54 protein-coding genes, 1 tRNA gene and 1 other RNA gene (1 of these 56 only partly in view) are annotated in these 57,389 nt (G+C 43.6%); 25 read left to right on the top strand and 31 right to left on the bottom strand.

What is annotated here, in order from left to right; genetic code table 11:
* The 7 genes from ACYRYY_RS12360 to ACYRYY_RS12390 form a co-directional block, all read right to left on the bottom strand.
* A protein-coding gene (locus ACYRYY_RS12360; protein ID WP_460215912.1) for a SurA N-terminal domain-containing protein crosses the window boundary here: on the bottom strand, positions 1-1,191 show its 5' portion. The gene continues 705 nt to the left of window position 1, outside the view; only the first 1,191 of its 1,896 coding nucleotides appear in the window; it begins with the start codon at positions 1,189-1,191; its stop codon lies off the left edge, out of view.
* Positions 1,192-1,228: 37 nt separating this feature from the next.
* Positions 1,229-1,327: signal recognition particle sRNA small type (gene ffs / locus ACYRYY_RS12365), an RNA gene on the bottom strand.
* 26 nt (positions 1,328-1,353) lie between these two features.
* Positions 1,354-1,442: transfer RNA gene (locus tag ACYRYY_RS12370), tRNA-Ser, on the bottom strand.
* Between the two features lie 161 nt (positions 1,443-1,603).
* Complete coding sequence (locus ACYRYY_RS12375; protein ID WP_460215913.1) at positions 1,604-2,953, bottom strand: sigma-54-dependent transcriptional regulator; 1,350 nt, start codon at positions 2,951-2,953, stop codon at positions 1,604-1,606.
* Positions 2,954-4,807 (bottom strand): ATP-binding protein, encoded by a 1,854-nt coding sequence (locus tag ACYRYY_RS12380; RefSeq protein ID WP_460215914.1) that lies wholly within the window; start codon positions 4,805-4,807, stop codon positions 2,954-2,956. It abuts the gene before it with no gap.
* Positions 4,808-4,961: 154 nt separating this feature from the next.
* Positions 4,962-5,324: a cytochrome c3 family protein gene (locus tag ACYRYY_RS12385; protein WP_460215915.1), complete on the bottom strand. Its 363-nt coding sequence runs from the start codon at positions 5,322-5,324 to the stop codon at positions 4,962-4,964.
* Positions 5,325-5,407: 83 nt separating this feature from the next.
* Positions 5,408-7,123, bottom strand: coding sequence for an FAD-dependent oxidoreductase (locus ACYRYY_RS12390; RefSeq protein WP_460215916.1), 1,716 nt, complete (start codon positions 7,121-7,123; stop codon positions 5,408-5,410).
* Between the two features lie 345 nt (positions 7,124-7,468).
* Here ACYRYY_RS12390 and tnpA (ACYRYY_RS12395) point away from each other — a divergent pair, with 345 nt between their 5' ends.
* A complete protein-coding gene (tnpA, locus tag ACYRYY_RS12395) occupies positions 7,469-7,897 on the top strand; it encodes an IS200/IS605 family transposase (RefSeq protein ID WP_460213496.1) in 429 nt (142 codons plus the stop codon).
* Positions 7,898-7,951: 54 nt separating this feature from the next.
* On the opposite strand, the gene ACYRYY_RS12400 is transcribed toward tnpA (ACYRYY_RS12395), so the two are convergent.
* Positions 7,952-8,947 carry a hypothetical protein gene (locus ACYRYY_RS12400; RefSeq protein ID WP_460215917.1) on the bottom strand — a complete coding sequence of 332 codons (996 nt, stop codon included), beginning with the start codon at positions 8,945-8,947 and terminating at the stop codon, positions 7,952-7,954.
* A 213-nt stretch (positions 8,948-9,160) separates the two neighbouring features.
* Here ACYRYY_RS12400 and ACYRYY_RS12405 point away from each other — a divergent pair, with 213 nt between their 5' ends.
* The 7 genes from ACYRYY_RS12405 to rarD all read left to right on the top strand — a co-directional run bounded on the left by ACYRYY_RS12405 (position 9,161) and on the right by rarD (position 14,381).
* Positions 9,161-9,736 (top strand): sigma-70 family RNA polymerase sigma factor, encoded by a 576-nt coding sequence (locus ACYRYY_RS12405; RefSeq protein WP_460215918.1) that lies wholly within the window; start codon positions 9,161-9,163, stop codon positions 9,734-9,736.
* The gene (locus tag ACYRYY_RS12410) at positions 9,714-10,163 is read left to right on the top strand and encodes a zf-HC2 domain-containing protein (RefSeq protein WP_460215919.1); all 450 of its coding nucleotides are present in this window, start codon (positions 9,714-9,716) and stop codon (positions 10,161-10,163) included. Before ACYRYY_RS12405 ends, ACYRYY_RS12410 begins: the two co-directional genes overlap by 23 nt.
* Before the next feature lie 53 nt (positions 10,164-10,216).
* Positions 10,217-10,876 carry a MucB/RseB C-terminal domain-containing protein gene (locus ACYRYY_RS12415; RefSeq protein ID WP_460215920.1) on the top strand — a complete coding sequence of 220 codons (660 nt, stop codon included), beginning with the start codon at positions 10,217-10,219 and terminating at the stop codon, positions 10,874-10,876.
* Position 10,877: 1 nt separating this feature from the next.
* Positions 10,878-12,245, top strand: coding sequence for a DegQ family serine endoprotease (locus ACYRYY_RS12420; RefSeq protein WP_460215921.1), 1,368 nt, complete (start codon positions 10,878-10,880; stop codon positions 12,243-12,245).
* A 135-nt stretch (positions 12,246-12,380) separates the two neighbouring features.
* A complete protein-coding gene (locus tag ACYRYY_RS12425) occupies positions 12,381-12,872 on the top strand; it encodes a YajQ family cyclic di-GMP-binding protein (RefSeq protein ID WP_460215922.1) in 492 nt (163 codons plus the stop codon).
* 5 nt (positions 12,873-12,877) lie between these two features.
* Positions 12,878-13,507 (top strand): carbonic anhydrase, encoded by a 630-nt coding sequence (locus ACYRYY_RS12430; protein WP_460215923.1) that lies wholly within the window; start codon positions 12,878-12,880, stop codon positions 13,505-13,507.
* Positions 13,497-14,381 carry an EamA family transporter RarD gene (gene rarD, locus ACYRYY_RS12435; RefSeq protein WP_460215924.1) on the top strand — a complete coding sequence of 295 codons (885 nt, stop codon included), beginning with the start codon at positions 13,497-13,499 and terminating at the stop codon, positions 14,379-14,381. Before ACYRYY_RS12430 ends, rarD begins: the two co-directional genes overlap by 11 nt.
* A 75-nt stretch (positions 14,382-14,456) precedes the next feature.
* Here rarD and tpx read toward each other — a convergent pair whose 3' ends face one another.
* A complete protein-coding gene (gene tpx, locus ACYRYY_RS12440) occupies positions 14,457-14,963 on the bottom strand; it encodes a thiol peroxidase (protein WP_460215925.1) in 507 nt (168 codons plus the stop codon).
* Entirely contained in the window at positions 14,963-15,871 is a 909-nt protein-coding gene (locus ACYRYY_RS12445; RefSeq protein ID WP_460215926.1) for a DMT family transporter, read from the bottom strand. Before ACYRYY_RS12445 ends, tpx begins: the two co-directional genes overlap by 1 nt.
* A 184-nt stretch (positions 15,872-16,055) precedes the next feature.
* On the opposite strand from ACYRYY_RS12445, the gene ACYRYY_RS12450 reads away from it, so the two are divergent.
* The 4 genes from ACYRYY_RS12450 to ACYRYY_RS12465 all read left to right on the top strand — a co-directional run bounded on the left by ACYRYY_RS12450 (position 16,056) and on the right by ACYRYY_RS12465 (position 21,049).
* Entirely contained in the window at positions 16,056-16,349 is a 294-nt protein-coding gene (locus ACYRYY_RS12450) for a hypothetical protein (RefSeq protein ID WP_460215927.1), read from the top strand.
* 120 nt (positions 16,350-16,469) lie between these two features.
* Positions 16,470-16,829, top strand: coding sequence for a response regulator (locus ACYRYY_RS12455; protein ID WP_460215928.1), 360 nt, complete (start codon positions 16,470-16,472; stop codon positions 16,827-16,829).
* A gap of 1 nt (position 16,830) precedes the next feature.
* The gene (locus tag ACYRYY_RS12460) at positions 16,831-17,931 is read left to right on the top strand and encodes a substrate-binding domain-containing protein (RefSeq protein WP_460215929.1); all 1,101 of its coding nucleotides are present in this window, start codon (positions 16,831-16,833) and stop codon (positions 17,929-17,931) included.
* Positions 17,924-21,049: an EAL domain-containing protein gene (locus ACYRYY_RS12465; protein ID WP_460215930.1), complete on the top strand. Its 3,126-nt coding sequence runs from the start codon at positions 17,924-17,926 to the stop codon at positions 21,047-21,049. Before ACYRYY_RS12460 ends, ACYRYY_RS12465 begins: the two co-directional genes overlap by 8 nt.
* A 6-nt stretch (positions 21,050-21,055) precedes the next feature.
* On the opposite strand, the gene cas6 is transcribed toward ACYRYY_RS12465, so the two are convergent.
* Entirely contained in the window at positions 21,056-21,886 is an 831-nt protein-coding gene (gene cas6, locus ACYRYY_RS12470; protein ID WP_460215931.1) for a CRISPR-associated endoribonuclease Cas6, read from the bottom strand.
* Between the two features lie 500 nt (positions 21,887-22,386).
* Between cas6 and ACYRYY_RS12475 the strand changes: the two genes are divergently transcribed.
* Together ACYRYY_RS12475 and ACYRYY_RS12480 are read left to right on the top strand one after the other, a co-directional pair.
* The gene (locus ACYRYY_RS12475; protein WP_460215932.1) at positions 22,387-23,031 is read left to right on the top strand and encodes a 3'-5' exonuclease; all 645 of its coding nucleotides are present in this window, start codon (positions 22,387-22,389) and stop codon (positions 23,029-23,031) included.
* Complete coding sequence (locus ACYRYY_RS12480; RefSeq protein ID WP_460215933.1) at positions 23,024-23,443, top strand: acyl-CoA thioesterase; 420 nt, start codon at positions 23,024-23,026, stop codon at positions 23,441-23,443. The genes ACYRYY_RS12475 and ACYRYY_RS12480 overlap by 8 nt, the downstream gene beginning before the upstream one ends.
* Here the strand turns inward: ACYRYY_RS12480 and ACYRYY_RS12485 are convergent.
* Positions 23,428-24,015 carry a hypothetical protein gene (locus tag ACYRYY_RS12485; RefSeq protein WP_460215934.1) on the bottom strand — a complete coding sequence of 196 codons (588 nt, stop codon included), beginning with the start codon at positions 24,013-24,015 and terminating at the stop codon, positions 23,428-23,430. The genes ACYRYY_RS12480 and ACYRYY_RS12485 overlap by 16 nt on opposite strands.
* A 103-nt stretch (positions 24,016-24,118) precedes the next feature.
* Positions 24,119-26,002 carry a molecular chaperone HtpG gene (gene htpG / locus ACYRYY_RS12490; RefSeq protein WP_460215935.1) on the bottom strand — a complete coding sequence of 628 codons (1,884 nt, stop codon included), beginning with the start codon at positions 26,000-26,002 and terminating at the stop codon, positions 24,119-24,121.
* A gap of 58 nt (positions 26,003-26,060) precedes the next feature.
* On the opposite strand from htpG, the gene ACYRYY_RS12495 reads away from it, so the two are divergent.
* Positions 26,061-27,191 (top strand): serine hydrolase domain-containing protein, encoded by a 1,131-nt coding sequence (locus ACYRYY_RS12495; RefSeq protein ID WP_460215936.1) that lies wholly within the window; start codon positions 26,061-26,063, stop codon positions 27,189-27,191.
* Between the two features lie 20 nt (positions 27,192-27,211).
* A complete protein-coding gene (locus ACYRYY_RS12500; RefSeq protein WP_460215937.1) occupies positions 27,212-28,165 on the top strand; it encodes a S1 family peptidase in 954 nt (317 codons plus the stop codon).
* Between the two features lie 47 nt (positions 28,166-28,212).
* On the opposite strand, the gene ACYRYY_RS12505 is transcribed toward ACYRYY_RS12500, so the two are convergent.
* From ACYRYY_RS12505 to ACYRYY_RS12530, 6 genes are all read right to left on the bottom strand, one after another.
* Positions 28,213-30,417: a S8 family serine peptidase gene (locus tag ACYRYY_RS12505; RefSeq protein ID WP_460215938.1), complete on the bottom strand. Its 2,205-nt coding sequence runs from the start codon at positions 30,415-30,417 to the stop codon at positions 28,213-28,215.
* A gap of 86 nt (positions 30,418-30,503) precedes the next feature.
* Complete coding sequence (locus ACYRYY_RS12510; RefSeq protein WP_460215939.1) at positions 30,504-31,469, bottom strand: diguanylate cyclase domain-containing protein; 966 nt, start codon at positions 31,467-31,469, stop codon at positions 30,504-30,506.
* Positions 31,466-33,190, bottom strand: a complete 1,725-nt coding sequence (locus ACYRYY_RS12515) for a GspE/PulE family protein (protein ID WP_460215940.1) — start codon at positions 33,188-33,190, stop codon at positions 31,466-31,468. The genes ACYRYY_RS12510 and ACYRYY_RS12515 overlap by 4 nt, the downstream gene beginning before the upstream one ends.
* Before the next feature lie 2 nt (positions 33,191-33,192).
* Positions 33,193-33,342 (bottom strand): hypothetical protein, encoded by a 150-nt coding sequence (locus ACYRYY_RS12520; protein ID WP_265823427.1) that lies wholly within the window; start codon positions 33,340-33,342, stop codon positions 33,193-33,195.
* A complete protein-coding gene (locus ACYRYY_RS12525) occupies positions 33,293-33,736 on the bottom strand; it encodes a response regulator transcription factor (protein ID WP_460215941.1) in 444 nt (147 codons plus the stop codon). The genes ACYRYY_RS12520 and ACYRYY_RS12525 overlap by 50 nt, the downstream gene beginning before the upstream one ends.
* The gene (locus ACYRYY_RS12530) at positions 33,733-34,890 is read right to left on the bottom strand and encodes a hybrid sensor histidine kinase/response regulator (protein WP_460215942.1); all 1,158 of its coding nucleotides are present in this window, start codon (positions 34,888-34,890) and stop codon (positions 33,733-33,735) included. The genes ACYRYY_RS12525 and ACYRYY_RS12530 overlap by 4 nt, the downstream gene beginning before the upstream one ends.
* Positions 34,891-35,150: 260 nt before the next feature.
* Between ACYRYY_RS12530 and ACYRYY_RS12535 the strand changes: the two genes are divergently transcribed.
* Positions 35,151-35,576: an EamA family transporter gene (locus tag ACYRYY_RS12535; protein ID WP_460215943.1), complete on the top strand. Its 426-nt coding sequence runs from the start codon at positions 35,151-35,153 to the stop codon at positions 35,574-35,576.
* 3 nt (positions 35,577-35,579) lie between these two features.
* On the opposite strand, the gene ACYRYY_RS12540 is transcribed toward ACYRYY_RS12535, so the two are convergent.
* Entirely contained in the window at positions 35,580-37,580 is a 2,001-nt protein-coding gene (locus ACYRYY_RS12540; protein WP_460215944.1) for an ATP-binding protein, read from the bottom strand.
* A complete protein-coding gene (locus ACYRYY_RS12545; protein WP_460215945.1) occupies positions 37,577-38,527 on the bottom strand; it encodes a sensor histidine kinase in 951 nt (316 codons plus the stop codon). Before ACYRYY_RS12545 ends, ACYRYY_RS12540 begins: the two co-directional genes overlap by 4 nt.
* Between ACYRYY_RS12545 and tnpA (ACYRYY_RS12550) the strand changes: the two genes are divergently transcribed.
* Positions 38,517-38,945, top strand: coding sequence for an IS200/IS605 family transposase (tnpA, locus tag ACYRYY_RS12550; RefSeq protein ID WP_460215563.1), 429 nt, complete (start codon positions 38,517-38,519; stop codon positions 38,943-38,945). The genes ACYRYY_RS12545 and tnpA (ACYRYY_RS12550) overlap by 11 nt on opposite strands.
* Positions 38,946-38,985: 40 nt before the next feature.
* Here tnpA (ACYRYY_RS12550) and ACYRYY_RS12555 read toward each other — a convergent pair whose 3' ends face one another.
* Both ACYRYY_RS12555 and ACYRYY_RS12560 read right to left on the bottom strand, forming a co-directional pair.
* Positions 38,986-40,134: a cache domain-containing protein gene (locus ACYRYY_RS12555; RefSeq protein WP_460215946.1), complete on the bottom strand. Its 1,149-nt coding sequence runs from the start codon at positions 40,132-40,134 to the stop codon at positions 38,986-38,988.
* Between the two features lie 32 nt (positions 40,135-40,166).
* Positions 40,167-41,231 carry a hybrid sensor histidine kinase/response regulator gene (locus tag ACYRYY_RS12560; RefSeq protein ID WP_460215947.1) on the bottom strand — a complete coding sequence of 355 codons (1,065 nt, stop codon included), beginning with the start codon at positions 41,229-41,231 and terminating at the stop codon, positions 40,167-40,169.
* Between the two features lie 131 nt (positions 41,232-41,362).
* On the opposite strand from ACYRYY_RS12560, the gene ACYRYY_RS12565 reads away from it, so the two are divergent.
* Entirely contained in the window at positions 41,363-42,541 is a 1,179-nt protein-coding gene (locus tag ACYRYY_RS12565) for a THUMP domain-containing class I SAM-dependent RNA methyltransferase (protein WP_460215948.1), read from the top strand.
* A gap of 19 nt (positions 42,542-42,560) precedes the next feature.
* Entirely contained in the window at positions 42,561-43,022 is a 462-nt protein-coding gene (locus ACYRYY_RS12570) for a hypothetical protein (RefSeq protein WP_460215949.1), read from the top strand.
* A 52-nt stretch (positions 43,023-43,074) separates the two neighbouring features.
* On the opposite strand, the gene ACYRYY_RS12575 is transcribed toward ACYRYY_RS12570, so the two are convergent.
* The 3 genes from ACYRYY_RS12575 to ACYRYY_RS12585 are packed head-to-tail and all read right to left on the bottom strand — an operon-like array spanning position 43,075 to position 46,181.
* Positions 43,075-43,956, bottom strand: a complete 882-nt coding sequence (locus tag ACYRYY_RS12575) for a SphA family protein (RefSeq protein ID WP_460215950.1) — start codon at positions 43,954-43,956, stop codon at positions 43,075-43,077.
* Between the two features lie 11 nt (positions 43,957-43,967).
* Positions 43,968-44,471, bottom strand: a complete 504-nt coding sequence (locus tag ACYRYY_RS12580; RefSeq protein WP_460215951.1) for a cytochrome c3 family protein — start codon at positions 44,469-44,471, stop codon at positions 43,968-43,970.
* A gap of 9 nt (positions 44,472-44,480) precedes the next feature.
* Complete coding sequence (locus ACYRYY_RS12585; RefSeq protein ID WP_460215952.1) at positions 44,481-46,181, bottom strand: FAD-dependent oxidoreductase; 1,701 nt, start codon at positions 46,179-46,181, stop codon at positions 44,481-44,483.
* Positions 46,182-46,501: 320 nt separating this feature from the next.
* Between ACYRYY_RS12585 and ACYRYY_RS12590 the strand changes: the two genes are divergently transcribed.
* Positions 46,502-48,145 carry a sigma 54-interacting transcriptional regulator gene (locus tag ACYRYY_RS12590; RefSeq protein WP_460215953.1) on the top strand — a complete coding sequence of 548 codons (1,644 nt, stop codon included), beginning with the start codon at positions 46,502-46,504 and terminating at the stop codon, positions 48,143-48,145.
* Positions 48,146-48,197: 52 nt separating this feature from the next.
* On the opposite strand, the gene ACYRYY_RS12595 is transcribed toward ACYRYY_RS12590, so the two are convergent.
* Positions 48,198-49,262, bottom strand: a complete 1,065-nt coding sequence (locus tag ACYRYY_RS12595) for a PorV/PorQ family protein (protein ID WP_460215954.1) — start codon at positions 49,260-49,262, stop codon at positions 48,198-48,200.
* Positions 49,262-50,104, bottom strand: coding sequence for a hypothetical protein (locus ACYRYY_RS12600; RefSeq protein ID WP_460215955.1), 843 nt, complete (start codon positions 50,102-50,104; stop codon positions 49,262-49,264). The genes ACYRYY_RS12595 and ACYRYY_RS12600 overlap by 1 nt, the downstream gene beginning before the upstream one ends.
* Positions 50,105-50,326: 222 nt before the next feature.
* Between ACYRYY_RS12600 and ACYRYY_RS12605 the strand changes: the two genes are divergently transcribed.
* On the top strand, positions 50,327-51,322 hold the full coding sequence (locus tag ACYRYY_RS12605; RefSeq protein WP_460215956.1) for a glycoside hydrolase family 3 N-terminal domain-containing protein: 996 nt from the start codon (positions 50,327-50,329) through the stop codon (positions 51,320-51,322).
* Here ACYRYY_RS12605 and ACYRYY_RS12610 read toward each other — a convergent pair.
* From ACYRYY_RS12610 to ACYRYY_RS12620, 3 genes are all read right to left on the bottom strand, one after another.
* Positions 51,303-52,436 carry an O-antigen ligase family protein gene (locus ACYRYY_RS12610; RefSeq protein ID WP_460215957.1) on the bottom strand — a complete coding sequence of 378 codons (1,134 nt, stop codon included), beginning with the start codon at positions 52,434-52,436 and terminating at the stop codon, positions 51,303-51,305. The two genes, ACYRYY_RS12605 and ACYRYY_RS12610, sit on opposite strands and share 20 nt — an antisense overlap.
* A 20-nt stretch (positions 52,437-52,456) precedes the next feature.
* Positions 52,457-54,097 carry a putative manganese-dependent inorganic diphosphatase gene (locus tag ACYRYY_RS12615; RefSeq protein ID WP_460215958.1) on the bottom strand — a complete coding sequence of 547 codons (1,641 nt, stop codon included), beginning with the start codon at positions 54,095-54,097 and terminating at the stop codon, positions 52,457-52,459.
* Between the two features lie 63 nt (positions 54,098-54,160).
* Positions 54,161-54,616, bottom strand: coding sequence for an SRPBCC family protein (locus ACYRYY_RS12620; RefSeq protein ID WP_460215959.1), 456 nt, complete (start codon positions 54,614-54,616; stop codon positions 54,161-54,163).
* 204 nt (positions 54,617-54,820) lie between these two features.
* Here ACYRYY_RS12620 and ACYRYY_RS12625 point away from each other — a divergent pair, with 204 nt between their 5' ends.
* Genes ACYRYY_RS12625 through ACYRYY_RS12635 form a run of 3 tightly spaced genes read left to right on the top strand, consistent with a single transcriptional unit; the run spans position 54,821 to position 57,380 of the window.
* A complete protein-coding gene (locus tag ACYRYY_RS12625; RefSeq protein ID WP_460215960.1) occupies positions 54,821-55,279 on the top strand; it encodes a SixA phosphatase family protein in 459 nt (152 codons plus the stop codon).
* Between the two features lie 10 nt (positions 55,280-55,289).
* Entirely contained in the window at positions 55,290-56,621 is a 1,332-nt protein-coding gene (locus ACYRYY_RS12630; RefSeq protein WP_460215961.1) for a CHAD domain-containing protein, read from the top strand.
* An 18-nt stretch (positions 56,622-56,639) separates the two neighbouring features.
* Positions 56,640-57,380: a ParA family protein gene (locus tag ACYRYY_RS12635; protein WP_460215962.1), complete on the top strand. Its 741-nt coding sequence runs from the start codon at positions 56,640-56,642 to the stop codon at positions 57,378-57,380.
* The last annotated feature ends 9 nt before the right edge of the window (positions 57,381-57,389 follow it).

The raw sequence follows: 57,389 nt of genomic DNA on the forward strand, positions 1-57,389 counted from the left end.
TTCCCTGAACTCTGCCTCACCTGCCTGAGCAGTGAGCAGTTTTCTTATGTCTTCCTTAACGTCTTCAAGAGATGCTTTGTTGGCTTCTTTTTTCTCTTCGGATTTGATTATATGGAAACCGTACATTGTTTTAACAACGCCGCTTATCTCGCCTGTGTTAAGAGCAAAGGCTGCTTCCTCAAATTCGGGAACCATCTGTCCTCTTGTGAATGTACCGAGGTCGCCCCCGTTAACAGCTGAAGAATCTGCGGAATATTTTTTGGCAGCTTCAGCGAAGTCAAGACCGCCTTTTATTTCATTCAGAACACTCTCAGCTTTGGCAAGGGCAGATTTAACCGCCTCATCGTTGTGCCAGTCTTCAACACGGATAAGAATGTGTCTTGCGTGTACCTGTTCGGGTGTATTGAACTGATCCTGATTGCGCACATAGTAAGATTCCACATCCTGATCGGAGATAACCGCTGTGGGGACAAATGTTGCGGGATCAAAGTAAGTGTATGTGACCTTTATACGTTTCGGAATGCGGTAGTTTTCAGAGTTTGCGGTAAAGTATTCCTTAAGAACGGCTTCTTCCGTTTTAACTTCATGGGCGAAGTTTTCGGCATGGAATGCCATGTAGGAAACTGATGCTTTTTTATTTCTGTATGTGTATTCTTTTGCAACTTCTTCATCGCTGACTGAAACTGATGCGGAGATGAGTTCGCGCATTTTTTCGGCTATTCTGTCAGTTCTCACTGATTCCTCAAACTGCTGGGGAGTCATGCGGCTTCTGGCGAGTATAGTCTGGTAAGCCTCTTTATTGAACTGTCCGTCCACCTGAAAGGAGGGGATTGACATGATCATTGCGAGAACCTCGTCATCAGAAACGGTTATACCGTTTTCTTCAGCTTTCTGGATGAGAAGATATTTGTTTGTGATGTCTTCGATGACCTTTTTCTCAAGTTCGCCGTCCTGCGCGAGAGAGTCGAAGTTGTCTCCGAATATGCTTCTCATGTAGTTACGGGTGTTTTCAAGGGTTGTGGTGTATTCATCGTAGGAGACAGTCTGACCGTTGATTTTCATGAGATAATTGGCGTTCGCAACTTTGTCACCCACACCCCATACAAGGAAGATTGTGACTACGAATGCAATGATGACAAACCAAAGAGCAAACTTGAGGACGGCTTTTTGTTTTCTGAAGCTGGTAAGCATTTGGTGACTCCGAAGTTTTTTAATTAAACTTAAAAAGGCTCGACAGGGAAACTCCGGCACATAATCGCAAATGTTACCGTTGCTCCCTTCCGGGCCTGGCGGGGTTCACACAGCAACCATTGCAGAGGCCCCATCGAGCCACTCTCTTGATCTTTAAAAAAACGGAGAAGGAGGGATTCGAACCCTCGGTACGCTTTCACGCACATACGAGTTCCAGTCGTACGCCTTCAACCTGACTCGGCCACCTCTCCATTAAGAGAGAACAGATATATCAGGCATATCCGCATATGTCAACAATAATCAATTAGTGTCTGAACCGTTTGAAAGCTATCCTCCTGCGAATGAAAATAGCAGTATATATTAAGGCTTTATCAGGTCTTTGCCTTCTCTGATCCATGCAGGAAAAAGAGGCTCACATTCTGAGCTTGCGTGACAGGGTTGACTGTGAAAGCCCGATAAGTGATGCAGCCTTTCTTTGGTTATTTCCTGAACGCCTCATTGCTTCATAAATAAGCTGATTGACAATTTCATTGACAGTGGGGAGGATGTTTTCTTCCGTGAAAGTGTTTGCAGGCATATTCAAACCGTTGTCCAAATGATGAAAGTCTTCTACTGTCAGTGTGCTGCCGCCCTTAAGCACTGCATTGTAAACAGCGGATCTAAGCTCACGCACATTCCCGGGGAAGTCGCATTTCATAAGGAAATATATTAATGTGTCGTCATAGTGCGGGATAGGCATTGCAGTTTCAGAGGATATTTCTTTTAAAAAATGCTCAAAAAGGAGCGGAATATCGTTTCTGCGCTCCCTGAGAGGCGGTATTGTCACACTGTGAGTGCTGATTCTGTAGAAAAGATCCTTGCGAAACAGCCCTGCTTCCTGTTTTTTTCTGAGATCATCATTTGTAGCCAGTATGAAGCGGGCTTCCGAATGCCTGACATTATCTGAACCAAGCTGCTGGTAAACTCTTTCCTGAAGCAGATAAAGCAGCTTAACCTGAAGAGACATGGGGAGATCTCCTATTTCATCCAGAAAAATCACCCCGTTTTCCGCCTGCTGTATCAGACCTGTTCTGGTGTGTTCTGCTCCTGTGAAGGCACCTTTGATATGCCCGAAGAGGGTATCTGAGAATATCTGCTCATCAAGCCCTGCGATATTCACTGAAACAAAGGGTCTGCCCTGCCTTGCCACGCTTGCGAACGCCTTTGCCAGAACACCTTTGCCGACGCCGCTTTCTCCGCATATAAGGACGGGCTCTTTGCTTGTTACTATTGCTGAGAGATATTTAAAAATGGTGAACATTTTCGGGCTGCATGTGACAAATCTGTCAAATTCGCCTGCGTGGTCGGAAAAGATGCTTTTTTTCAGAGCCTTATTCTCGGCAATGAGATCACACATGGCACCGACTCTTTTCACGCTGGCGATATGCTCTTCCACCGTGGCTGTTTTTACAAGGTAATCGGCAGCACCTTCCCGCATACAGGTCACTGCGGTGAAGATATCGTTCATCCCTGTCATTATAACAACGGTCACTTCGGGAAACTCACTGCGTATCAGTTTAAGAACATCCTCTCCGTGTTCATTTTCAAGAATAAGATCAAGGAATACTATATTTATGTTCCGATCAGACAGGATTTCCATTGCGGACGAACCGTTCCGGGCAGTGAAGATATTGTCTTCTGATGTTATTTTATAATTGGAAAGCACTTTCTTAAAAGATTCCATCCACTTTATTTCATCATCAATTAAAAGCACAGACAGCATTTAAACCTCGTTTTTACTCACTGAAGGCAGGTACAGCGATACTACTGTTCCCTTACCCTGAATGCTTGAAAGCTCATGATAGCCTTTATGTTCTTTTACAATTCTCGATATGATAGCCAGTCCGAGCCCTGTTCCGCCCTGATTACGTCTTGTAGTGAAAAAGGGGTTCCATATATCATTAATAATATCGTTACTTATTCCCCGCCCCTCGTCTGTGACGCTTAGTTTTACATATTTGTTATCTTCAGTGTTTTCAAGTGAGCAGATAATTTTCTGTTTTTTTTCAGTCAGAGCGTAGCAGGCATTCTGTATAAGGTTGATTACGACCTGTTCCATCTGAAAAGGGTTGGCGAACACTTTATTCAGATTATCACTGGCATTGAACACAAAGCTGTTTGTGTATTTTTTGGTAAAGAAGCCGATGAATTTAAGGGCATCGTTAACAATCTTTTTCATATCTATTATTTCAAATGTGTTCGGCTTTTTGACACTGTACGCCTTAAGCTCCTGAATCACTGTTGATATACGCCGCAGGCTTTCGCTGATATTTGTTTCCGCCTCTTCTACAGTTTGTTTTGACGACATCCACCCGTCAACATATTTGTCAAGATCGTTGAAGCTCTCTGGGTGGTCATCAACATAACTGTTTATCCCCTGATGGATGCGTTTCATCAGATCCATATTCAGACCGATCAGTGCGGTGGGGTTGTTTATTTCGTGTGCCATAGTAGCGGCCATTTCCCCGATTGCGGCAAGACGCACAGCCATGAGGGCTTCATCTCTGAGTTTAACGGTTTCTGTCACCTCTGACATAATTACCAGTAGCTTATCCTGCTCATTATCCAGAGTAACTGCCGCTATCCGCCACGAACGGGCATCGTTGGAAAGTCGGGTTAAGTCAAAGCATTTATTTTCATGTATTGCAGATTCTATTTCCTTCTGAATATTTTCCATTGGGTATGTTCTTTTCTGAGTATTATTAACGTTAGTCCATGAAACCTTCCCATCTTTGCTGATCAGGTATATACATTCAGGCATGGCATCAAGAACCATCTGAAAAAGCGAGGACAGGCTTCTCAGGCTTGCTGTTTTTCTCTGAACCTGTTTTTTGAGCATCTTATTCCAGATCAGTATTATAAATGCTGCGACAATAACGGCGGCAAGAGCTATTAGTGTGTAGTAATACCAAGAGGGAGTGGAAATATCTCTTATATGCCATTTTTTTATGATTTCAAAATACACTCCGCTGCGCTTAATTTCTTCCATCGCCACGAGCATTTTTTCATAAAGTTCATTGTTGTTTTTATTAACACAGAAGCCGTATATAGCTGGTATATTCGGTATGAAACTGCTGCGTATATTTTTAACGCCGATCTGGTAAGCGGAGTTTAGCGCCAGCTCCATTGTTGAGAGAAGTGCATCACCCTCGCCGTCTGATAAAGCCTGCATAGCTTCAGGGGAGGTGTCATAGGTGACAGTACGGATATTATATTCATCGCCGTGTTCAACAAGATATGAGTGGCTGTATGTGTTTTTTACAACCAGAACTGTTTTACCCCTCAGTTCGTCCATATTTGTCAGGTAAGGCATATCTGTTCTGGTGAAAATAGACCTGTAAAGCACTATTGATGTTGGTATGTGCGCTGCAAATTTGTTTGCGGCACGCACGGGAGAGATGGACATCATATCTATTTCCCCGCTTTCAAGCTTATGCAGGTTATCCTTATAATTGCCGGGAATAATTTCATATGTGCATCCGGCGGCGTCTGTCAGAGCTTTCAGCAGATCAACATTCATTCCCTTAGGCTGTTTGTGGTCATTAACCCATTCATAAGGTTTATATATTGACCACATGCCGTATATGATATGGCACTGATCCGACGGATATGCGCTAAAAGCTGTAACTGACAAAAAAAATGAAATTAATAAAATGAGTTTCTTCATGGCATAATTATAGCATAAATAGCTTATAATGGAAAGGATCCCTCCCAAGGGGGAGGGATTAACATTATGGAACTTTTACTGCAAAATTGTGGCACTGGTCACAGAGTAAAACTGATTGCCCGTGTGACTTATGGCAATTGTTGCAGGGAAGCGGTCCATAGTGGCTTGCATGAGGGTTTATTTCCTCCTCCGGATTTGCAGTCAGTGCTGCAAGATCTTCATAACTGCCGTGGCAGTCGAGACATTTTTCTGTTTCAGGAGCACTTGAAGGAGCATCGGTTGAGTGACAGTCCGCACATGAGTTTCCATATTCGGAAACATGGCGGTCTGCCAGTCTGTTGTCTCCTTCTGACGGTGATTTCTGCGCTGCTGCGAAAACGGAAAAAGCCAATATCAATATAAATATCAATAAGGTTGAGATTTTCATTATCCACCTTTAATAAATTTTAATTTGATTCCTCCCCGACTATGCAGGGAGGAACCTGATGCTTATTAGTTTTGGTACTGGTGCTACAGAGCTTTTTCTTCAGCGGCATTCCTGCCTGCTGCACGTCCCATTACCACACATTCTGTAATGTTACCGCCGCCCTGATAGACGAACTTAAGGGCTGATGATATTTCCCCTGCGGTATAGAGGCGTGGTATAACTTTACCTGTCCACTCAAGAACCTGACGTTTTGCATTGCATTTTATTCCGCCTTTGGTGTTGGGACCGCCGGCATAAAGCGGCATTGCATAGTAGGGTGCTTTTTCAACGGGCTTCAGAGTCGCTTTACGGCGTCCGAACTCTTTATCTTCTCCGGCAGCGCATGCTTCATTAAACTTACTCACTGCCATTTTAAGGTTTTCAGGTACCATCTGTTCTTTATTTTCCGGATGATTTTTAATCATTTCGGCAAGCTCTTCAAGAGTGTCTGCCTTCATGATCCATCCGCGTTTGATTGCATCCTGATTATCTTTTGTCCATGGCAGGAAGTCATAAGCTGATGTTGATATAGCCATATTTGTCAGAGGACCGGCGTCTATTATCTGCTGGTCCATGATCAGCCATGACGGGCTGTTGGGGTAACGGAGAGTGTCTATATCAAAGTGAACTGCTTCTTTATATGAAAAGTAACGGCTGGGGTCGTCTGTGATTTTTGTTTCAGCCAGATACCTGTTTCCGAAGGCGTTGACCATTATTGAGTGAGGACGTCCAACTGCGGGGGTGATAATGCCTATTTTAAGTCCGTTATGGCGTACAGGAGGAGCAGCGATCAGACGGGAAGCTGCTTTACCGACTTTGGCAAGACCGGCGCCGACTTTCATAGCCATAGATATACCATCGCCTGTGTTTGCTGTTGTGCCGTAGAATGCCCAGCCTTCTGTTCCCTGACCTTCAAGGAATGCTCTGCGCATTTCAAAGTTATATTCATAACCGCCGCAGGTAAGGATTACAGCTTTTTTAGCTTTGATGGATATCGCTTTACCTTTCTGATCCGCAATAACACCGACAATTTCTCCTTTGTCGTTTTGAACAAGTTCAGCAGCGGGTGATTCATAAAAGACTTTAATTTTGTCTTTACGATCAACAACACCTTTTTTGAGAAGGGCGAAGAAAGCTTCACCGTTTTCTTTCTGAAGATAGGGAAGATCTTTTGTAGCAGTCATTGAGCGTGTAAAACCGGAAAAAGAACTGGTATGAACTGAATAACCGCACTCCTTAGCACCGGGAAAGTCGGGGAATGATGCGCCTTTGCTCACAAAGGAGCCCATTGTGGGGCTGAATGCAGGGTCAATTGACTGGAACCAGGGAATGATGCTGGGGATATAGTCTGCCCAGAGATCAGCCAGACCGTCCGCAACTATAGGGTCTTCTTCGCTTTCAAGCTTCCACGGAAGGTTCTGACCGGAGAACAGGGCGAGAGCGTATTGTTTTAATGCTTCACGGTTATATTCTTTTTTGGTTGAGTGGAATATACCGCCTGACATACGGCTGTTTGAATAGTGTGTTTTCTCTACCTGTTTTTCGAGAATTATTACTGAGGTTCCGGCGTTCGCCGCTTCGATTGCAGCGCATGCGCCTGCGCCTCCGAATCCAACCACAACTATTTCTGTTTCATAATCCCACTTTTTGGGAACCTGAACGGGTGCTGCGTTTACTGCATCAGGCAGCATCGCACCGATAGTTGCCGCACCTGCAACTACTGTGGCTTTTTTAATGAAGTTTCTTCTTGAGATAGACATATATGTCCTCCTATAAATAAACTGAATTAATAGTAAGCAATCAGTGTGCCTAAATATAAGGGCTGTATTATCAATTATTTATCTGTAAGAAGAGAATGGCGTATTCAAAATGCAATTCATAATGAATCCGGCTGATTCAGAATGAATTGAATGGTTAGTTAAAAATTTTAATCTAATAAAACGAAAGATTTTGTTATTTGGTTTAAAAAGAGATAGGGTTCAAAAGAGGAAAAAGAAAGAAAAGGGCAGCCATTTCTGACCGCCCGTACTGTGTTTATGCGGTCGAAGACAGAACACCACGCTTTTAAGCGTGGATGAATGAGCCTTTCGACGGTATACTTTTCTATGGAAATCATTAAGACCTCTCACAGTGCTTATTACTTGAAATATCATGTAGTTTGGGTTTGTAAATACCGTCGAAAGATCCTGAAGCCTGGTGTCTGTTCTTATATTCGTAAAACGTTGCCCAGTTTATTGAGAAGTATGCCTGGCGTTGAAATAGAAGCCATTGGCTTTGACTTAGATCATTTGCATATGGTTATAATTATTCCTCCCAAATATAGTATTTCAGATGTTATGGGTAGATTAAAAAGCCAATTGGCTTCCCGTATGCGAAAATTTTTTGATTGGTTAGAAAAAGTATACTGGAATGAAAATATAGTGTGGTCGCCAGGCTACTTCGTTAGCAGTATTGGTTTGAATGAAGACGTAATTAAAAATTACGTCGAAATGCAAGGGCAACAGGATTCAGGACAGCTCAAGATTGAGCTGTAAAAAACATGCGATAGCATGGCGAAAGCATAGAACCCCGGGTTTACCCGGGGGTATCTATTTCATTTCGTATTTAAGACCTGTCATGCCGACTATTTCATCAACACTGCCGTTCATCATGCTGCTGAGCATTATCTGCTGAAGGCTTACAGGCTCTGCGGGGTTCATGGTGACTATTATCTCTTTTTTGCCTTCGAGTATAAAGTTCTTCATATCCTCTGAAAACTGTTTCTCAAAAGGAGATTCAATCTCGGCTATTTTTTCGTCAGCCCCTTCCATAAGCTTCTGTCTGCGTTCCTCAACAGTGGAGTTATCTCCTTCTTCGGGCTGAAGGAAAAGCTTTTCTATAAAACCCTTGTCAGTGAGTTCGACCTTAAGGCTGTTTATCTTAAGCTTAGATATATCTTCCTGAACTTTTTTGCTGAACTCTTCATTATTCTGAAGAGAATCAGGGTTTGCGGAACTGTATTTTGAGTAGCTTTTTATATCCACGCCGCTGAAAGTAAGGTTCATCTTCATGTCGCCCAGACCTTCTGCCAGAAAGTTAAGCTTGCTGTATTCATAAACCATATTTTTGAAATCTGCATTTGTGGAAATCTGGATATCCACTGTGACTTCATCTTTGCCAAGCTTGCTTTTTATCTCTTCATCACTGATGGGCAGGTGGAGAGCAGTAACATTTATATCAACGGATTTGGGCACTCCGTCCTCTTTTTCAAACTTAAGAATGTCGATTTCATCAATATTTATAGTTTCCTCACCGTTAGCCACAGAAAGGTTTGATATTCTGCCTTTGTTGCTGAGTACATTGAAGCTGAACTCATCTGCATTAAATTTGAGTTCGGCGTCATTAAAGGAAACCTGCTTAAGCTTACCGCTCATAGAGACGGGGTTTACGCTGAGAGATTCATATTTTATCTCTTCACTGAAGCCTGCTGATGCAGTGAAATCATTGATTTCAGAGACTATTCTCTGTTTGATATAAGCAGATGCCCCGACATAAAGGACAGCAAGAAGAATGATTATTGCAACCGGTATAAATTTTTTGTTCATAATATTATCAGCTCCGTAATTGATTAGCCTTTTCACAGCTTTTGTATAGTCTATTGATCCCTGTGCCAATATCAAGTAGAATAAATGTTTAGACAGTCTTTTTTTTGTAAAGACAGTAGAACGCCTTGCGATATTCAGACCGAAGGAATAAATTTTTTTTACGGCAATGAACTTTTAAAGCCGATGCTTATCAAAGTAAGCAGGAGGACATAAATGGGAGATGCTCTCGTAGTAGAAAAGGTAATAGGCGGGGACGCAGCGTCGTACGAGCTGCTCATCCGTAAATACCAGTCCAAGCTTTTCAGCACTGTTCTTCATATGGTGAAAAACAGAGAACTGGCAGAAGATATTGTACAGGAAAGCTTTTTAAGAGCTTTCAGAAAGCTGGATACCCTGAATAACCGCTCCCAGTTTTATCCATGGATAAAACGTATCGCCCTTAACATGGCGCTGAACCACTTTGAAAAAGAAAAGCGTGTTCTTGATGTGGAGTCGGATGATGATGAATCCAGCTTCTTTGAAAACATATCCTCCGGCGAAAGTCCGGAAGAGCTTACACTGAAAGAGGAGATGAAACGTTATGTCCGCATGTTCGTTGACTCTCTGCCGGACAGACTCAGGGTGGTGATTATCCTCCGTGAAGTGGAGGACATGAGCTATGAAGAAATAGCGGAAATGCTCAATATTCCGCTGGGAACAGTCAGAAGCAGGCTGTTCAACGCACGTAATATTATAAAAGAAAGACTCATAAAACAGGGGCTTGCAGATGGACTGTACAAAACATCGTAAATTGTTGTCAGCTTATGTAGACGGTGAATGTTCGCAGTTTGAGTCCGCCGCTGTGGAAGCGCACCTTAAGAAATGCGCTCCATGCAGAAACGAACTTTCAGAGTTTTACACTCTGGGTTCAATGATTACGGAAAGCTTTACAGTAACAGAAGAAGTGGACTTCACTTCCTCAATTATGGCTTCCGTGATGTCGGACTCCGGCGAGGCTGTTGTACCTATCGCCAAAGGCAGGAAAAAAGTCATAGGATTCAGTTCTGTGGCGGTTGCACTTCTTGCGGGGCTTATGGCTTTTGCAGTGATGAATCCGCTTGAGGCAGAAACTGTGGCATCGGGCAACGAAAAACTGGAACGTTACGTATTTGAGCATGTCGCCAGCACATATGACGGCTCAAACGAAGAATTCGGAGTAGTCAACTTCGGACAATGACAAAAATTATTTTTTTGATCCTTCTTATACCTTTTGTCTCTTATGGCGGCGATATGAAGGTTTTCTTCAAGATCGCCGTGGACGAAAGGGCTTATTCGACCTTTCTTCTTGAAAATCTGGGTGCGGGGCACTCCGCTCTTCATGATCTTGCGTCCAGACTCAAGGAAAAACATCTGGAACTGGATAAGGTGCAGAAGGACTATTACAACATTAAAATCGATTACGGCATGAAGTATAACGGGCATGATGTCGCTCAGTATGACATTACCCCTTTGCTGCCGGACAGGTTCAGGCACGTTCTCCTTGTTGATGAGAAGTGGGACCAGATTCTCCGCAGGGAGGTTTACGACCCTGACGGTAAATTGATCTACGCTTACAGCTTTGAGGACAGGGATGGTGAGCTTAAACCTGTAATCGAAAGACCGCAGCCCGCTTTATCCGCCGGAAGAGATGAATTCCCCGGTTTCCGGGCGGTGTTCAAAAAAGAACTGGATGACGGAACAATTCAGACGCTCTACTCTGACGGGTTAAACAAGTTTTCCGTTTTTATAAGTAAAACGGAAGCACAGATAAAAGATTCCGCCCGTATTTTATACGGGAATTATGTTTACAGAAAAAAAGTTGGTGACATCCTTTATACAGTGGTGGGAACAATACCTTTTCCGCAGATGGAAAAAGTTGTCGCCAGACTTGCCTTCAAGGAGGAACCATAATATGGTAAAAAAAATTACCGCTCTTTTGACAATGCTGATTGTTTTTTCAACTGCCGCAGCGGTTTATGCTGCGCCCGAAAGCTTTTCCGAGGTTGTTAAGAAAACCCGTGACGGCGTAGTGAATATATCGACTACAAAAACTGTGACCAGAAAAATGCCTGACATGTTTCATGATGACTTTTTCAGGAAATTCTTTGGAGACCAGTTTAATGTGCCGGACAGCGGCGGGAAGCCGAGAGAATATAAAACAAGCGCTCTGGGTTCAGGTTTCGTTATTGATGCTGCGGGGCTTATAGTCACAAATAATCACGTTATTGACGGCGCTGACGAGATAGTCATAAAGCTTAATGATAAACATGAATTCAAGGCTGAAGTTGTGGGAAAAGACCCGATGACAGACCTTGCCCTTATTAAAATTGACCCTAAAGGCGTTAAGCTGACCGCTCTTAAGCTTGCAGATTCAGATTCTGCGGAGATAGGTGACTGGGTTGTTGCGATAGGGAACCCCCTCGGGCTGGAATGGACAGTTACAGCAGGAATAATCAGCGGCAAGGCGAGGGCCCTCGGCAGCGGTCCGTATGATAACTTCATGCAGACTGACGCCTCCATTAACCCCGGAAACTCCGGCGGTCCTCTTCTTAACCTCAACAGTGAGGTAGTGGCTATCAACACCGCAATAATCCCCTCCGGTCAGGGGCTGGGATTTGCTGTTCCTGTGAATATGCTTAAAGACATTCTGCCTAAACTGAAAAAAGGCAAGGTTGACAGAGGCTGGCTTGGAGTTACTGTTCAGTCACTTGATGAAAAGATAGCTCAGGGGCTCGGACTTGAAAATGACGAAGGTGCGCTCATTGCTGATGTGGTTAAAGGCGACCCGGCCGACAAAGCAGGGGTGAAAGCCGGAGACGTGGTTGTGGCTATCAACGGCAAACCAATTAAAGATAACAGAGAACTGATAAATATAATCGGGGGCTATGAACCTAACACCACCGTTAAGCTCACTGTTATCAGAGACGGTAAAAAACGTGAGATTCCCGTTAAGCTCGGTGTGAGAAAAGACGGTGCAAGCGGAAGTGTATCACCTGCTGAACCTGATGTTTCCAGACCCATAGCCGTTAAAGAGGTCGATGAAGCCACTGCCAAAAAATTCGGTGTGGAAGGCGGTGTGGTTGTTACATCCATAGATGAAACAACAAACGCTTTTAATGCCGGTCTTCGTAATGGCGATATCGTTCTCTGGATTAACAGGCAGTCTGTGAAATCAGCGGAAGACTTCTATGCCAAATATGACAAAGTGAAAGAGGGCGACGTTGTTTTCCTCAAAGTTGTCAGCAGAGGCAGCGGAAGATTCATCGCTTTCGATAAATAAACAGAGTAAATCCCTTAGATATATAAGGCGGAGCTTCGGCTTCGCCTTTTTACGTTATCCGGTTATGCAATTATGTATTTGAAAATCATGGCATACACGGATATAATAAAGGGTTAATATATTTCGGAGGACATTATGCCATCTTTTGACGTGGTCAGCGAAGTTGACGGTCAGGAACTGGACAACGCTGTAAACATCCTTAAGAAGGAGATCGACAACAGGTACGATTTCAAAGGTTCTAATACAACAATTGAGCTTAATAAAAAGGATAAAAAGATTCACATGGTCACAAGCGATGACATGAAGATAAAGGCTCTCCGTGAGATGCTTATCGGCGCCGTGATTAAACGCTCCATAGACCCGGACTGTCTGGATTTTAAGGAACCTGAGCCAACCGGCAACAGGCAGTTTAAAAGGGATGTTGTTGTTAAGGAAGGGCTTGATAAAGAAGTAAGCAAAAAGATCGTTAAAATGATCAAAGACTCTAAGCTTAAGGTTCAGGCTTCCATCATGGATGATAAAGTCAGGGTGCAGGGCAAGAAGATTGATGACCTTCAGGAGGTTATTCAGTTTCTTAAATCTGCTGATATAGGTATGCCCCTTCAATATGTAAACATGAAGAGCTGATACCTGTGAAAGAGCTGTTTGACGGCGTTGTCCGCTTCCGTGACGAAGATTATGCTGATCACCGTGAGCTGTTTGAAAATCTCGGCAGCAGGCAGAGTCCCCATACTCTTTTTGTGGGGTGTTCTGACTCCCGTGTGGTTCCTAGTCTTATTACCCGCACTATGCCCGGTGAGCTTTTCGTTGTCCGCAACATAGCAAACATGGTTCCCCCATACAGGGAAACTTCTGACTATGTTGCCACAACAAGTGCTGTGGAATACGCCGTCAACATATTGAATGTTCAGAATATAATAGTTTGCGGGCACTCCAACTGCGGAGGATGTTCTGCTCTTTATCAGTCAGAAGAGTCTTTGGTGAATGTGCCAAAGGTTAAGAAATGGCTGGAGTTGGCTGCCCCCGTCAAGAAAAAAGTCGCTGAAATATGCGGTGATGATGCGGGCAGGCGTGAATGGGTCACTGAGCAGGTAAATGTAATCCATCAGGTGCGCAACCTTCTCACATATCCATATATCAAAGAAAGGGTGAACAAGGGTGAGCTTACTCTCTACGGCTGGTATTACATAATATCCACCGGGGAGGTATATAACTATAATTTTGAAACAGGTTATTTTGATTTGATAAGCAATGAGCAATAAAACCGCCGGGCTATATGCCGGTCTGGCATCATATATATTCTGGGGTCTGAGCCCTGTTTTCTGGAAGCTGTTTGACCAGTCTTCCGGCGTTGAGGTGCTTGCACACCGCCTTGTATGGTCGTTCTTTTTTCTTTTTCTCATAATTCTTGTTCAGCATAGGTTCGGTGAACTGATAGCTGTATTTACCGACAGGAAAACCTTCTTTCTTCTTTTCCTTTCATCCATTGCCATAAGCATAAACTGGGGTGTTTTCATAATTTCTGTGAATACTGGACACATACTCCAGGCGAGTCTCGGTTACTACATGAATCCGTTTGTCAGCATGCTGTTCGGCATTCTTATTTTTAAGGAAAAACTGAATAAACTTCAGGTTACAGCAGTAGTGCTTGCCGCAGCAGGGGTTATTATTTATGCTTCCGGTCTGAAGAGCTTTCCATGGGCATCAATAAGCCTTGCGTTCAGCTTTGCAGCTTACGGGGCGCTGAGAAAACATGTTAAGGTTCTGCCCGTTCCCGGTCTTCTGGCGGAGACTCTTATGATGTTTCCTGTCGCATTGGGTTATCTGCTTTACCTTGAAACAGTATCAGCAGGGAGTTTTGCTCATTTTTCAGGCATGTATGATTCCTTATTCATTCTTTCCGGAATAGTTACTTCTGCACCGCTTTTGGGGTTTGCATTTGCTGTGAAAAGGCTAAAACTTATAACAATAGGAATTTTTCAGTTTACAATACCGACTCTCCATTTGCTTATCGGAGTGTTTGTCTATTCCGAGCCGTTCACACCGGTTCATGGAGCAACCTTCGGGCTGATATGGGTTTGCGTGGGTCTTTTTGTGGCGGATGCCGTTATTAACATGAAAAAAAGCAGGGGATAACGGCGGGAAAAAGATTTTTTATATCCGCACGGCGCAGCCCCGCCGGGGGGCTGCTATTCCATGCGCTATCATTTACTATTTCTTCAGGAAAGCTATAAGCTTGTCGAAATCAGGGCTGGAAGTAACTTCCGGCACATATTCAACATAGGTTATGTTATCGTTCTCATCTGCAACGAAAACTGCTCTGGCAAGCAGGCGGAGTTCTTTAATAAGCACACCGTATGCAGTTCCGAATGCAGCTTCTTTGTGGTCGCTTGCAGCAACAGCGTTTTCTATGCCTGCGGTGGTGCAGAACCGCTTGATAGCGAAGGGAAGATCCATGCTGACATTTATTACTGCATATTTGTCGCCCATTGCCGCTATTTCACTGTTGAATCTGCGGAGCTGAAGATCGCAGACCGGCGTATCCAGTGATGGGGTAACACTTATTACTTTTATTTTTCCTTTATAAGTGTCAAGGGTGACAGGCTGCATGCCGCCGTCAAGCACGGTGAACATGGGAGCTTTGTCTCCGATTTTGATTTCATTTCCGACGAGTGTTACTGGGTTGCCTTTCATGGTTACGGTTCTTGCTTTGTCCATCAATTCCTCCGTTTCTGACTGAAGTGTACTGTCATACCGCTTAATGCTATAAATAGTATACCACATATTCCTATAAAATCAGGTATTTTATCGCCCGCCATTATGCCTGCCAAGGTGGCAAAAAAGAGACCGGAGTAACTCACTGAAGCGGCGATTGAGGCTCTGGCGAGGGAGTAGGCTTTTGTAAGAAAATACTGTGAAACAGTGGCAAGCAGCCCTACCATTATAATGCAGTACCATTCATAAGCACCTGACGGAAGTCTGTGAAAAAGCCCCCTAAGGGCTTCATTTCCCAGAGGAGTGTAATAAATTGCCGCATAAACAATTGGCGGACCTATTACTCCTGCTGCAGCGAATGAGGCTACAACTGCTCTGGGTGAGTAATACTCACGAAGGTTTCTGACTGTTGTGTAAGCGGCTGCGGCAAAAAGTCCGCTTAAAAGAGCGCTGAGGCTTCCCGCATTGATTCCGCCCGTTTCCGGTCGCATAAGCATGACAACGCCGAGGAATCCTGTTATAAGTCCTCCCCAGATCAAAATCCCCTGTTTTTCCTTAAGCAGGAAGAAAGCAAGAATAGCAGTGAAAATAGGATCAATCTTGGTGAGTGTCGCTGCCGTACCCAGAGGCAAAACACTTATGGAGTAAAAATAAAAAAACAGGGCGAGAAATCCGAAAACACCTCTCATGGCAAGCATGAACGGCTTTCCGCCCTTTGTTCCGGATGGACGTGCTATCAGGCTTGGAACTATTATCAGAAGCCCTATCAGGTTTCTGAAAAAAACAATTTCACCCGTACCGAGTGTTTGTCCGAGAATTTTAACATAGTATCCCATAGTGGAGAAAAACGCCGAGGCAAGAAGCATATAAATGATGCCGGCTTTCTCCGTGGATTGAAAATTTTCATTCATTGATGTTCAGTACAACTTCCCGATTAAACGGTCAATAGGAAGATTTTAAACGTGCAATTTTTAAAGCTAATGTTTAAAATCAATATTTTTGATGGTAATTTTTCTTTGATGTTAAAATTAACCATGTTATATTGTTAAAAATGATTCAATACAGCGTATTTATATAAAAGTGAGGAGGGTGTCCATGGCTCAAGTATCTGTTGAAGAGAACAGTGTTAAAATAAAAGGGAATATTAAAAGTATAGATGATTACCTCACCGTAAAAAATTCTCTTCAGGAACTTGTTGATTCAGGATGCCGCAGTATTGATATACGCTTCTTGGATTCAGTTTCCATTACTTCATCAATTATCGGGTACATGCTTAAGCTCATTAATATTGATAAGATTGAGCTTACGGTTGCCGCCGGTGACAAAAAACTGATAACACTTATGGAGGAGCTTGAGCTTCATAATGTTTTCAGCGTCAGAGAACTCTGAAATTCCATTTCCATTTCCTTAATTTATTGCCGTAAGAATTTTGCAGTAGTATAATATTATCAGATAAAGTGTTTTGATATAAGCTCAAAACATGATGGTTTTATCGGGCGGAAGGATTAAATGAAAGATATATCTGTACTTATCGTTGAAGATGATCCGGCAGTTGCCAATGCATTGGAGCTTAGATTGAAGCGTACATTCAGAAGAGTGCTGAGTGCACCTGACGGTCTTAAGGGACTTGAAACTGCGGTTACTGAAAAGCCTGACGTTATTCTGACGGATCTCCGTATGCCCCACATGGAAGGGTTGGCCATGATAGAAGAGATCCGTAAAACCCTGCCGGATGTACATGTTATAGTTCTTACCGCATCCAGTGACCGATTTGACCGTAACAAGGCTGAAGAACTTGGTGTTGAAGGTTATTTTACAAAACCTCTGATGGTGAATGAGCTTATAGCGAAAATTCAGGAGATGGTTTAATATGAAAGGGGCTAAGGCTCTCTTTCTGTTTGTTTTTCTCACCTCTTTTGCCGCATTTGCTGATGAACGGTCGTTTTATACTGTCTCCGAATACATGCTGAAAAGTCCTGAGCAGGCGTGGAAATTTGATAATTTTGCCAATATTGTACGCAGTGAACCGGTTCCTTTGAATTCCGTTAATACCACTCCTGTGAAAATAGCCGTTGTTTATCCTGCGCTTCAGTCCTCCGACTACTGGAGACGAAGCGAACGGGCTCTTAAAAAGCGTTTGTCAGAGCTTAATATAAACTATACCCTGCTTACTTATCACAGCAAACCTTCAGGGGATACCAGATTACAGGTTTCGCAGCTTGCTCAGGCAGCTTCCGCAGGGGCGGACTTCATTATTGTTTCCGCAGATTCCCCTCAGATGCGCAGTGCGGTGGGCAGGCTGTTGTTTGAAGGCAGACATAAAATAATAATACAGAACCTGACTACACCTCTTAAGGAGTGGGAACGCCGCCGTCCCCTTCTTTATACAGGGTTTGACCATATTTCCGGTTCGGCGGTTCTGGCTGATTCCGCCGCTTCGATGGCTGGGCAGAATGCATCTTATGCTGTTCTTAACTGCTCAGAAGGAGAAGTGGGCTATCTCAGGACAAAAGGCTTTGAGGAAAGACTTGCAGAGCGGGGGGAATATGCTAAAAAGGCAGAGTATATTACCGATTTCAATCTGGAAAAAGCACGGGCTGCCACAAGGGAAATTATAAAGAAATATCCGGATATAAACTTTATTTTTGCATGCTCAACAGACATTGCCCTTGGTGCGGCGGAAGCCCTGAAAGATTCCGGAGCGGAAAATGTTATTCTTAACGGATGGGGCGGCGGTGAAGCGGAACTGCGGCTGATAGAGAGAGGGGAGCTTGATTTTACAGTCATGCGGATGAATGATGACAGCAGTATAGCGGCGGCAGAAGCGGTGAAGCTTGTTATTTCCGGTATGGAAAAAGAGGTTCCTGTCATTTTTTCAGGAGACTTCAGCCTTATCACCGCATCAGACAGTGCAGAAAAAATAGAAGAACTAAAAAAGAAAGCCTTCAGGTACTCCGGTGAAAATGAATAGAATTAAATCAGTTAAGATATCGTCATTTCTTGCTCTGCTGCTGACGGGTTTCTCGGTAATCCTGTCCGTGGTTATTCTTGTTTGGAACAGCCTTGATGCAGGCATTATCATTAAAAGAGAGCAGTCCCGGCTGCTTAAACGTAATCATGACACTGCTTCAATGGTTTTTGAAAAAGAAATAGAGCATCTCAGCTGGGTTACAAGGGATCTCCGAATAAATTTAAAGCAGCTTCTGGAAAGGAATGCAGACATTAATTCGGATGATTTCAGGAGCGGTTTTGCATCCATATATGATTTAAGCGCAGGGGAAAATCTGGACATTATGATTTTCGTGTCATTTGACGGTACGAATGTTATTGATGTCGGTTCTATGTTTTTTGACACGAGCGAGATAGTCCGTTTTTTACAGACAAAAGGGAACAGCGTTTCTGCGGGCGGTTCGGTATATACAATCAGAAAGCCTGACAACTCGGCTCCTCTGAGCTTTATTCTGGGGTATTCATCCGTTAATCACCCCTCCAGCGGGCAGGTTCTCGGCAGGGTTTACATAGGCAAGATAATAAACGGAGCGCCGGATATTATACGCGAGGCGGAATTTGAAGATGGTTCGTTGGTTGCCTTTGTTTCAGAAGGCAGAATAATATCCTCTTCTGACGGATTTACTGCATCAAATTTTTTTCCGGAAGCCTGCGAGAAACCTGATACTGTTTTAAGGGCAACAGGCTCACTCACTGCGTACTGCAGACCTCTTCTTCTGAAAGGCAGCGAAACTCCGCTGATGATTTATCAGCTTACCGGAAGCCAGTCTCTTGCTATGATGAAAAAACAGACAGCAGGCAAGGCAGCCGGCATCATTCTGCTTGTTATAATAATGACCGGAGTTTCTGTTTACGGCTTTCACAGGGTGACCGCGCGTTCCCTGCATTATCTTATAGACTATACTCACAAGATAAGCGCTTCCGGCAGCACAGATGACTTTGAGCCGACTCCGGTGGAGGAGTTTAACATGCTCGGAGAGGCTGTTTCTGCAATGAACAGGGAACTGCGTGAAACACAGGCATATCTGGGCAATTTTCTGAGCTTCGCCAAAGTGCCTCTCATTGCGTGGGACACCGAAAATAAAATTGTAATATTCAACAAAGCCATGGGTGAGCTTTCCGGCATAAGTGAACAAGATGCTATCGGAGAAAGCCTTGAAATAATTTTTTCCTGCCTTTCCGGTGAAAAGCTTAAAGAACTGCTTCTGAAAGCGGCGGATGATGCAGATACGCTTTCTAATTTTGAATCCATAGTAAAGAACATAAGCACAGGCGAAATGAAATATATTCTTTGGAACCTCTCAATGGCGGGAACTGAAGGAAATAGTTTCGGCGTTGTGCTTCAGGGGATAGATATTACCGACAGGAAATCGTCGGAGGAAAAACTTCTGCTTGCTTCAAAAGTTTTTGAAAACACAATTGAGGCAATTTACATAACCAACACAAGAGGCGTTATTCTCAGTGTTAATAAAGCATTCCTGCGGATTACAGGCTTCAGTGAGGAAGAAGCAATCGGAAATAAAACCAGTATCCTCCGCTCCGGCAGGCATGCCAACCACTTTTATAAAGGACTATGGGGAGCGCTGAAAGAGACAGGAACATGGCAGGGTGAAATATGGAACAGGCGCAAAAACGGTGAACTCTATCCTGCACTGGTTAATATATCTAGCATTAAGGACTCAAACGGGAATATCTCACATTATATTGGCGTTATGCACGACATAACTGAAAGAAAAAAATATGAAGAGCAGATAAAGTACCAGTCTCACTATGATCCGCTGACCAACCTGCCTAATCGCTACCTGTTCCATGACAGACTGAGTATGGCTATATCCAGAGCTAAGAAAAACCACAACTATGTGGGACTCATATCCATTGATATCGACAGGTTTAAAAATGTTAACGACACTCTTGGACATAATGTTGGGGACATACTCCTTCAGAAGATAGCAGACCGCATAGTCGGCACTGTGGGTGACAGTATCACAGTAAGCCGCCTTGGAGGAGATGAGTACACTGTTATTGTGGAGGATCTTTCCGATAAAAACAGAGCCGTAACAATCGCCTATAACGTTATTAAGCAGCTTGAAAAGCCGTTTCAGGTGGATGATTACGAGTTGTTTCTCAAATGCAGCGCAGGCTTAAGCTTTTACCCTGATGATGGCGAAGATGTTTTCACTGTCGCCAAAAACGCCGATGCGGCAATGTACCGTGCAAAGTCAAAAGGGCGGGGCATGCTTCAGATATATACCACAGACTTTAATGACACAGCCAAAGACAGGCTCATTGTGGAAACAAAACTGAACAGAGCTTTGGATAACGGTGAGTTTGAGGTGTATTATCAGCCGAAGATAAACCTCCGCACACTTGAGCTTGTGGGCATGGAAGCTCTTATAAGATGGAATAATGCTGAACTCGGGAGAGTATTTCCTGATATGTTTATACCCATAGCAGAAGAAACCGGACTTATTGTTCCCATCGGTCAGTGGGTGCTGAAAAAATCCTGCGAGGACCTCATGAGATGGCGTTCGATGGGGTATAAACTTAAAGTGGCAGTGAATCTTTCACTGAAGCAGTTTATACAGAAGGATCTTTTTATGTCTGTGCGGAATGTGCTTCAGGAGACCGGCATGGAGCCGAAGCATCTTGAGCTTGAAATTACAGAAAGCACGATAATGGTTGATACCGACAATACAATGGATATTCTTGATAAACTCAGCTCACTGGGGATAAGCTTCGCCATTGATGACTTCGGAACAGGGTTCAGCTCCATAGGCTACCTTACCAGAATACCTATAGATACTATTAAAATAGATAAATCCTTCACCCAGGGGATCGATACCAGTGAGGATTCTCTCTCCATTGTCCGTTCTGTCATTCAGCTTTCTAGCAACTTAGGAATTGAGGTCGTGGCGGAGGGTGTGGAGAATGAGGACCATCTCCGCCTTTTACGTGAGCTTGAGTGTGATCTGGCGCAGAGATACTACTTCAGCAGACCTGTCCCCGCAGAGGAGTTTGAAAAACTCCTTGAAGGCTGGGAGGAGAGCTTTGCTCTGGAGATAAATTCAACAAAGCAGTGATAAGCCCTACAGTTTGGCAGGACCAGCCATTCCGAATCCCTGCGTGGTTCTTATGCCTATTCCTGACTCCACAAGCAGAGAGAGGTCATCAGGGTGTCCTAAAAGCTGAAAAGTTCCTGTTATGCCGGTAAGCATCATGAGCGACTTGCCGGTCTTTTCCCTGAACTTGTCTAGGGTGTGTTTAATAACTGTTTTACGCAGTTTGATTGATTTGAAAACAATGGGCTCCTGCGGGTATTTCCCTGTCATTCCGAAAATACGCATAGAAGATATCTCCGCCAGCCTGTCGGAATATTCCTTTTCAGTTACTTCCAGTTCGCTGTAGCCATCCTCAACCGGTGGGATTATAGGCTTTTTCGAGTTCAGCGCTTCCAGCAGCACAGGAGAATGCGTGTGCAGGGTTACTCCGGAAGATTCAATTGTAAAGGGCTTATTGAGAAGCTTTGTGTTCTCAAGCATGTAGGTAAGCTTTCTGCCGCCGACAAGGATTTGACCATTTCTGGAAAAGTCTATGTTTCTCTTTTTTTCAAAGCCGTTCTGTACAGCCTGAAGAAACTGCTCGTACGGACTGCTTACGTACAGAGTGATAAATTTGTTTTCCGGTATGTAGAACACTGTGTCATGCACTTCAAAGTTATTGTCGAACACGATAGATTCTTTTTTGAACCTGTCTCTGGAAAAAGCAAGATTGAACGTGAAAAACTTAAAACTTTTGTCCGTGAGTCCCATCCCCAGCGACTCATAGCCGATTTCTGCTGCGGATTTAATAACTTCGGCTATTCTGTTCCTGAAAATGACCGGTACTTCAGTTGCGGTAAGAGTAAGTTTCAAAAGCATCGGGAAGTCTCCTGTCAAAAAAGAAAATTCACAATTAAGTATGTTTGCATTTTTATATTAACATAAAGATAATGAAAGGACAATCTTAACAGAATCTTATATTTAAAATAATATTAACGGAATTTATGAAATGGCAATAAAAAAAATTGATAAAGGTAAAAAAAAAATCAGATCAAATGAGTATTAGGTTCATAAATATGCTTTTATATAAGTATGATAATCCTTATTGGTTTTATTAACTGTTTTTATTAATATGTTTAAGTAAGCCTTAACGGCAATCTTTTAAAGATTATTTTAATACACACCTTGTTTTTCCTTAGAAAGTTCTGCTTCATCTGTATTTGCATTTTATGTGAACAGGGAGGAATAGCTATCAGCAGAATTTATTCATAATACTGTATCCCGCTTTTTACAAGGTGTCAGGTAAAGATAAAAAATAGTTGTTAAACAAATTTAAGCGGCAGGTTTACGAGCCGCTTATTTGGTGATATAAAATAAGAATGGACGAAGCACTTATAATATCTACACAAAACAGACTAAGCAAAGAGTACGTAGCTTCACTGGAAGCAATCAGATTTGACGGGGAAATTGTAACGGTTACGGAATCCGGACACGCTGACGAAGTATGCAGGGAGCTTGGCTGTCAAAAAGAGCTGGGATTCGATACGGAAAGCAGACCCTCATTCAGAAGAGGGGTCAGTTATCCGGTTTCTCTTGTTCAGCTTTCCACGCATGAAAAGGCATATCTGTTCCAGCTGAACGGAGGGGGGCTGCCTGAGGGGCTTATAAATATTTTTTCTGATCCTTCTATCAAAAAAATCGGTGTCGGGCTCAGGGACGATATTAAGAAGCTTAAGGAACTTGCCTCTTTTGAGGAGAAAGGCTTTGTAGACCTCGGAGATATTGCTGCGGAAAAAGGGATAATACAGTTTGGGGCAAGGGCTCTGGCTGCCCGTTATCTCGGACGGAAAATAGTTAAGTCCGCTCAGAAAACCAACTGGGCGCGCAGAGATCTCACCGAGAAGCAGAAAAACTACGCCGCAACTGATGCATGGGTGTGCCTTATGATTTATCCCATTTTGCTGAAAGATACTAATGACTACAGAGAGTATCCCGCAGAAACTCCGGAAGATGCAAATGGATAATCCCTTTTTTCTTCAGAAAGAAATTGAAATTCAGGGGTATGACATTGATTACGGCGGTGTGGTAAGTAATATTGTTTACATCCGCTGGATGGATGATCTGCGTACAGCTCTTCTGAAAGATCATTATTCATTGGAGCTGATGGCTAAGAACGGTTTGGCACCGGTAGTGAACAAGACCCATGCACACTACAAACGTCCTGCCCTGTTCGGCGACAGTCTGATAGCTGAGATCCGCATCACGATGCTGGAAAAGATAAGGTGGGAAGTTCAGGTGGAGATAACCAAAAACGGCGGTGAAACAGTGTTTACCGCCGTTCAGTCAGGTGCTTTTGTGAACCTGAAAAATGGACGCCCTGTGCCTGTGCCCGCTATTCTGGCGGACAAATGGAAGGAGTATCAGACTGTACTCTGAACCGCACTCCAGACAATATTTCCATCACTGTCTATGCTCATGCTGGCGTTATATTTATTTGAATCATTGAAAAGATAAGCCCATTTCATGACTGCGGCTAACTGGTTTATTGCATAATCTTCACTGAATTTGACATGTGTGTCCAGTGCTGCGATCAGTTCATGATTGCCTGATATACCTCTGAAAAGGTTTTCAAATTCGGGATTATCAGAAAAAATTTCCTCTATTTCAGCTTTTGCCGGATGGTCGCCTTTAACATAAACATGACCGTCCGATGCTGTTGCAAGCTCAAAAGGAGGATCAGATTCTATCCCTCTTTCTTTCATTATGTCCTTCAGAGTCTCTTCAAATATCTTCTCCAGAGTAGCTGTGCGTTCCTGAATACTTTCGCCTGAAGAAGAGGGCAGGGTGTAGGGCATACGGAGATCCCCATTCTGCATTTTTGGTTGAGATGACTGAAGCTCATTGATAATACTTAGAAACTCCTGCTCTGCCGGGCTCTTGGCGGAGTTTGCGGCTGGCTGCAAATAGGGTTCTGTTTGTTTTTGGTTTGAGAGGTTATTGATGAACATTTTTTCCTTTCCTTGCGCCGAAAAAAAAATTTTATTATCTATTAGCAAAAACTATGCTCGAAGGAATAGGAAAAAGGGGAGCATGAAGCCCCCCTGTGTTGTTTTATTTCATTCCTTTGATCATCAGTTCCGCTGTTTTTCCTGCAAAGAGAGAAGGATCTTCCGGAGCAGAGCCTTCCACAATCAGGGCAAGGTTGAAGAGTATATCTGAATAGTCCTTAAGCACTGACGACTTGGCGTCTGTTTCATGAAGTTTTTTCATTTCGGTAAAGAGTGAATGTTCGGGGTTTATTTCCAGAATCTTCTTGGATTTAGGAATAAACTGACCCATAGCCTCCATCATGCGTGCCATGTGCGGGTCTATATCATTATCATCACCCACAAGGCAACAGACAGTGTTTTTAAGCCTTCCGGAGAGGCGTACGTCTTTCACTTTATCCTTCAGTGCTTCTTTAATTGTATCAAGGAGCCCGCCCAGCTCTTTCTTCTGCTCTTCGGTTTTCTCTTTGCTGTCAAGATTTATATCTCCTTTAACAGCAGAGTGAAGCTTTTTGCCTTTGTATTCTCCGAGTGATGGTATGACTATTTCATCAACTTCGTCCGTCATGAAAAGGACTTCGATGCCTTTTTCTGCAAATGATTCAAGGTAAGGAGACTTCTTCAGTTCAGCAATGTTGCCGCCTGTAATGTAGTAAATCTCTTCCTGATCAGGTTTCATGTTTTCGACATATTTTTCAAGGTCGGTGAATTCATCCCCTTCTGTTTTGTTTGAGCGGAACATCAGGAGTGATGCTATTTCCTCTTTTTTGGTGAACTCGTAGTGGAGACCTTCCTTGAGGATTTTGCCGAACTCTTTATAAAAAATGGCGTACTTGTCTGCCTCGTTCGCTTTCATCTCTTTAAGGGCATCCAGAACCTTTTTGGTGATGTTCTTTTTGATGACTTCGATCATGCGGTTGTTCTGGAGAATTTCCCTTGAAACATTCAGGGGCAGATCACTTGAGTCCGCCATGCCTTTAACAAAACGGAGATACAACGGAAGAAGCTGCTCGCAGTTTTCCATAATCTGCACTTTTTTTACATAAAGAGCCGGACCGAACTTAAAATCTTTATAGAGAATGTCAAAAGGAGCCTTGGACGGTATATACATCAGAACAGTAAATTCCGCTGTTCCTTCCGCACGGTAATGTATTGTTTTCAGAGGATCTGTGAAGTCGTGGGAGATATGTTTGTAAAATTCGTTGTACTCCTCTTCCGTAACCTCTGATTTGTCTTTCAGCCAGATCGCCTTCATGGAGTTGAGAGTTTCTTCTTTGACGGATGTTTCTGTTTTTCCGTCTTTTTCTTCCTCTTCTGCCACATCCATTACAACAGGATATTCGATATAGTCGGAGTATTTCTTGATTATGCTTCTGATGCGGTATTCATCAAGGTATTCTTTGCCGTCATCCTTGAGGTGGAGTGTAATTTCCGTACCTCTGGATTCCTTTTCGGCGGGTTCAACGGTGAAAGTTCCGTCAGCGGCGGATTCCCACTTCACAGCTTCTTTTTCGCCTGCTTTGCGGGTGATTACCGTAACCTTATCTGCAACCATGAATGCTGCGTAAAAACCTACTCCGAACTGACCTATGAGTTCGGGATTGTTTTTCACCTCTTCAGATTTAAGTTTGTTGAGAAACTCCTTTGTGCCTGAATGGGCAATGGTTCCGAGAGCCTGTACTGCTTCCTCTTTTGTCATACCTATGCCGTTGTCGGATACTGTGAGGGTATTATTTTCAGCATCTGGTATCAGCTTGATTCTGAAATTTCCGTCTCCTTCGAGTATTCCGCTGTCGGTGAGGGAAATGTAGCGAAGCTTGTCAATAGCATCGGATGCGTTGGAGACAAGCTCTCTTAAAAAGATTTCCTTGTGGGAATATAATGAGTTGACCACAAGGTCGAGCAGACGGCTTACCTCCGCCTTAAACTGAACAGTTTCCTGCGCCATGTAATCTACCTCCGTAAGTTCATTGATTATTGCAACTTACAAATATACAATATGCGTCATGAAGATCAACAGTTTTGGCGGCAGAAAATACACTCTGGCTGCGGCATTTTTTTTCTTAATTTTTATGTTGGCTGTCAGTGTTTTTGCAGATCAACGTATTGACAGTGTCTGTGAATCCGCAGTGAGAGACGGTCTTAGTGAAGGTGTCGTTATTCTTATCCGGCAGAATGGGAACAACCTGTATCTTAATGCCTGCGGCACAGCGGAGAAAGAAAGCGTTTTTGACCTTGCGTCACTCACCAAGGTTTATGCCGCCACACTCGCTGTGATGAGGCTCACTGATATGGGGTTGCTAGACCCGTCAGATAAAATAAGCAGTTTTTTCCCCCAGTACAGTGAAGGGGATAAGGCAGGGGTCACAATTGAGGATCTATTGCGCCACCGCTCCGGTCTGCCCGCTTGGGAACCTTTGTACTGCTTTGATGAGCCATCTACGCATCTGCTTAATATTCCTTTGGAGTATAAAACGGGAGCAAAGCGTGTTTACAGTGATCTAGGTTTTATGATTATCGGTCTGATTGTGGAAAGAGTCAGCGGCACAAAACTTGAAAAGTTTGTTAAAGATGAGTTTTATAAGCCGCTGGGGCTTAAATCCACAGGTTTTTTTCCGGATTCTGTTAATGTCATGCCTACATTCTTTGGCGGTTTTGAAGCGGACATGATTGAAAATGACGCATGCCGCATTAAGCAGAAAGAAGAGGTACTCAAAGGTCGAGTCAATGACGGCAACGCCCAGATGGCTTTCGGCGGTGCGGCGGGACACGCCGGACTTTTCAGCACGGCAGAGGAGCTTGCATCCCTCACCGAGATAATCACGGACGGCAGGCATATTAAGCCTGAAACACTGAAAAGATTTCTTACGAAAGATGCATCCGAGCAGGGGATGGGCTTTGCAATGACATCCGGCTCTCTACATGCGGGTAACATCTCTGAGCAAACTTTCGGGCATCTGGGGTTTACGGGAACGTCCGCAGTTTATGTACCGGAGAAAAAATTAACGGTTATTATTCTGACAAACAGGCAGATGAAAGGCATGAACGATAAAGGGCGTTACCCTGATTTAAAAGAATTCAGAAGAACTGTTTTCAGGAATGCTCTTCGTCTGGCTGATGAAAATATGTTAAAATAGATTTTTATGGTGAGGTCGGAATGAAAAAAATTCTTATAATTCTTTTTACGGCGGTTCTTGTTCCGCTGAGTATTCAGGCTCTGGATGCGCCTTTTATCGTTGGTGGAAACACTGCGTCACGCGGGGAATACCCCTTCATCGCTGCTTTGGCAAACAAAGGCGGGACACCGCTTTTTAACAGACAGTTCTGCGGCGGAGTTCTTATTGCTCCAGAGTGGGTGCTTACTGCGGCACACTGTGTTACAACGGAAAATCCTCCGGGTGCAGTAACCGATGATCCGGCAACTTTAGAGGTATATGTCGGAGAATATGATCTGGCTAACTCCACAGGAACACGCCGGAACATTTCAAACATATATGTCCACCCGTCCTATCTGGTTAACAGCACAACCGGCGGAGGCTCCAGAGATGTCGCCCTCCTTGAACTCAGTGAGGCTGTGGGTTCGGAGTACGTATCGGTTCTGAACACTCGTGATGCTCGATATTATGCTATTTCCGGCGATATAGCCACTGTCATAGGGTGGGGTAGTACAGACGGAGTTGTTGATGTTTATCCGGATCTGCTTCATGAGGTTGAAATCCCCATAGTTTCAAATGATACATGTTCAGCGGCTATGAGCCCTTACACGATTTATGACTATGAAGTCTGTGCAGGATACGCTTCCGGAGGCAAAGACTCCTGTTCAGGGGACAGCGGCGGACCACTTCTTGTTAATAAAAACGGAGGCTGGGTAGTTGCCGGAATTGTAAGCTGGGGCGGTGATGAATGTGCCAAAGCTGGAGAATATGGTATTTATGCCAGAGTTGCAGATAACCTTGCATGGATTGAAGGTTACACCGGTGAGCTTGATTACGGCAACAGCGCTTCATCAGGCGGCGGTGGCGGCGGATGTTCTGCTTCTGCAAACGGAAATATATCCCTTGTTCTGATGTTTGCAGCGCTGGCAGTTTTTATAAAGAGACGTAAAGTTTAATCATTAAAATAAGAATCCCCGCTTTATTCAGGCGGGGATTTTGTTTTCTATATCTTCCTTCTTTTCAGTATAATTCCTGCGAAAAGCATTATCATAAGCAGAAGGTAATCCGAAGTGCCCCCTGCGGCACATCCGCCTCCGCCTCCGCCACCGCCTGATGAACCGCTGTCAGTATTGTTGTCCTCATCACCAATGGGAGCGGCAGAAGACGTAACAAAATATGACTGCCCTGCGGAACTTAAAGCATTGCTCGCAAGATCAGTTACCCCTGTGGAGATGTTAACTGTGTATGCAGTTCCGGCACTTAAGTCTGAAGCAGGGTTAAAGGTCACTGTATTGCCCGATATTGTGAGATTACCGGAGGTCACAGGTTCAAGAGTTGAGCGGTTTATTAAAGACATATTGGATGCTGTGAGACTTGATGAGAGGACAGGCTCACTGAAAGTAATGGAAATATTTGTACTTCGTGAGATATTTGTTGAGTTGTTTTCTGGCGTAATACTCACGATGTAAGGAGCAACAGTATCCAGAATGATTGTGTCCGAGGCTGTATTGCTTATGTTGCCTGCGGTGTTCTTCAACCACGCATAGACTGTTTTTGTGCCGTCCCCTCCGCTTAAAACAAAGCTCACATTGGTCAGAAGACTTGTTGTTTCTGTTATTGCACTGAATTCTGACTCGTCCGGTATTGAAGTGCTTTCTGAAATATAATATCCATTGATTCCTAGGCTGTCTGTACCGCTTAATGTTACAATAATATTTGTTGATTTAGCATGGCTGCTGTCTGAATTTAAAGAAACTGACACGCCGGGTGCATTTGAGATAGCCGTGACAACATCATCCGCATTAATACGACCTTCATTTCCATATACAGCGCATACGTGAGTTACCTGTGAAGCTGTATTTTTCATTGCGGTAAGAAGCTGGCTAACAGAAGCCGTGCTGTTTTTTTGTTTGAAAAGGGCGAATGCCCCGGTGATATGCGGGGTAGCCATGGAGGTTCCGCTCCATGCCTCATAGTCTGAATCACCGCTTCCTACGGATGAATTAATCCCTACACCGGGAGCGTATATGTCCAGAACATCTTTCAGGTAGTTGCTGAAATCAGCCTCCTGATCAGTATAAGTGACAGCACCCACAGTTATTGCGTTCTGGATGCATGCAGGAGTTCCGACTGCACCGCAGTACTCTTCATTTCCTGCCGCAACGGCAACGGCTATGTTTGCATCAGTGAGGCTGTTAACAATTGTTGTGTATGAAGAATCATTTGCATCGCAGTAGCTGCTGTATTGACCTCCGCCGAGACTGAGGTTGGCTGCTGCTATATTATAGGTGTTTCTTATACTGTAGATATATTGGAGAGCCGCCTTCTGATCTGAATCATAAGAAAGAACGCAGTCTCTGTATAACGGCGCATTCCCTCCGCAGTTTTGTTCATGCTCAAATCTGGAAAACACCTGAATTGCAATTATGTCCGCATCATATGCCACACCTTTCTGAACCGGACCGTTACCGGCAGCAATTCCCGCTACATGGCTTCCGTGGTCGTAGGCATCATATGTGCTTTCATAATGAGCTGCGGCGCCGGAACCGTACATCTCATCACTACCGTCAGGGCAGTCATCACGCAGTGAGAAGCACGCTTCGATTATATTTTTTCCGGCAAACATTTCATGGGTGCGTCTTATTCCCGTGTCAAGTACGGCTACATACCAGCCTTCTCCGGTGTAACCAGATGTCCATAAAGTGTCGGCCCCTATCTGCCCTGTTGAATTAATGCCGGCATAAGGAGCGGACACCGTTTCCGGAAGTTTTCTCGGAACATCTTCAACTATGTATTCCACGAGGGGATTGCTTGAAAGTTCAGCAAGACCTTCGACTGTGATTTCCATTGCCGCTTCGGGGGTGTAGTCATAAGCTCTGTTTATAACAAAGTGCCTTGAATCCACAGCCTCAAGCGCCTTTTCTCTGCTTTTGCGGGTTTCAGCCTTCACTGCTGCATCGGCTTTTTCAGCCGCTCTGGCTCTGGCTGTTCCTTTTGTGTTGAGCCCTGCTCTGCGTGATGCTCCTATCAATTCCGGGTAGCTGTCAGACTTAAAGCCTACAATAACCCGAACGTAGCCGTCTTTAGCTGCTCTCATTGCCAGGGAAGCCTTGTTAAGCACTCTGGGTGAGCTGTCTGCATCTGAAGTTTGAGCAAATGCGGTAACTATTGTTAAAATAAGGAATAAAGTCAGGATCTTTAATTTCATTTTCCCCTCAGGTATGGATACGCAAACTTATTGGCTGTAATATATAACGGATAATTTAGGGTGTGGGTTTCAATTCGCAAGCTGATTTATTCGGCTCTTATGCAGAAAAAGTTTTTTTCTTCACCGATTCCCGCTGTACACTCCGCAGTTATATCTGAGATCATGTTGAGCAGACCGGAGGCATCGTCAGTTACTTCCGGCGTTACACTCATTCCACCCACATGAACACCAAGAAAACTTCCATATTCTGTTTCATGTTCAATAGCGAGATTATTTATGTGCTTTACAACAGTCTTTGCTATGAATTCTGCTCCTTTCAGGTCTGTTGACGGCAGAAAAAGGGCGAAGCTGTTTCCGCCTATTCTCGCAAGGAGATCTCCCGGGCGTTTTGCGGATTTTTTCAATGCGGAGGATATGCGGCGCAGTACCTTATCTCCTTCCAGAAATCCGTATTTTGCGTTGTAGTTCCTGAAATCAGTTATGTCGATACGCAGTAGAGAAATTGCGGATTTGGTCCTTATTGCACGGCTGATTTCCTCTTCAAGCTTGAAGCTGAAATAGCGCTTTGAGAGAATGCCCGTCAGTCCGTCAATGTTTGAAATGTCCTCAAGCTTTCGGTTGTTCTCTTCAATTTCTTTTTCTCTGGTTCTTCTGCTTATTATTTCCTGCCGCAGAGCAACAGCAGTTCTCAGACGTGCATAGATCTCTGTTTTGTCCGAAAAATCCTTTACATAGTCAAGACATCCGGTTTCCTGCATCGCCTTTATGATGTCATTGTCATCCGAGTTGTGGTAGGAGATCACAACCGTATCGGTGTATTTGCCGTCTGATTTTATTGCAAGCGTAACCTCATATGCTTCAATATTGTTCTCAAAACTGATAAGAACTATATCCGGCTGAACAATGGGTTTTGCAGGGCTGAGAATCGCCAGCTTGTCAAATGATTCAAGCAGTGTCATATTCTCGACCCATGAAATCTCCTCAATTCTGGAAAGAGCCTCTTTCAGCGGTTTCAGATCTGTCCGCACGTCATCTATGACGGCAAGAATCATAAATTAGCCTCTGCGACATCCTCGCTCACTGTCACTCTGTTGAGTTCCTCAATTGTGGTGAGTCCTCGCAGGATTTTTTTTAAACCGTCATAACGGAGGGTTTTATATCCGCCTTTTGCCATGGTGTACTCCTGAACCTGAAGAATATTTGCTCCTTCAGCGATCATTTTCCTCACTTCGTGGTCTATCATCAGCAGCTCATGGATAGCGATTCTGCCTTTATAGCCGCTGCCGTAGCATTTGGGACATCCTTTACCCTTGTAGAAATGGACTTTGGTTTTTCCGTCCCACTCGTAGAAATAGCGCATTATCTCTTCCGGTTTAAGCTCGTAGGGCTCTTTGCAGTGGTCGCAGATTCTTCTTATAAGCCTCTGAGACATAACGCCTATCATTGATGGAGCCACAAGGAACGGTTCAACGCCTATTTCAAGAAGCCTTGTTACCGCCTCCATTGCGCTGTTGGTGTGCATGGTAGCAAGGACAAGGTGTCCGGTAAGGGCTGCCTGTGCAGCTATTTTTGCTGTTTCAGTATCCCTGATTTCACCTATAAGTATGATATCGGGGTCCTGACGCAGAAATGAACGCAGGGTGTTTGCAAACCCCAGCCCCACAGCCGTATTCACCTGAACCTGTGTAAGCCCCTGAAGACGGTACTCAACAGGGTCTTCAATGGTCATGATATTTACGCCCGGTTCATTCAGATATTTCAAAAGGGCATAAAGAGTTGTGGTTTTCCCTGAACCCGTGGGCCCCGTGACGAAGAAAACTCCGTTGGGGTTCTCCATGAGCAGATTGAGCTTGCTGTATATGCTTTTGGAAAAGTTGAGGTCAGTCAGCGAGGGAACAGTCTTAGAGTCTTTCTGACCGAGTATTCGCAGAACAGCTTTCTCTCCGTATATGCTGGGTACTGTGGATATACGGAAGTCGATTGAACGGTTTTTAAGTTTAAGCACGCATCTGCCGTCAAGGGGGAGCCTGCGTTCAGTAATGTCAAGGTTTGACATAACTTTAAGCCTTGATATAAGACCTGTGAGAATAATCACATCAAACTTAAGCAGATCCTGAAGAACGCCGTCTATTCTATAGCGTACACGGACAAAATTTTCCTGAGGCTCAATATGTATATCTGATGCGCCTTCTTTTATGCCGATGAGCATTATGGCACGCACCAGTTCAATAATCGACTGATCTCCCGCCATTCTCTGAAGCTGACCGGCTGTGATCTTGCTTGTTCCTTTTACAAGTGAATCTACGGAGATCTTGGCGAGGAATTCATCAATTTTTGTACTGTCCTGATAGCTTATCTCAAGGGTATCCTCAAGATCCTCCGGCATGGCGAATACTGTGCTGACATTTGCTTCAAAGTATTTCTCACATGCACGTACCGCCTCCATGTTCTCAGGGTCAGAGACAGCAATAGTCACTGTATCACCGAACTTGTAGAGGGGCACAACCCTGAATTTTTTAGCAGTTTCGGAGGGGAGCATGGCAAAAAGATCATAGTTGATCATGGTTCTGCCGAGATCGACATAGGCTTTGTTTATTGAATCGCCCCAGAGTTTTGCCATGAGGTCTCTTGAGGCGGCTCCGCCCTCTATGAGATAGTGGAGTATATCAGCGGCGCTGCCGTTAAATTTTTTCAGAAGATTGTTTTTATCCTCTTCTGTGAGTACCCGTTCCTTAACCAGAAGCTCCATGAACTCGTCATTTCTTTTCTTCATGGTTATTCACCCTTTTTCAGCTTAATTTTATCTTTGCTGGTGATAAGCCTCTGTATACCGTCCTGCGTGAGCTTGCGCTGGGTCATCTTTTCAAATTCTTCGTCAGCCTTGATCTCCAGAAGAATTTCCCTCAGGTTGTACCTTATCCTCATCTTTGTTTCTCCTTGCAGTCAGGAAAGTGTTCCATGATTCGACTATTATCTGCCGTATTTCTTTTATGGGAGTGTCTTTTCTTATATAGTTGTATGCTCCGTACTTTATGCACTCATCAACAGTTTCCACATCAGCGACTGATGTAAGCATTATGATCAGCGCTCCGGGCTGAAGCTCTTTTATTGCTTTGATGGACTCTGTACCTGTCTGCTTGGGCATGTTGATATCAAGCAGGACTATATCCACCTTGTACTGCCTGCAAAGCTCAACAGCTTCAAGTCCGTTCTGGGCTTCGCCGACAAGTTCGCAGTTAATGCTCTGGATGACTTTTTTCATGATGAGACGGATATGCGCTTCATCATCAGCAATAATGACTCTCGGTGCAACACTCATAAGTTTGTCTCCGCAGGCAGTTTAACGGTGATTTCCGTCCCTTCGCCCTTTTTGCTTTTTACACTGAAGCTTCCGTTGTGTGCGTACACTATGCTTTTTACTATAAAAAGCCCCAGTCCTGTTGATTTTTCCCCGTCGGTCGGTTTGCTGTCCACTGTGCAGTACTCACCGAAAAGCTTGGGGATATCATCCTCGCTTATTCCGACACCCTGATCCGCCACTGTTATGGCGATATCATTTCCCTCTTTGTATAGTTTAACCTTTACTTCAGTATTTTGCGGAGAAAATTTTAAAGCATTGCCCAAAAGATTGTCCAGCACCTGATCGATTCTGTTTTTATCAACAGACACAATGCCCACATCTTCAAGCTCACGGGTAATTATGATGTTTTTCTTGACTGCTGACGGTTCGTTGATGTTTATGCGTCTGTCTATGACTTTTTGAAGGTTATGTTCATGTTTCAGCAGTGACATTCTGCCGCTTTCTATCACCGCATAGTCAAGCAGATCATTGACAAGCGACAACATTCCATGGCTGGTTTCGTGTATCATACTGAGCATTTCTGACTGATCGTCATTAAGTTTGTCTTCCAGTTCATCAGCCAGCATTTCGGCAAATCCTCTTATTGATGCAAGAGGTCCGCGGAGATCATGCGCTGCTGTGCCGAGAAAGCGGTTTTTTATCTGATTAAGCTCTTCCAGACGGCGGTTCAGCCTCTTAAGCTCCTCTTCCTGCTGGGAACGTTTATCCGTTTCAAGTTTCAGCTTAATTATTGCGTCCACTCTTGCTTTCAGAACCGGTTTTGAAACAGGCTTGAGAATAAAGTCCGCAGCTCCTGCCTCAAAAGCATCAGAAAGAGTCTGTGCATCGTTTTTTACAGATATCATAATAACAGGTATATGCTCATAGACAGGGTGTGTTTTAAGCCTCTGAACAGCTTCAATACCGTTCATCTGCGGCATCACTATATCCATAAGGATTAAATCAGGCAGTTTTTCCTCATGATTTTCTGCTTCACCAAGGATCTCGATACCCTCCCACGCTCCAGGGGCAGTGACTATATTACTGTATCCGCATGAGTTAAGTATCCGTTCAAGAATGTTCAGTGATGTTTCAGAATCGTCAATAATCAGAATTCTGCTGCTTCCATTCATTGTGTGTCCCCGGTTATAAGATTAATCAATCCGCAAATAAGCAGGATACGCTCCAGTAATAGCATGTTTAACCTCTGGTATTCAACACGAAATAGCCGCACTCAGGCTTTAATGCAGCGGGGTTTATGTTTTTGCGGCTAGTTTAAGATACCATTAAATAAGGAAAAAGTTGTAATTTTGTTCCGAAGAAGACAATTCTCCTTGAAGATTTATTTCTTTTAAAGGATAGTTCTTCTGCAAAATGATGAGGAGAGTAAAGGATGATATACTGGTTCGGAATTTTTCTTGCGGTTTTTTCAAATGTTTTTTATCACATAAGCCAGAAAACAATTTCTGCAAATGCAAACCCTGTTGTTTCTCTGGTATTTACATATCTTACCGCTGCTGCTGCCTCGTTATTTCTTATCCCTTTTTTCCCGTTTAAAGGCACAATCACAGAGGAAATAAGCAGGCTGAACCTGCCCAGTGCAGTTTTGGGTATTTCTATTGTGGGGCTTGAGCTTGGATTTCTTCTTGTTTACAGGGCAGGGTGGAACATAAATGTAGCCGGCATTGTTGTCAGTGTTATGGTGGGGCTTTGTCTTATTCCTGTCGGTTATCTGGTTTTTAATGACACTCTTACGGTGAAAAGTGCTATGGGCATTGCTTTGTGCATAGCAGGTCTTATTCTGATAAATTATAAATAATACCTAAAACAGGGGCAGCTCAACGGTAAAGCAGCTTCCGCCTTCCGGATTGTCCGTTACATAAATACTGCCTCCGTGATCAGTGACTATCTCTCTGCATATGGCAAGTCCGAGCCCTATGCCGCCTGCACCGGTTTTTGTTTTGGATGACTGAGTAAACTTTTCAAATATAAGTAGCTTTTCCGACTCATCCACTCCGGGACCAAAATCCGTAACAATAATTTTCACGATGGAGTTTTCGGAGATGATATCAGTTATGATAAGACTGTCCGGAGGGCTGAATTTTGCCGCATTGGAATAGATATTGAGAAACACCTGCCTTAGTCTGGCTTCGTCAGCGCAGATGAGTGTTCCGTTTTCGGGTACTCTTACCGCAATGTTTTTTTCAAGAAACACTCTTTCCAGATCCTTTACTACTCCTTTCAAAAGTCCTGTTACGTTAAATTTTGACACTTTATATTTTGTTCTGCCCGATTCAAGGTCTGAAAGATCTGTCAGGTCATTAATAAATGAGAGGAGGCGTCCTGCACTTTCTGATATTTTGATGAAATAGCCTTTCTGCCTCTGGTCTTTGGTATTTTCAAACTTTTTAAAACCGAAGGATGAATAGCTGAGGATCGCATGAATCGGTGTTCTTATCTCATGGGACATGTTTGCGAGAAACTCTGTTTTTACCATGCTCGCTTCTGTTGCTTTCTTTCTGGCGGCTATCAGTTCATTGTTCACTTTGGCAATCTTAAGATTCTCTTTACGCAGGTGGATACTTATATCTTTCAGATCTCTGATCCGCTCCTCCACAGTTTTTTCAAGGTTGTCTTTTATCCTGCCGAGTCTTTTTTCTGTGTTGATAACGTATAAATGCTCTTCTTCCAGTTTTTTGCCGATTAGCTTCAGTTCCTTTGTTCTGTTCTCCGCCTTAATGAATGAGTTTTCAAGTGATTTGACTAAGCTGCGTCTGCTTCTGGCTGTCAGAGTTATAACAAGGAAGATCAACGCAGCCGCCGCTGCGGCGGAAGCTGCGGTATAAGCGTAGAACTTGTGTTTGAGTTCTTTGATAACAGAAGATTTTACGTCTGCTCCTGAGGCTTCATCAAATCCGGCAGCTACAATCCAGTTCCATTCGGGTATTCTTCTGACGGCAGTCATGCGCAGGTGCTTCGTACTTTCGCTGTTTTGGGTTATTTCATAGAAAAAGGAGCTTGAAGCATCTCCCAGTCTGGATTTAAGCTTAAGTCCGTAGTCCTGATTCTCACTGATATTGCCTCCGGTACTGATTATTTCGGAATTGTCCGAAAACACAGTGAAAAAAGAGAGTGAACTCTGATCCTTAACAAGGCTTTCAAGCTGTTTGATTATATAGCTCTGAATCTTCTCAATGCTTTTTTCATGGCTGAATCCTGAAGCTATTTTCCAGCCGTGCGGAGGTATGCTTTTTATGTAGCTTGTTTTTCTGACAATTTTCCCCTGCTCAGTGAATACATTGTAGGTAACTACGGCAGAACCGCCCTCTGAAATTGCGTTAACCTTATTTCTTATTTCTTTAATTTCATCAGGAGGAATAATCGTATCAAGCTTATTCTTGAGAGGGTGAGTCGTCGGTCTGTTTCTTTTGTTCAATACATAAACATATTCGTCACCGGCTGATTTATTTACCGTTTCGAGATAGTCTGAAATGATGGAGTCATCGTTTGTTTCGGGCGTGGCTTCAACCTCGGCGACGGCTGCTGCAAAAGATTCCACTCTCTCCTTTGCGGCAAGCAGAGCCTCCTGCCTGTCCTGCCGTATTACAAAGTCTATTTCCGCCTCAAGCTGTTCCAGAAAGTTTTCAAGTCCTATCCGTTTGCTTTCTGCTGCTTTACGTGCTGCTGTTTCAGTTTCTTTATGGTATCTGTCAGAATAAACACTGATCAGAACAGCTTCAACGATTAGTATACCGGCAACCAGCACGGCTGAAAGCATTTTAAAGTTTTTTTCGATGGATGCCGCTGCGCCTTGCCTGTTCATTGTATATCCCCCAGATCAGGGATCACTACGGAAAACAGGCTTCCTTGTTCGGTTTCATTCACATAAAAAGTTCCGCCGCATCTCTTCAGAGCCTCGTTGAATATGTTTATGTTGATAAATGAGCTGTCTGAACCCGAAGGAAGGCTGAAAGGGTTGTGCCCTTTCATGATATCAAGTGATTCAATGTAGCCTGTTTCAATTGTTGCCGAGTCAACAAGGGTTCCTGAACGGAGTGATTTTGTGCGGAAATATCTCAAATTAAGTCTTGTTCCTTTCCGGCAGCTTTTCGCAGCGTAGCTCAACAGGTGGAGAAATGCGATTTCTGCATGGCGGTACCTTGTGCGGATAACAATGTTTTCGTCCGAAAATTCAATATTGACTGCACTTTCTGTGGCAGCAAAAAGGGGCGCTGTTTCGTAGCACAGTCTGGTGAACAGCTCCTTGAAATCGATTGATGATATTTTATCCTCTGTTTTGCCCGCTTCAAGCTTTGAAAGATCGATTATCAGACCGAGGAAGTTCATTAATTCCCCGCCTTTTGAGTGGATGCTGCCAAAAAGAGATGCAGTTTCCTCTGCGGTCATTTCATCAAAGCCTGCACTCCCGGTTTCAGAGCATTGCTTTATCTCTGTTACCATTGTTTTGAGTTTTTCGGATGTGTTTGTGAGAAACTCACGCTTCATAATATTTGCTGCTTCTGCTTTTTCCTTTTCGGCACGGAGAATCTGATCCTGCTGAGTACGTTCCATGTTTTCGGCAATGAGCATCTCGTTCATTTTGCGGTATTCTTTTGTTTTCAAAGCGAGTTTTTCTTCAAGCTCAAGTCTTGAGTCATTAAGTTTTTTTTCTTTTTCTTTATGTTCTTTTATGCGGTCGAAGACAGAACACCACGCTTTTAAGCGTGGATGAATGAGCCTTTCGACGGTATACTTTTCTATGGAAATCATTAAGACCTCTCACAGTGCTTATTACTTGAAATATCATGTAGTTTGGGTTTGTAAATACCGTCGAAAGATCCTGAAGCCTGGTGTCTGTTCTTATATTCGTAAAACGTTGCCCAGTTTATTGAGAAGTATGCCTGGCGTTGAAATAGAAGCCATTGGCTTTGACTTAGATCATTTGCATATGGTTATAATTATTCCTTCCAAATATAGTATTTCAGATGTTATGGGTAGATTAAAAAGCCAATTGGCTTCCCGTATGCGAAAATTTTTTGATTGGTTAGAAAAAGTATACTGGAATGAAAATATAGTGTGGTCGCCAGGCTACTTCGTTAGCAGTATTGGTTTGAATGAAGACGTAATTAAAAATTACGTCGAAATGCAAGGGCAACAGGATTCAGGACAGCTCAAGATTGAGCTGTAAAAAACATGCGATAGCATGGCGAAAGCATAGAACCCCGGGTTTACCCGGGGGTATCTATTTTTTCAGCCATTCTGAAGTTAACGGTGTGCAGATCGGTTAGTTCTTTTTCCGCAGGCGATAAAGCTTTATGAACAAACCCTGAATTTTTTATTAGTATGTATAGGGTGAAGAGCCCCATCGCAGAAAATACTATTAAAATCAAATAACCGTTTTGAAGATTGTTCGTTGCTGTGAGACTTACGTCAGGTTTTTCAATATGTATGCCGTCGTATTCAAAAAAGCGGCTTTTTGTGATATACCAATTCCACTCAGGATATTTTTTAACAACAGTGAGAGCTTCGGAATATTTTCCGAAAACCGGATCTTCCCTTGTGTGGAGTATTATCTCCCTGCCGCTGTAAATAAGCGGGGCAAATTCTGAACTTTTTTGACCGTCATTTTCCGGTGTGCTTTCAAGCTCTTCATTAAGAACAGTTTTGAGAAAACTTTTTCCCGTAAATGTGCCCATAGATTCAAAAAGATTTATTCTTCCGTAAGCCGGATAAAGCATGTAGAGGTTTGAGAGATCGTTTCTGACCTTACTTTTTGCAAGTCTTTCAGCTTCTGTATTATCAGCTTCAGCTATGGTGACAATTCCACTTTTGCTGTCGCAGACTACGTAGGCTTTCTTTTTTTCAGGAGACATGCCGTGCCTTGCTCTTAGGCTGTAGGTTATAAATTTATTTGTGAATCTTTCGGGCTTTGCGGCTATTTCGGCAAAGATGTTTTCGCCTTCAGACGTTCTGAAGCCAAGAAAAGACGAGTTTTCATACATAGGTTCTGCGGGAAAAATGTGTGCTTTGCCGTCGGGGGCAAGAACATAAAGATTGAACACGCTGTCTGCTCTGTTTACTGCGGCGAGGATAGAGACAGACATCTCCACCCCCTTTTCGGCGCCATACTCGTTTTTCATTTTCTGAATAAACTGCATGGTTGTTTCAGCCTTGTTTTTTAGTCTGAAGTTCAGGTTTTCGTCTTCCTGTCTGCGGATGTAGTTTATTCTGTTTATAATGTTATCAAGCTCATTGTTAAGGATATTCTCCGCTGCGCTGATTTTTGTGTCTTTCTCATGGCGTGTTTCCAATGGTCTGCGGGTGAAGCCGTCAGCAAAAAACATGAGAGTTCCCGCAGCAGCGAGAAGCAAAAACAATAAAAAGAAAGCTCCGTATTGTTCTATATTTTTTATTTTAAACCGTCCCTGTGAGGTATGAACATCCTGAAGACAGCGCCTCCGCAAGGGGAGTCCTCCGCTTCAACACTTCCGCCGTGTATTTCTGCTATATGTTTGACTATGCTCAAGCCTATCCCCATTCCTTTAATATGCCTGCGGCTGTCAGTTATTCTGAAGTCATCAAAGATTTGTTCTGTATTTTTTTCCAGTCCTTTACCGCAGTCTTCGACAATAAATGCAGTGTCTTTATCTCCGCATGCTGTTTTGATGTTAATATGTGATTCTTTTTCAGAGTATATCACCGCATTCTCAATGAGCATTGTCAGGGCTTCCACAAGAGTTTCCCTGTCTCCGCTTATCTGAAAATCCGGTTCATTGTATATTTTGATGGATATGTTTTTTGCTTCGGCTTCGGGCAGTTTTTTCTTAACAGCTTCATTGATACATTCGGATGCCTTGAATTCAGATACTCTCATTCTGAAGCCGGACTTCAGCCTGCAAAGCATTGTGGTTTTATGAACAAGATCTGCAATTTGCTTTGCCCCCTGCAGGATCAGTTCCGCCAGTTCTCTGTTTTCCTTTCCGAGAGCTTTATCTTCAAGAAGCATTTCCGCAGGACCGACTATTGCTGAAAGGGGTGTTCTTGTCTCATGGGAGAATATATTTATTATATCTCTTTTAACGGCATCCACTTCCTCAAGGCGTTTCAGCTTGAGAAATACTTTGATCTTTGCCAGAAGCTCATCATCGTTAAATGGTTTTGTGATATAGTCATCCGCCCCGGCATCGTAGCCCCTGAGCCTGTCTTCCGTCATTGATTTGCCTGAAACAAGAATTATTTTGGTAAACCTGTGGGTTTCCCCTTCACGTATTCTCCGACATACTTCATAGCCGTCCATTCCGGGCATCATTATATCCAGCAGTATTATATCTGGTTTGAAGTTTTTTTCTGCTTTAAGAGCATCTTCACCGGATGACACCGCAGCGCAGGAATATTCGGAAGCGAGTATTTCCATCATAATATCGAGATTTACAGGGTCGTCATCCACAATAAGGATTCTGTGTTCAGGTTTCATAAACTCCTCCGCCACGTTGAGACAATAATAAAGCGGTTTTTTCCTCACATCAAGGAAGCATTGCGGGTTGTTCTTGTTTATAGTTTTTTAGGATGCTATTATCCGTTTTTTCTTCAACAGGTGTAATTACTATGTACGCATTCCGCAATAAAAGCAGAATTGTCGTGACCTGCGCTAAAGGGATAAATCCCTTTCTTAAGGAAGAGCTTGAAGCTCTGGGTTACGGTATAAAAAACGAACTCACCGCAGGGCTTGAGACAGAAGGCACAATGAAAGACGCCATGCGCCTTAACCTCTTTCTGAGAACAGGCAGCAGGGTGCTTTTTCAGCTTGCCCGTTTCCGTGCTGCCGGACCGGATGAACTCTATAAAGAAGTCAAACAGCTTCCGTGGGAGGACATGCTTGATCCCAAAGGTTATTTCAGCATAACCTCCTCTGTACTCAATGATAATATAAGGGATACAAGGTTTGCGAACCTCCGGTGCAAAGATGCCATAGCGGACAGGATGGCATCAAAACTCGGTAAACGCCCTAATACCGGACCTGAACTTAACGCCGCTGTTCTTTTTCTTCACTGGAGAGAGGATGAGTGCGCCCTTTATATCGACACCTCCGGTGAAGCCCTTTCAAAAAGGGGTTACAGATATAATCCTATGATGGCTCCCATGACTGAAACCCTTGCTGCTGCTGTTATTATGAAAACAGGGTGGAAAGGCACAGATAACTTCATCAACCCGATGTGCGGCAGCGGAACCCTTGCCATTGAGGCGCTTATGAGCGCTCTGAACATGGCAGGAGGAATTATAAGACGCAATTTCGGTTTCATGCACATCACCGGTTTCAACAAAAAGGAGTGGAGCGACATGCGCAATGACGCTCTCCGTGTGGTTAAAAAAGATATAAAAGGACAGGTAATCGTTTCCGATCATGATGAAAGATGTCTGAAAGCTGTGGAAGAGAATGCAGGATACGCCGGAGTTGAAAAATATCTGGATTATCAGCTTTGTGATTTCCGAGACTGTACCGTTCCGGAAGGCGGGGGAACAGTGATTCTTAATCCCGAATACGGCAAAAGACTGGGGGATGAAAAACAGCTTGAATCTGTTTACGGAGCTATAGGAGATTTTTTCAAAAGCAGCTGTCAGGGCTACAAGGGATATATTTTTACCGGAAATATGGAACTGGCTAAACATGTTGGTCTGCGTACGGCTTCAAAGACGGTTTTCTTTAACTCAAAGATCGAATGCCGCCTGCTTGAATATGAACTTTACAAAGGAACAAAGAAACATCAGGATAAAGACGAAGCATAGACTTTAAGGAGCAGAAACAATGATTAAAAAAGTTCTTCTCTGCGCTTTCTGCGCGGTTTTTCTCAGTGCATGCCTCACTCCGAAAGAGTGTAAAGTGGCAAAAAATATCCTTATTATGCCTGCTGACTACAGCACATCACAGGGTGCAGGTGTTGATTTCGGCAGACAGTTTCAGGATACCCTCACACAAGACATAGCTGACAGATTCAAGGCTCTTAATGTTAAAGAGGGTTATGAGGGCGAGAACAGTGACATTATAATCCGTGTTGTTCTTGTTGAGTATTCTGATCCGGTTTTTACTGACAGTCTTGTTAATTCCGGCACGGGTAATGTTGAGGTGAGTGTGAGGCTTTTCAGTGGCAAGGGTGCATTTTTAAGGGAAACGTACATAATGAGAGACCTTAAGAAGGGAACAAAGGAAGATGTTCTCAAGAGCATTGTTGATGAAGCCGTTACTTTTATAGATAAGCAGTGTCTGTAGATTAATAAAGCTAAGGGGCGGATACACCGCCCCTTTTGTCGTACAGAAGCAGCTACAAGGGTTTTACCAGTGTCAGCCAGGCTGATGTTCCTTCTGTTGTGTCCTGTGCTTCAAATTCTCTGTAAAGCTTACATTTAAATATGGCTCCAAGTGCTTCGGAGAATATGTCCACCTCCGGTCCTATACCGAAAATTCTGTCATGGACGCTTTTGTCCCACGAGGCATCATTCCCCTTGTCGTCCGTAATTTGCCAGTGAGCATAACCGGCGAGCCCGATCTCAATTTTAGGAGTTACAGCTTTTGCTATTCCCCATTCAATATTTAAATCATCACCGTATGTTACATCGGTGTCATTATTCTCAAAGTGCTTCTCATAACGGCTGAGAACAGAGAGTGACCACTCTCTTTCCGGATCAGGATAATATGTTGCGCCCAGCGTAAGCATAAATGTGTAGTGGTCTTTTCCTATATTCAAAGGACTGCTTTTGTCATAGCTTCCTGTTGGCAGGAAAAGGGCAGTTCCCAAAACTGCTTCAAAGCGCTCCTCGCGCCATGAGAGAAACATAGGCTCAACAATTATATCTCCAAGATCCGTATCATCCTCATCCACTCCGGCAGCGCCGATGCTCAAATCTGCATATACAAGGGGAATAATGATATTCATCCCGTAGTATGCGCCGAGTATTTTCTTTTCTGTCACATACACAAACCTGTGTACGTTGGCAAAAGTGGAAATTTCAAAATCAATGTCCTGTTCGTTCCCGTTTTTGTCCATAGATTTGTCAGATGTGTAATAGTTGTTGTACATCAGATAATAAAATCCCGGACCGGGAGCCGTTCCTGCTTTTATTCCCTCTGAACCCAGTGAGTAATCCTGAGCATGTGCAAGCCCTGCAAATGAAAGTATGAATATAATAAACAGCTTTTTAAGCATACGGTTCTCCTTTATTTTATTTTCCAGCCTGCGGGAAGCCGCTCTTCCCATTTTGCATGATGACATTCCGCACATACAAAAACGGATGCCTGATGCACCTTATGGCATTCATAGCAGCCTATCTCACCCATATGGGATTCGTGCGGGTTGCGACCCCATTTTTCCATGAAGCCTTCAGTGCGTTTACGTATGGCTTGGTAGCTTTCATGGCATCTGAAGCAGAAATCAGGTTCGTATTCCCGTGTGTACATGGGTTCCTCATATTCTCCGTTTTTATACATTTCCTCTTCATTTTTACGGGTCTCATCAGAGTATTCGTGGCACTCCGTACATCCGATTCCTGCCTCAAAGTGTTTGCTTACAAGAAGTTTGCCGTCTTTGACTCCTTCTGTATAAGGTTTAATTATGTGGCATTTATCTCCGCATGCGGAGCTGCCTTCTGCAAAGGCAAGCCCCGCCGCAAGAAGAATCGGGAGCAGTATTAATGGAGGAAAAAACAGCTTCTGTTTCAGCATCTTCCGCCCTTAGATTTTTATAGAAGGTATGATTTTGTAGGGATCTTTACCGGCAGCTTTTATACCTGCCATTCTTCCAAAGGTGAGGCATCTGCCGTGGTTGATTCCGGGGCAGATTGTGGGATAGTCATTGGCAAAAAATTCACCTCCGGCAGAACCCGCAACATACAGCCCCTGTATGGGGTTTCCTTCTGCATCAAGAACCAGCAGATTGCTGTCTGTTCTGACACCTCCGGACATTGTGAGAAGCGTACTGAAAAGCTTGCCTGCATAAAACGGAGGATTAATGATTGGTGTAAGAAGTTCTTTTCTTTTACCGAAATCCACATCATCCTGCATTTTATAAAGTTCATTATACCTGCTGACAGTCTTAATAAGGTTTTCGACAGGTACGTTCATTTTGGAGGCAAGTTCTTCTATGGAGCTTGCGGTCACAACCTTACCGTCTTTTATGTGGGCTTCCTGAGTCATTTTCTCAACTTCCAGATTAAATCCGTTGCCCCATGGCTGCCACATCTGCCCGTAGAAAAGCCCTCCTGCAAGGTTGGCATCAACCTGTTTTTTAACCTGTGTGAGACCGTCACGGTCGTATATTGTCCAAGCTATTCCGCCCGGTTCCAGTTCTTTTGAGCAGCTTTTTGACTGTGTGTTGACATCTTCGTTTTTGAATCGGTTGCCCAAAGCGTTAACATGAAGAAAACCGTAGCTGGCGGCTCCGGCTTCCAGATGCACTGTTGCGCCGTGGGGTTCATGCCTCTGCATCGCACCGCCAACCTGCATCGCCATTATATGTCCATCACCTGTGTTGCATTTATTGGGGAAATATATCTGTGCATCAGCTTTAAGCGAAAACGGAGAGTAGCATCTCTTCATTTCGTCATTTGAAGCGTAATCACCGGTTGCTATGATGACACTGGGGGCAATAAATTTGGTGTATTTGCCGGGTTTGCCGGCGATAACTCCGTTTACTCTGCCGTCTGACCCTTTAAGTATCTGTACCGCAGGTGTTCCGTAGTTGAAAGCCACTCCTTTTGATTTTGCTTCTTTTTCGAGAGCAGGAACTAAGGTAACATTGCCTATTCCCTTTGAATTGCCGTAAACATATGATAAATCAGCGTCTTCTTCATGGAAAAAGTGAGTTACAGGATATTCAGTATAGTCAGGTCCTTTGTAATAGCCTTCCCACATAGTTACTTTAAGTCCGTATTTTTCGCCTATAGCCACAGCCCAGTCCATGCATGCGCCGCTTTTTTCAGCAAAACTCCATAAAAGCCTTTCATCCATACGCCCCTGAGCCCATGCAATCCAATCACGTATGACTTGTCTGTAGTTGTTTTTGATTCCGAGACGTTTCTGTATTTTACTGTCAAATGCTGTTATATGACCGCCTCTGGCAGCCCATGTGTTATTTTTTTCAATAAGCTGGACAGAAGCGCCGAACTCCGCTGCGGAAAGTGCGGCTGTTATACCTGCAAGCCCGGCTCCTATGACGACTACATCTGATTTGACAGTCTTCTTGATCTGCTTTTCTGGGATAGCCTTAACGGGTTTTTCCCAGCTCCATTGTGTGCATTCGTTAGGAAGCGGATGCCCTGCTGCTGTGTCTGCAGAGGCAATGCCTGGGAGGCTGACTGCTGTTACTGCCGCCGCCGCACCGGCGATACCGGTTTTAATAAAATTACGTCTTGATAATTTTGTTTTTTCGTCCATCTGACTCTCCTTAAAATATGTGATATTGGGAAAACATTTTTCCCGTCACGTTTAATAAAAATTAAACATGCAGATGCCGTTAGTGTGTTAGCTCATAAAATGGTTTATGAGCTAATAAACTTGTATTTTGTAAAGCATATAATGTGCCAAAATAATGATAGAGGATAACATATTTGTAAATAAGCTATTTATTTGTATATGTCTTTATGCGACTATCATTTTGATAGCTGTATCTATCAACATGATAAGTTTTGGTTGCGATTGTATCATGAGAAATGATACAGTGTTTATATTTGATTGTTTTATTGAGGATAAACTTTATGGATGTATGTAATTTGAAAACAGATGCCTATAACCTGAAAATTGACGATCTGCTGAAAGTGGATCCTGAGAGTAAGATCATTTATTTCATGAACCAGAGGGTTCTTATCGACGACTGTATATCCAAGGGACTTCTCCGAAAAGAAATTATACAGATTTTTGGTAAATACGGCGCAAAAAACGTTTTTACCAGATACGGTTATGCTCACGGGTGGAGAACGGCAGAAATGCTTAAAGAAAAATTTCCCCGGTTACTCAACAGCCCGATTGGCGGGGCACATCTGCATATTATTCTCGGTCTCTTCATAACTACTATGCTCGAACAGACGGACGGCAAGGGTGATAAACCGCTTATTCACTCCGTAATTCAAGATTCTCATGAAGCGGAGCAGCATATTATGCACTTTGGAAAATCAGATGAACCTGTTTGCTGGACACTGACAGGTTTTGCCAGCGGGTACGAGTCATTTAAGCATGGACGTGATGTTTATTTTATTGAAACAAAATGCGTAGGCAAGGGGGATGAACACTGTGAGATTGAAGGAAGATTCGCTGATAAATGGGGAGACAGACTTCAGGAACAGCTCCCGTTCTACGGAATGGATTCAATCAACGATATACTTGGTGAGCTTACCAACCGAATATGCAGTACAGAAAAAAAGCTTAAAAAAACACAAATGCATCTGCAAAATCTTGAGTTGAAAAAATATGCTGTCGAAGGAATGGTCATCAGAAGCAAAAAGATGCAGGATATTATCAACCTTGCCGAGCGTACCGCTAAAGTTGTTTCACCTGTTTTGATTGTCGGTGACAGCGGTTCAGGCAAAGAGGTTCTGGCGCGGTATATTCATAACAACTCACCGTGTGCTGCCTGCCCTTTTATTGCGGTAAATTGCGGAGCATTCAGCGATTCTCTTCTGGAAAATGAGCTGTTCGGGCATGCCAAAGGTGCGTTTACCGGTGCTGACAGAGATCATAAAGGGCTTTTTGAAGAAGCAGAAGGAGGGACTTTGTTTCTTGATGAAATAGGTGAAACCTCTCCCAGTATGCAGGTGAAACTGCTTCGTGTACTTCAGGAAAAAGAGATCAGGAGGCTTGGCGAGAATAAAACAAGAAAAATAAATGTAAGGATAATTTCAGCAACCAACAGATGTCTTGAAACAGAGATAGAAAAAGGTGCGTTCAGAAAAGACCTTTATTACAGGCTGAGAGTCATTGAACTCAATATTCCCCCTCTTCATCAGCGCAGCGAAGACATACTGCCTCTGGCTCATTTCTTTTTGAAGCAGGCTTCAGCAGAAATGAAAACCAATGTCACAGGTTTTTCCCCCGCTGCCGCAGAAGTGCTTTTAAGATATAACTGGCCGGGAAATGTCCGTGAACTTCAGAACGCAGTTCAAAGAGCTGCTGTTTTGTGTGATTCAAAACTTGTGAGTGCCGCAGATCTGCCCCCTGAGATTTCTTTAGCGGACAGCAGCGGGTATAACGGAATTAACTTAAGCACCCTTGCAGATATTGAGAAAATCGCTATAGAAAAGACCCTCGAAACTGTAAAAGGAAACAGGAAACTGGCTGCTGAAAAACTTGGTATAGGCATTGCAACACTGTACCGGAAACTGAAAAACTATGATATACAACAATGAGAAAAGGGACGGAAAACACCGTCCCTTCTGAATTTTTTGTGATTCTTTTATTTTAGAAGCCGAGGCTTAAGGTCAGGACGTGTCTTTCGTCCTCAAGCTGACCGGAGTAAGCGCCCATTTCTTCCTGATAGTAAGCGTAATCAAGAGTAACATAGCGGAGATCCAGTCCGAGCCCCATTGTGAAATATCCCTGATGGAGACCTGTTCTTACAGCGAGGGCTTTCCATGTTGCCTGTGCGCCGAGGTTGATTCTTTTGGGAATATCACTGTCCTGATCATTTGCCATGAGGACATCTCTGAAATCTGCCACAAAGTCGGTTGATATAGATCCGAATGTGGGAGAGTAAGCAACAGAGAGATTCACTGTTGTCTCAAGGTCTTCAGCATCGCCCATATCTGTTGTGCCGATATTGTTTACTGCTGCGCCCACACGGAGATTGGAGGTGTTTTTGGGCGTTATGTTGTAGATAACGCCAACGTTTGCAAGAAGCCCTGTTCCGTCTTCCAGATCATCTTCGATTATTTCATCAAATTCGTCACTGGCTATATCAGCCACGGAGTAGGTTTCACTGAGGCTGCTTCTGTTCATAAGGATTACACTGACACCAACATCAAGCCTGTCACTCATGAATGAACGGGATATTCCGCCGATTATTCCGTAGTCTATCACTGCGTCAGTATCAAGTTCCGGAAACATTTTGTTTCTTGCAATACCTGTAACCTGTGCGCTGGCGAATACGCCCAGAGAAAAGTTCTTTCTGTAGTAGGCGGGGAAGAATGTTCCGTTAAAGTTCTGATAATCTCCGATTATATCACGGAGAAAGTCAGCCACTTCGGCTTCATCATCCCAGTCTGTGTCGCTGTATGCGTTTTTATTATCCATGAGGTTATTATTTGCTCCAAGCTGAAGGCTGATGATGCTCCATCTGGAATTGTCTATTCTGGCAAGCCCTGCGGGGTTGTAGAACATTGTATATTGATCCTCACCCATTGCGTAATAGGCATCGCCCATTCCCAGAGCTTTTGTGGAGCGTACTATGGAGGGATACTCCAGAGACGCAGCAAAAAGCACAGAGGGGAGTATCAGGATTGCTAAAAGAATGACCAGCTTTTTCATTATACTACCCCCACTATTACGAAGTTAATGTAGTCTGCAATATCGCCGGCGTCATATACCTGGTTGTTATCATGATCCAGATCATTCAGGAAGTCTTCAAAATCTTCCTTAATATCACTGGTATCCCCGCCTTTGATGCTTGAAAAAACTTCAATTGCGTCTGCAATTGCGGTGAGGTTTCTGTTAATACGTGTGTTAGCCGCCAGAGATGTCTGTTCTTCGCTGGCGTTGTTTATTACATCACTTTCAGTTACAGCCGCTCCGTTAAGAGCTGTTCTGATTCCTTCTTCGGAAAGAGTGAGGGAATCTTCGTCTGCAACATCCATGACTGTTTTTGCCACAAGAATCGTGATGTCCATTGCACCCAAAACACCCTTCATTGTTCTTACATCCTTGTCGGTTGATGCTTCATCAAGGACATTGAACGCCGCCAGGATGGCTTCTTCATATTGCTCAATGGTGAGAGCGGCTTTTGCTCGTACTTTTCCTGTTACGGGTGTTGCAGCCGCAAGGACTTCATCAGCGCCGAATATTGAGGCGATAATATCGAATGTTTCAAGATCAGAATCTGCAACTTCGATAAGGTTGATGAAATCCACATTGACTTTGCCCAGATAGGCGGACGCAAGATAAACCTGCTGTTTGGGATCAAGGCTTGATTTGCCGAGATAATAAGCTATGACCTCGTCATAGTCCCCTTCATCCAGAGCGCGGATGGCGTCAAACTCTTTTGCTTCGCTGCTGCTGTCGTCCGCAACATCTTCAAAGAGATTGCTTCCGCCGCATCCCGCTAAAGAAAGCGTGAGCAGCAGGATACCTAGAAATACTGCCAGTTTTTTCATGTTAAACCCCTTGGTTATTGAATTAAAGAATATTACCATAAGCCTGATAATAATCAAAGCGGGCTTGAGGACAAAGGTCATTTTACCAATTAAATCAGAATTGCTTTATTGCTGTTTTTTCCCATTGAGGCTAATATTAAATCTATGTTTCGCAAAGTATTAATTACTCTCAGTTTTGTTTTTTTTCTATTCAGCAATTGTTATGCAGAAGAGTTGTCTGCAATGATCGGGCAGATGATCATGGTCGGTATTAAAGATACTTCGCCGGAAGGTATTTCTGTTGTTAAGAAACAGATAGAACAGGGTAAAATTGGCGGCGTGATCCTTTATAAATACAACATAGAAAGCCCTGAACAGGTCAAAAAATTTAATAAAGAACTCAAGATAGCAGCGGGTAAAAAACGACCTGTACTTTTTACGGCAGTTGATCAGGAAGGCGGGAAAGTGCAGAGGCTTGTTGCGGAAAAAGGTTTCAGAAGCTACCCTTCTCAGAAAGAAACGGCTGCGAAACTTTCTCCTGAGAAAGCGTACAGGCAGTATTTAAATATGGCAAAAGATATAGCCGAAGCAGGATTCAATGTTAATTTCGCACCTTCTGCCGATCTGGATGTCAACCCGGATTCCCCTGTAATAGGGAAACTTGGCAGAAGCTTTTCCGGTAAAGTTGACCAAGTTGTGCTTTACGCTGAAGAGTTCGTTAAAGCACATAATAGAGCAGGAGTAATTACTTCCATAAAACATTTTCCCGGTCACGGAAGTGCGCTTGCAGATTCTCATCTCGGATTTACCGATGTTACAAACACCTGGAGCAGAAAGGAGCTTGATCCTTTTAGGATTCTGATTAATAAGGGGCTTGCTCCTTCTATAATGACGGCTCATGTATTTAATTCAGATATTGATCCTGTGTATCCTGCCACTCTGTCAAAAAAACATATTGATATACTTAGAAAAGAGCTTGGATATGAGGGTGTAGTTTTTACTGATGACCTGCAGATGGGTGCTGTGAGAGATAACTATTCCCTTGAGGAAGTTGTTGTAAATGCTGTAAATGCGGGGGCGGATGTTCTGGTTTATTCCAACTTCTTTTTTAACGATTCTGAGTTCCCTGAAAAGGCGGCAGATATAATAAAAAAAGCTGTGGCAGACGGCAGAATAAACCTGCCGTCCATCGAACATTCATACGAAAGGATTATCAGGCTTAAGCGGAATCTCCGTTAAACATAATTCCTATGACACTTCCTGAAAGCAGCCACATAAGCATTGCCACTTCCGAATCTCCAAGATTGTTTTCTGTGAGTCCGCATATAAGAAACGCTATAAAGGCAGCTAAAACACCGTAGGAATAGGGTATCTTTCGTTTCACTGTTTTCATAATCTCCTGCCATAAAACTCCGAAAAAAATCATAAGGGCAGTCAGACCGGTCAGGCCGTATGACACTGCCTGCTGAAGAAAAGAGTTGTGGGCATGTGCCTTTGAGGCAAGCGTCTTGTCTGTGTATTTGTTAACTGTTTTTCTGAAATTGCCGTAACCAATACCGAACACAGGGTTGTCTCTGATGATTTTCAGGGAAGTTTTCCATAAAACAATTCTTGTCCCAATAGAACTGCTCGAGACTTTGTATTCATCTGAAATGATTCTGGAAAAACGTTCATTTATTGAAGGTGTGAAGGCTATGGCGGCAATTACTGCCGCTCCCAGAATGCATGCGTAGGCTAGTCCTTTGAATCTGAATTTGATTATAAGAAGAATTGCCGCTGTCATGGGAAGAGCAAGTATCGGTCCTCTTGAGCCGGATAAAACAAGAGAGATGATAAGTAGAGGAAGTGCTGTATAAAAAAAGATTTTTTCACTCCTGCTTTCAAATCTGTTTTCGGTAATTGTAAAGAGGCACAGAACTGCTATCATTACAATAGAGTTGCCAAAGGTGAGTGCATGGGTCATGAAGCCTATGGCTCGCTCAGAATCAAACAAAAAATACTGTATTATTGCATAAGAGGCGGCAAAAGCTCCTCCTGCCACAATAGAGTTCATTATCAGCCTCAGCTTGGTTTTATCAGTAACCAACAGAATTGCCGTGAAAAGGTAAGTCATGCCCCAGAAGATTTTAACGTTTTTTGTGATATCCGGTGTCGGGTTGGTAAAAAGCAGCGACAGCCCAACAGCGGCATAAAGCAGACAGAAGCAGACGAAGAGTCTTGTTTTGAAGATCTCAAAATCACCTTCTTTATAAATAAACCAGAACGAGCTGATTATCATTACTCCAAGCAGTATCTGTGAGGCGCTTATGGAGATAGATTGAGAGAATCCGGCTAAGGTAAGTATGTAGTTCACGGTAAAGTCCTCTTATATATTTATCCGTTAAGTTCTTCAAGAACACGGAGAATTTCAGGAAGAAGCTGTTTTTTCCTTGACAAGACCCCGGGAAGGTCAAAGCATCTGTCTTCTGTTTTGTTATAAGCAAGTATTTTCTCTCCTGCTTCAAAACCAGTGGTGAGCAAAATACTTTTTTCCATTATGATATCAGTAACAAGCAGCATCCCCCAGTCAAGGCTTTTATCGGAAGTATTTTTCTTGATAGCTTCGAGGAGAATATCTTTGACTTCATCCATTTCCTGAAGAGTGACAACTTCCACCTGACTGATGCCGACTTTTACTCCGTATTCCTCATATATTTTGAAATCGGTGTTGATGATATTCTGCGGATCCCTTGTCTTGAGACTGTCTGTGGCGGAGAAAATTTCCACTCCGTATTCTTCATAGTTCAGTCCTGCTGTCTCAGCCAGAGCTTTTACGGCTTTTCTGTCCTCCTCTGTGGTGGTGGGAGATTTGAGTATTACTGTATCAGAAAGAATACCGGAGAGCAGTATGGAGGCGGTGTTTTTGTCAATTTCTGTTTCGTTTATCATATACTGTTGATAAACCAGTGTGCATGTGCTGCCGACAGGTTTGGCAAAGAAGTGGATCGGCGTTTTTGTTTTGATTGTGCCTAGTCTGTGGTGATCGACTATTTCATGAATGACCGCTGTCTCTGCTCCGTCAACTGCCTGGGAGATCTCGTTATGATCCATCAGTATAAGCCCCTTCTGGGTTTTTTTGATAAGATCAGAGCGGGTGACTATCCCTATGAGTCTGTTGTCTCTAAGCACAGGCAGACCCTTGTGGTCAATCTGGAGGAGTTTATCTTTTACCTCTTCCAGATAATCATGTTCGTCAACGGATGGAATGTCCTTTTTCATTACTGCTTTCGTGGGGATACTGAGCTGCAGGCGGCGGACTGTTTCTGCTGTGTCAAGCTCAGAGATGAATACCCAGCCTTCGTATCCTGTGAAATCCAGATCCACATCATTTTCATCTTTTATTCCGGTGAGGATTATGGCAGGAAGCTGGCTTTTTACAGCGTATTCAATAATATCTCTGCGTTTTCCGACTATTAGGACTATCTCTTTGGACTGCTGTGCCTCCATGCGTGCTTTAAAGCGTTCGTAGGGCATGGCGCCTATCATTACCGATGCCTTGAATTCCTCTTTTTTACCGCGCACATAGCTGTAACCGCCTATGACTTTTTCAAAGTTTTCTGCTCTGAAATGGAACACAGGCTTAGTCGTTACATCTTTAGTGGCGAGAAAGTCTGAGAGTTCAAATATGCTCACTACACCTTTAAAAACGTTTCCGCCTTCCACAACAGGAGTAATGCGTATTTTGAGTTCGTCGATATTTCTAATAACACCGAATACCGGTTCATTTTCATCGATTGCAATGACTTTTCTGGTCATAACATCGCTGACTCGTGGGTAAACATCTTTTATGAAAACCGGCGGTGTAATGCCGAATTTGTCGAAAATAAATCTTGTCTGTTTGTTCAGGTTTCCGCACCTTGCTGCTGTGTATATGTTTTCCGGGTCAAGGGCGTTTTTGAGCTTTGCGTACCCGTATGCAGAAGCTATTGAATCAGTATCGGGGTTTTTGTGTCCCACAACGTATATTTCGGGCATTTTGTTACCTCATAAAAATAATTTTGAACGATAACAGGGAATATTGCTTAAAGCAACAAAACATCAGTAAAAAATTGTTTCGAGAGTTTTTCTCCTGTAATCAAAGATCTGCTCCAGCTTTTTGCGCACGTAAAAAGCGTGTGCGATCCTGCCCAGAGGTCCGAACGGAAGGATATAATCCACAATATCCGTCATTTCCGTCCCTTCACTTGTTTCTTTGAATATATGTTGATGATGCCAGAATTTGTACGGACCGAAGCGCTGTTCATCCACAAAAAAGTACGGCTTTTCTGCATGGGTAATTTCGGTTATCCATTGCACGGGAAGTCCGGCGAACGGTGTGATTGTGTATCGGATGATCATTCCTGCATATGTTTCAGGCGGAAGCTGGGTTTTAACCTTAAATCCCAGCCAAGGTGGAGTTATTTCCTCGAGTTTTGAGGGATCACCGAAAAATTTCCATGCCTTTTCAAGGTCAACAGGAAGGGTCTGCTTCCTCATGAGTGTATAGAGCTTCAAAACACACCTTCTTTCTGACAATTTTCTGACATTTTTGCCACAACACTATTAAACAATAACTTATTATAAGATGTATAATCAATAGTATGGTGAAAATACGGGAAGTACGTAAACCTGATTGATAAAACGAGGGGAATTCCTTTGATTATGGAAAAACCAGGCGGAAAATCATTATTTAATGTTAGAATAAATAAGGTGAATGTGATGAGGCAGTATTTTATCCGCCATGCCCATGCGGAAGAGAGGCATGAATGGAAAGAAGATGACATGCTCCGCCCTCTGACAGCCGCAGGCAAGTCCCGCATGGAAAATACAGTCCGGAAGTTCTTTTCAATCTATCCTCTGCCTGATCAAATAGTATCCTCCGAAGCGGTGCGTGCCGTACAGACAGCCGAGATAGTGTGCGGTGTCACAAAGGGAGGTTTTGTAAAAGAGCCTCTTCTGAACCCGGGTGCAGATATTGCAGACTGGCTTGAGGCGGTAAAAAAATTTCCCGGCAGCAGCACGGTGGCTTTTGTAGGGCATGAACCGGACATGACAGAATTTTTGTCCTTTTACATGGCGGGAAACGCAATCGAGCTTGTTCTCAAAAAAGGATCGATATGCCATCTGGAAAACAGACATCTCATAAATCTTGTTCAGCAGAAGCTACTTATAGACTAGGACTGATATTTTGAAAAAACGTATATTTGCTCTTAAAAACTTCTCTCTTGATGCTCTTGAGGCATTTGCCGGATTCACCCTTAGACAAAATATTACCGGAGTGATGAAAAAAGTCGAACTGCCCGATGAACTCTTCCCCCTTAGAGATCGTGTTGAGTGCTTGTTAAGGAAAGATTCATTCAGCCTTATAAACGAGGATGGGAAAACAGTGTGCCGCCTTAACCTGACGGAAATCGAAGTCTGTTCCGCAGGCGGTGTTTTCAATTTTTCTTTTGCAGAACTTATACCCCTAAAAGGGTATTTTGGGGAGTTTTGCACTGTTCAGGCCGCTGTTGAAGATCAGGGCGGCAAAGAAACAAAGAAATTGCCTGTTATTTACTCTGTGAGAAAAGCAGGGTTCAGACCTGATGCCGGCAAAGGTACTGTTGAGGCGGATAAGACTCCTGATGCTCCTGCGGCGGATGTTATACGTGATCTTCTGATAAGGCTCATTAATATAGCAGATGAAAAGGAGCAGGGGGTTATTGAGGATACTGATCCTGAATTTCTCCATGATTTCAGGGTGGCTCTGAGGCGTTCAAGGTCGGCTTTTTCGATGTTTAAAGGGGCTTTTCCTCCGGAGGAGCATGAGTATTTCCGTCAAAAACTTTCACCTCTGTTTGCCAGAACCAGCCTCGCCAGAGATTTGGATGTTTATATTAAGATAATGGGGCAGTACAGAGCTGTTCTGCCTGATAGTATGCAGGATGACCTCAAGCCTGTTGAAAAGTACCTGACGGCAATGAAGAATAAAGAACATGAGAAGATTGTCGGTTTGATAAACTCTGAAGAATATTCACTTTTTAAGAATGAATGGCGTGATTTTCTGGGCAGGGCTGTTTATGGTGAGAAAGGCATGCAGAGAGTCCGTGACGCCGCCTCTGAAGTTATAAAAAATGCTTATGCAAAAATTGTCAAAGACGGCAGAAAGCTTGATAATTCAAGCCCTGCTTCGGACATACACAAAGTTCGTATAGGGTGCAAGAAGCTTCGTTATGCTCTGGAGTTTTTCAGACCTATTTTTCCTTCAAAGCAGGGTGACGCTGTCACAAAAAAACTGAAAACTCTTCAGGATTCCCTTGGCGCTCATCAGGACTATGAAGTCCAGAGGGAAAAGCTTCTCCGCTATACGGAAGAGGCGGCTAAAGGGATGAAAGACAAGGTTAATCTGTCTCTTGCTTCCGGTTATCTGGCGAGGTATCTGGATGAACTTAAATGTTCTGAACGGGAGAGATGTCTTGAAATGATAGACAGTTTTATTTCAGATAAGGTGAGAGCACAGATAAAAGAAATGATAAAATAATATAAAAAGGTTGTAATAATGAAGATACTGGCGGTTTACAGCATAAAAGGCGGAGTGGGCAAAACTGCGGCGGCGGTTAATCTGGCTTACTGTGCGGCGCAGAGCGGTATGCGGACGCTTCTTTGGGACTTTGATCCGCAGGCGGCCTCTACCTTTTATTTCCGTGTGAAGCCGAAACTCAATAAAAGCATGAAAAAAGCAGTTAAGGGCAAGTCTGATCTGGAAGCTGAAATCAAGGCGACAGATTTTGATAATCTTGACATACTCCCTGCTGATTTCTCCTGCCGCAATATGGATTTATTTCTGGATTCAGAGGATAAACCAAAAAAAGCAGTAAGAGACATGTTCAAAAGCATCAGTGGAGACTACGATATAGCTATTGCAGATGCACCCCCCGGAATAACCCTTCTTTCGGAAGGGATTATGAGCGCTGCGGATGTACTTGCCGTTCCTCTGATTCCCACGACTCTTTCTCTGCGTACATGTGAAATGCTCCTGAATTTCATGAAGGATAATAAGATAAAAGATGTGAAAACCGCTCTGTTTTTCTCCATGGCAGACCGGCGTAAAAAAATACACCGTGACGTCATGGACGGGGCGGAGTTTGAAAAGGCAAAGCTCCTTGAAAACTATGTGCCTTATTCGGCGGATGTGGAAAAAATGGGGCTTCATCGTGAACCCGTGGGGGTTTTCTGCCCGAAGAGCAAAGCCGCTCTCAGCTATGAAAGCCTCTGGGAGGAACTTAACGTCCTGCTTTGAATATACTGT

The sequence above is a fragment of the Geovibrio sp. ADMFC3 genome, from assembly GCF_054687035.1.

Bases quoted from the DNA above. Each gene is read 5' to 3' on its own strand.
- ACYRYY_RS12375 (WP_460215913.1), bottom strand. From the start codon at position 2,953: ATGCTGTCTGTGCTTTTAATTGATGATGAAATAAAGTGGATGGAATCT.
- ACYRYY_RS12380 (WP_460215914.1), bottom strand. From the start codon at position 4,807: ATGTGGTCAATATATAAACCTTATGAATGGGTTAATGACCACAAACAG.
- ACYRYY_RS12385 (WP_460215915.1), bottom strand. From the start codon at position 5,324: ATGAAAATCTCAACCTTATTGATATTTATATTGATATTGGCTTTTTCC.
- ACYRYY_RS12390 (WP_460215916.1), bottom strand. From the start codon at position 7,123: ATGTCTATCTCAAGAAGAAACTTCATTAAAAAAGCCACAGTAGTTGCA.
- tnpA (WP_460213496.1), top strand. From the start codon at position 7,469: ATGGAAATCATTAAGACCTCTCACAGTGCTTATTACTTGAAATATCAT.
- ACYRYY_RS12400 (WP_460215917.1), bottom strand. From the start codon at position 8,947: ATGAACAAAAAATTTATACCGGTTGCAATAATCATTCTTCTTGCTGTC.
- ACYRYY_RS12405 (WP_460215918.1), top strand. From the start codon at position 9,161: ATGGGAGATGCTCTCGTAGTAGAAAAGGTAATAGGCGGGGACGCAGCG.
- ACYRYY_RS12410 (WP_460215919.1), top strand. From the start codon at position 9,714: ATGGACTGTACAAAACATCGTAAATTGTTGTCAGCTTATGTAGACGGT.
- ACYRYY_RS12415 (WP_460215920.1), top strand. From the start codon at position 10,217: ATGAAGGTTTTCTTCAAGATCGCCGTGGACGAAAGGGCTTATTCGACC.
- ACYRYY_RS12420 (WP_460215921.1), top strand. From the start codon at position 10,878: ATGGTAAAAAAAATTACCGCTCTTTTGACAATGCTGATTGTTTTTTCA.
- ACYRYY_RS12425 (WP_460215922.1), top strand. From the start codon at position 12,381: ATGCCATCTTTTGACGTGGTCAGCGAAGTTGACGGTCAGGAACTGGAC.
- rarD (WP_460215924.1), top strand. From the start codon at position 13,497: ATGAGCAATAAAACCGCCGGGCTATATGCCGGTCTGGCATCATATATA.
- tpx (WP_460215925.1), bottom strand. From the start codon at position 14,963: ATGGACAAAGCAAGAACCGTAACCATGAAAGGCAACCCAGTAACACTC.
- ACYRYY_RS12445 (WP_460215926.1), bottom strand. From the start codon at position 15,871: ATGAATGAAAATTTTCAATCCACGGAGAAAGCCGGCATCATTTATATG.
- ACYRYY_RS12450 (WP_460215927.1), top strand. From the start codon at position 16,056: ATGGCTCAAGTATCTGTTGAAGAGAACAGTGTTAAAATAAAAGGGAAT.
- ACYRYY_RS12455 (WP_460215928.1), top strand. From the start codon at position 16,470: ATGAAAGATATATCTGTACTTATCGTTGAAGATGATCCGGCAGTTGCC.
- ACYRYY_RS12460 (WP_460215929.1), top strand. From the start codon at position 16,831: ATGAAAGGGGCTAAGGCTCTCTTTCTGTTTGTTTTTCTCACCTCTTTT.
- ACYRYY_RS12465 (WP_460215930.1), top strand. From the start codon at position 17,924: ATGAATAGAATTAAATCAGTTAAGATATCGTCATTTCTTGCTCTGCTG.
- cas6 (WP_460215931.1), bottom strand. From the start codon at position 21,886: ATGCTTTTGAAACTTACTCTTACCGCAACTGAAGTACCGGTCATTTTC.
- ACYRYY_RS12475 (WP_460215932.1), top strand. From the start codon at position 22,387: ATGGACGAAGCACTTATAATATCTACACAAAACAGACTAAGCAAAGAG.
- ACYRYY_RS12480 (WP_460215933.1), top strand. From the start codon at position 23,024: ATGGATAATCCCTTTTTTCTTCAGAAAGAAATTGAAATTCAGGGGTAT.
- ACYRYY_RS12485 (WP_460215934.1), bottom strand. From the start codon at position 24,015: ATGTTCATCAATAACCTCTCAAACCAAAAACAAACAGAACCCTATTTG.
- htpG (WP_460215935.1), bottom strand. From the start codon at position 26,002: ATGGCGCAGGAAACTGTTCAGTTTAAGGCGGAGGTAAGCCGTCTGCTC.
- ACYRYY_RS12495 (WP_460215936.1), top strand. From the start codon at position 26,061: ATGAAGATCAACAGTTTTGGCGGCAGAAAATACACTCTGGCTGCGGCA.
- ACYRYY_RS12500 (WP_460215937.1), top strand. From the start codon at position 27,212: ATGAAAAAAATTCTTATAATTCTTTTTACGGCGGTTCTTGTTCCGCTG.
- ACYRYY_RS12505 (WP_460215938.1), bottom strand. From the start codon at position 30,417: ATGAAATTAAAGATCCTGACTTTATTCCTTATTTTAACAATAGTTACC.
- ACYRYY_RS12510 (WP_460215939.1), bottom strand. From the start codon at position 31,469: ATGATTCTTGCCGTCATAGATGACGTGCGGACAGATCTGAAACCGCTG.
- ACYRYY_RS12515 (WP_460215940.1), bottom strand. From the start codon at position 33,190: ATGAAGAAAAGAAATGACGAGTTCATGGAGCTTCTGGTTAAGGAACGG.
- ACYRYY_RS12520 (WP_265823427.1), bottom strand. From the start codon at position 33,342: ATGAGGATAAGGTACAACCTGAGGGAAATTCTTCTGGAGATCAAGGCT.
- ACYRYY_RS12525 (WP_460215941.1), bottom strand. From the start codon at position 33,736: ATGAGTGTTGCACCGAGAGTCATTATTGCTGATGATGAAGCGCATATC.
- ACYRYY_RS12530 (WP_460215942.1), bottom strand. From the start codon at position 34,890: ATGAATGGAAGCAGCAGAATTCTGATTATTGACGATTCTGAAACATCA.
- ACYRYY_RS12535 (WP_460215943.1), top strand. From the start codon at position 35,151: ATGATATACTGGTTCGGAATTTTTCTTGCGGTTTTTTCAAATGTTTTT.
- ACYRYY_RS12540 (WP_460215944.1), bottom strand. From the start codon at position 37,580: ATGAACAGGCAAGGCGCAGCGGCATCCATCGAAAAAAACTTTAAAATG.
- tnpA (WP_460215563.1), top strand. From the start codon at position 38,517: ATGGAAATCATTAAGACCTCTCACAGTGCTTATTACTTGAAATATCAT.
- ACYRYY_RS12545 (WP_460215945.1), bottom strand. From the start codon at position 38,527: ATGATTTCCATAGAAAAGTATACCGTCGAAAGGCTCATTCATCCACGC.
- ACYRYY_RS12560 (WP_460215947.1), bottom strand. From the start codon at position 41,231: ATGAAACCTGAACACAGAATCCTTATTGTGGATGACGACCCTGTAAAT.
- ACYRYY_RS12565 (WP_460215948.1), top strand. From the start codon at position 41,363: ATGTACGCATTCCGCAATAAAAGCAGAATTGTCGTGACCTGCGCTAAA.
- ACYRYY_RS12570 (WP_460215949.1), top strand. From the start codon at position 42,561: ATGATTAAAAAAGTTCTTCTCTGCGCTTTCTGCGCGGTTTTTCTCAGT.
- ACYRYY_RS12575 (WP_460215950.1), bottom strand. From the start codon at position 43,956: ATGCTTAAAAAGCTGTTTATTATATTCATACTTTCATTTGCAGGGCTT.
- ACYRYY_RS12580 (WP_460215951.1), bottom strand. From the start codon at position 44,471: ATGCTGAAACAGAAGCTGTTTTTTCCTCCATTAATACTGCTCCCGATT.
- ACYRYY_RS12585 (WP_460215952.1), bottom strand. From the start codon at position 46,181: ATGGACGAAAAAACAAAATTATCAAGACGTAATTTTATTAAAACCGGT.
- ACYRYY_RS12590 (WP_460215953.1), top strand. From the start codon at position 46,502: ATGGATGTATGTAATTTGAAAACAGATGCCTATAACCTGAAAATTGAC.
- ACYRYY_RS12595 (WP_460215954.1), bottom strand. From the start codon at position 49,262: ATGAAAAAGCTGGTCATTCTTTTAGCAATCCTGATACTCCCCTCTGTG.
- ACYRYY_RS12600 (WP_460215955.1), bottom strand. From the start codon at position 50,104: ATGAAAAAACTGGCAGTATTTCTAGGTATCCTGCTGCTCACGCTTTCT.
- ACYRYY_RS12605 (WP_460215956.1), top strand. From the start codon at position 50,327: ATGATCGGGCAGATGATCATGGTCGGTATTAAAGATACTTCGCCGGAA.
- ACYRYY_RS12615 (WP_460215958.1), bottom strand. From the start codon at position 54,097: ATGCCCGAAATATACGTTGTGGGACACAAAAACCCCGATACTGATTCA.
- ACYRYY_RS12625 (WP_460215960.1), top strand. From the start codon at position 54,821: ATGAGGCAGTATTTTATCCGCCATGCCCATGCGGAAGAGAGGCATGAA.
- ACYRYY_RS12635 (WP_460215962.1), top strand. From the start codon at position 56,640: ATGAAGATACTGGCGGTTTACAGCATAAAAGGCGGAGTGGGCAAAACT.